Raw genomic sequence first — 57,671 nt, 5'->3', positions numbered from 1 at the left:
TGAGCGACCAATCCCCTTCCAAGCGCGCGACGGCCAGCGGCCCGCAAGACATGACCCCTTCCGAAGCGTTCGTCGAAACGCTCGCGGCCAATGGCGTGACCGACATGTTCGGCATCATGGGCTCGGCGTTCATGGATGCGATGGACATTTTCGCGCCGGCGGGCATCCGCTTGATTCCCGTCGTGCACGAGCAGGGCGCAGGCCATATGGCGGACGGCTATGCGCGCGTATCGGGCCGCCACGGCGTCGTGATCGGCCAGAACGGCCCCGGCATCAGCAACTGCGTGACCGCGATCGCGGCCGCCTATTGGGCGCACAGCCCCGTCGTGATCGTCACGCCCGAAGCGGGCACGATGGGCATTGGCCTCGGCGGCTTTCAAGAAGCGAATCAGTTGCCGATGTTTCAGGAGTTCACGAAATACCAAGGCCATGTCACGCATCCGGCGCGGATGGCCGAATTCACCGCGCGCTGTTTCGATCGCGCGCAGGCCGAGATGGGACCGACACAGCTGAACATCCCGCGCGACTACTTCTACGGCAAGATCAAGGTCGAGATCCCGCAACCGCGCAAGCTCGATCGCGGCCCCGGCGGCGACGAAAGCTTGAACGAGGCCGCCGATCTGATCGCGCACGCCAAGTTCCCGGTCATCATCTCGGGCGGCGGCGTGGTCATGGCCGATGCGGTGGAGGCTTGCAAAGCGCTGGCCGAGCGCTTGGGTGCGCCGGTGGTCAACAGCTATTTGCACAACGACTCGTTCCCGGCGAATCATCCGCTCTGGTGCGGTCCGCTCGGTTATCAAGGCTCGAAAGCGGCCATGAAGCTGCTTTCGCGCGCAGACGTGGTGATTGCGCTCGGCTCGCGCCTCGGGCCGTTCGGCACCCTGCCCCAGCACGGCATGGACTATTGGCCGAAAGAGGCGAAGATCATTCAGATCGACGCAGACCACAAGATGCTGGGCCTCGTGAAGAAGATCTCCGTGGGCATCTGCGGCGACGCCAAGGCTTCGGCGATTGCGCTCACGCAGCGGTTGGCTGATCGCGAACTCGCCTGCGACGCCACGCGCAGCGAACGCGCCGATCAAATCGCCTCCGAGAAAGCGGCGTGGGAAAAAGAACTCGACGGCTGGACGCACGAGCTCGACGCCTACAGCCTCGACATGATCGAGGAGCAAAAGCACGAGCGCACGTTCAATGGCGGGCACTATCTGCATCCGCGGCAGGTGCTGCGCGAACTCGAGAAAGCGATGCCCGAGGACGTCATGGTGTCGACCGACATCGGCAACATCAATTCGGTCGCGAACAGCTACCTGCGCTTCAACAAGCCGCGCAGCTTCTTTGCGGCGATGAGCTGGGGCAATTGCGGCTATGCCTTCCCGACGATCATCGGCGCCAAGGTGGCGGCGCCGCATCGCCCTGCCGTGTCGTACGCCGGAGACGGCGCCTGGGGCATGAGCCTCATGGAGACGATGACCTGCGTGCGCCATGGAATTCCCGTGACGGCCGTGGTTTTCCACAACCGTCAATGGGGCGCGGAAAAGAAGAACCAAGTCGACTTCTACAACCGCCGCTTCGTGGCGGGCGAGCTCGACAATCAAAGCTTCGCGGCGATCGCACGCGCGATGGGGGCCGAGGGTATCGTCGTCGATCAGTTGGAGGACGTGGGCCCTGCGCTCAAACGCGCGATCGACATGCAGATGAACGAAGGCAAGACCACGATCATCGAAATCATGTGCACGCGCGAACTGGGCGATCCCTTCCGTCGTGACGCCTTGTCCAAGCCGGTGCGCCTGCTCGACAAGTACAAGGACTACGTCTAACCGGCCAGTCACTATGAAAGCCCTCAACCGCATCATCGAGGCGGCGCGCGCGTCGCCCATGCGCATCGTGCTGTGCGAGGCCGATGATCCACGCGTGCTGGCCGCCGCGGTGCGCGCCAGCCGCGACGGCATCGCGCGCGTCATGCTGGTCGGCGATCCCGGCCGCATCCGCGCGGTCGCCGAGCGCGAATCGCTCGCGCTCGGCGACATCGCCCTCGTCGATCCGGACGATTCAGAATGGCGCGCGCCGTTCGTCGACACCCTCGTCGCGCTTCGCGGCGGCAAGGGCATGACGCCCGAGCTCGCGCAACGGGAAGCGCTCAAGCCGCTCGTCTTCTCGGCGCTGATGGTGCGGCACGGTTACGCCGACGGCTCGGTGGCGGGCGCGGTCAATACGACGGCCGACGTCGTGCGCACGGCGATTCAATTGATCGGCCTCGAGCCGTCGTTCAAGCTCGTGTCGAGTTTCTTCCTGATGATGCTGTGCGAGCCGTTTCATCGCTACAAGGGCGGGCTCGTGTTCTCCGATTGCGCGCTCGTCGTCGATCCCGATGCCGAGCAACTCGCGCAAATCGCCATGGCCGCGGCCGACAGCGCGCGCAGTTTGCTGATGGAGGAGCCGCGCGTGGCGATGCTCTCGTTCTCCACGAGCGGCAGTGCGCATCACGCGCACGTGGACAAGGTAATCGAGGCGACGCAGCGCGTGAAATCGGTGCGCCCGGGCCTGGCCATCGACGGCGACGTCCAGCTCGACGCGGCGATCGTTGCCGAAATCGCCGAACGCAAGATCGAGCACTCGCAGGTGGGCGGACACGCGAACGTGCTCGTCTTTCCCAATCTCGACGCCGGCAACATCGGCTACAAGCTCGCCGAACGCATCGGCGGCGCCAAGGCGATCGGCCCGCTGCTGCAGGGGTTGAATTACCCGGCCAACGACCTGTCGCGCGGGTGCAGCAGCGAGGACATCTATTACGTCATCGCCGTCACCGCCGTGCAAGCGCAAGCCGCGCACGCGCGCCGCGCCCATCCCTCGCAGGAACCCCACGCCGCGTGAGACGGGGCCGCCGCATGGCCGACGGCTACGTCGGCTACGTGGGCTAGCGCCTCGCTCCAATCCACCGTGCCACCCCGGCGAGCCGCTTCATATCGAGCGGCGCTGCCGGGTCCAACGTCGCGCAATGCCGGTAGTAAGCGCTCAAGTCGCGCCCGATGCCTAGCCCCACCACGTCCACGTCGCGCAGCGTCTCGTGGCGCAAAAGCACCTCCTTCAGATGCGCATCGAGATAGGCCGCGTCGTTGGCCTGGGCGGTGGCTGCATCCATTGGGCTGCCATCCGAGATCACGACGAGGATGCGCCGCGTGACCGGCACCGCGGCCAGCCGCGCGCACGCCCACTCGACGGCCTCGCCGTCCACGCCCTCGCGAAACAGATCGGCCTTGAACAGCGCGGCGATGTCGGTGCGCGCACGCCGCCAACTATCGTTCGCGCTCTTGAGCACCATATGGCAAAGCTCGTTCAGGCGTCCCGGATGCGGCGGCCGTGCGCACGCGAGCCACTGAAGGCGCGCGCGCCCGCCATTCCATGCGCCGGTCGTGAAACCGAGCACTTCGGTTACAAGCCCGGCTTGCTCGCCCGCGCGCACGAGGCTGTCGACCAGCATCGCAATCGTTTCGATCTGCGCCTTCATCGATGCCGAACAGTCGATCAAAAAACCGATCGCGCAATCGCCATGCGGGCGCATCCGCTCTCGCATGAACACGCGCCGCTCGGCGGGCGAACTGACGACCTGCGCCAAGCGGCGTCCGTCGATGCGCCCGTCTTCCTCGCCGAACGACCAGCCATCCCTGCGCGGGACGGCAAGCGCTGCCTGCAACGCGCGTGCAATGCGCGCGCTGTCGATGCCGCTCTGTGCAATGCGCTCGTCGAGCTTCGCGCGGTATTCGCGCAGCAGCGCCCGCCTGGCGAGCGCTGCTGCGCGCACCTCATGGTCGAACTGCGTCGTGTATGCCCGGTAACCCTGCGCGGTCGGGTCCAGGTTTCGGCTTGCCCCCAGCGTCGCGCTTCCCGCACCGGCCTCCTGCGATTCGTCGAAGTCCACCCAGAGCGAGAAGGCGCTCAAAGGGTCGTCGGGTTTTCGGCAATCGCCTCCGGTATCGACGAACCCGGCGCGCGCATGCGCGAGCATCGATGCGATCCGATGCGCCAACTCGCACGCATGCCGGGCGTAGGCGCGTTGATCGAAGCGATGCCGGCGCAACCCCGCCAAGTCCGTGCCGATCTGCGGGACGATGCCGGCACGCGTGGCCTCGATGAGATCTTCCGTTTCGCCAAGGACCGGCCAACCCGTCACGCGCGACCATGTAATTTGCACGACCGTATAGACGAGGATGCCGAGGTGATCGTCAGCGAGGCCCGCTCTGCAACAGCCGCGCGACCAAGACTCGAAACGCTCGCGCAGGTTGCGTGCTAGCCCGTGCATGCCCGGCGCAGGCTGAGCCTCGCACCGAATCTGCTCGAGTATCTCGAACAACAAGCGCTCGACGTAAGGCGCAGGGGATAACGACCGATGCAACGCCGCGTCCGAATGCACGAGCCGCATCGCCGCGCAATCGGCTGCGCCGCGAAGCAGAGCGAAATCGTCGCGCGTCGCGTCGCTGCGCAGATGCGGCGCATGCAACGGCAACGGCCGCACCTGCCGGCACAAGCGTCCGCTTCGGTAATGCAAGGCGGCATCGCCCGTCAGCGCGCGGGCCACGGCCGCGCACAAGCGTTCGCGGCGCGCCGCGGCGCACACTGTTTCAGGCGGCGGCGTCATGTCGGCGTCGAGGCGCCGCCGCCCGCTTCGGCTTCGTGCCCCGCCTCGCACAGTTCGACGCCGAAGCAGCGCTGATAGTACTCGCCGACGATAGGACGCTCGGATTCGTCGCACTTGTTCAGGAACGTCAGGCGAAATGCGAGTTCGGCGTCCTTGAAAATTTGGCAGTTCTCCGCCCAGTTGATCACCGTGCGCGGCGACATCAGCGTCGACAGATCGCCTGCGGCGAAGCCTCGGCGTGTGAGCGCCGCCATCGCGACCATCTGCTCGACGCGCGCGCGACCGGCCGAATCGTCCATTTCCGGCACCCGCGCCAGCACGATATCGGCCTCCTTCTCGGGCGGCAGATAGCTCAGCTTCGCGACGACGTTCCAGCGGTCCATCTGCGCGTGGTTGAGCATCTGCGTGCCGTGGTAAAGCCCGTTCAGGTTGCCCAGGCCAACGGTATTGGACGTGGCGAATAGCCGGAAGGACGGATGCGGTCGAATCACGCGGTTCTGATCGAGCAGCGTGAAACTGCCGTCGCGCTCGAGGATGCGCTGGATCACGAACATGACGTCGGGCCGGCCGGCATCGTATTCGTCGAAGATCAACGCAACGGGCCGCTGCAGGGCCCACGGCACGATCCCCTCTTGGAACTCGGTGATCTGCCGCTCCTCGCGCACGACGATGGCATCCTTGCCGACCAGATCCAGCCGGCTGATATGCCCGTCGAGGTTCACGCGCACGCACGGCCAGTTCAGCCGCGCTGCAACTTGCTCGATATGCGTCGATTTACCCGTGCCGTGCAAACCCTGCACCATCACGCGCCGATTGCGCATGAAGCCCGCGAGGATCGCCAGCGTGACGTCGGGATCGAACCGGTAGGCCGGATCGATATCGGGCACGTGAGCGTCGCGCTCGGCGAACATGGGTGCCATCAAACTCGTGTCGATGCCGAAGCACTCTCGCACCGAAACCATTCGATCGGGCCTGTCCTGCATGAAATCCGTCGTCACCGCTTTCTCCTTTGCCTCGCCGGCGAGCCGTTCGCGCCTCGAATCGCATCGTATCGTCCGCGCCCGCGCCGCTCATAGCGCCAGTGACGGCGTTTCGTTGGGTACAGCGCCGTGCGCCGCGCAGCGCCGGTCTCTTTTGATCCCGAATCTATATTTTCCGTTTCAGTTTGGTCCGCGCAGCGCGGGCGGGTCTTGCGCCGCCTCCCGCCATCCGCGACAGTGAAGCGACCCTGTGCGGCGCGCACTCACGCGGCCTCGCAGGGGCTGTCAGGAGACCCTTTCATGGAACCGGAAGTCGACTATGTCATCGTCGGTGCGGGATCGGCGGGATGCGTATTGGCCAATCGCCTGAGCGCCGACCCGCGCAACACCGTCCTCTTGCTCGAGGCCGGGGGCGCCGACACCAATCCGTGGATTCACGTGCCGGTGGGCTATTTCAAGACCATGCACGACCCCGAGCTCGACTGGTGCTATCGCACCGAGCCCGACGCCAATCTCGCCGGCCGCAGCGTCGATTGGCCGCGTGGCAAGGTGCTCGGCGGGTCCAGCTCGCTCAACGGCCTGCTCTATGTGCGCGGACAGCGCGAGGATTACGATCGCTGGGCCGAATTGGGCAACCGCGGCTGGAGCTATGCCGAGGTGCTGCCCTACTTCAAGAAATCCGAAGATCAGGAACGCGGCGCGAACGCCTATCACGGCGTGGGCGGACCGTTGAAAGTGTCCGATCTGCGCTTGCGCCGCCCCATCGCCGATCACTTCATCGCCGCCGCGCAGGAAATCGGCATCCCCTTCAATCCCGACTACAACGGGGCCAGCCAGGAAGGCGTCGGCTACTTCCAGCAAACGGCCCACAAAGGCTTTCGATGGAGCACCGCGAAAGGCTTCCTGAAACCGGCGCGCGGGCGCCGCAATTTGCACGTTCTCACGCATGCGCAGGCTTGCCGCGTGCGCTTTGCGGGCAAGCGCGCGATCGGCGTCGAATACCTGCAAGACGGCGAGCGCAAGTTCGTGTGCGCGCGCGCCGAGGTGATTCTCGCCTCCGGCGCGATCGGCTCGCCGCAGCTTCTGCAACACTCGGGCATCGGCCCGGCAAGCGTGCTGCAACGCGCCGGCGTGCCGGTGCTGCTCGATCTGCCCGGCGTGGGCCGCAACCTGCAAGATCATCTGCAAGTTCGGCTCGTGTACCGCACGCGCGAGCGCACGCTCAACGACGAAGTCAATCACCCGCTGCGCAAAGCGTGGATCGGCATGCAGTACGCGCTGTGGCGCACCGGCCCGCTGACGCTTGCCGCGAGCCAGGTCGCTATCTTCACGCGCTCGCGCCCCGGCGTCGATCGGCCCGACATCCAATTTCACATGCAGCCGCTCAGCGCGGATAAGCCCGGACACGGCGCGCATCGGTTCTCCGCCTTCACGGCGTCGGTATGCCAACTGCGGCCATTCAGCCGCGGCCAGATCGAGATCGTCTCGCCCGACCCGCTGCGCTACCCGCTGATCCATGCCAACTATTTGTCCGACGAGCGCGATCATCCGGTCGTCGTGGGCGCGATCAAGGTCGCGCGCCGCATCGCTGCCGCGCCCTCGCTCGCGCCGCATATCGTGTCCGAATTCACGCCGGGCGCGCACTATCGCAGCGATGCCGAGCTGCTCGATGCCGCCCGCCAGTTCAGTCAGTCCATCTACCATCCCGCGTGCACCTGCAAGATGGGCAACGACCCGTTCGCCGTCGTCGACGAGCGTCTGCGCGTGCGCGGGGTGGCCCGCTTGCGCGTGGTCGACGCGTCGATCATGCCGGAGCTCGTGTCGGGCAACACCAATGCGCCGGTGATCATGATCGCCGAGAAGGCAGCCGATATGATCCTCGAAGACCGTGCGGCGCAAGCGGTGTCGCAGCGCGAACCGGCTGTCGCCGGCGTTTGACGCGGCCGCGCCCACTCAGCGCCACCAGCGCAGCGGCCGGCGCAGCGAATGGCGCTCGAGCCGCACGGCCGGCGCTGCGTCGAGAAACGCGAATGCGCCGCGCGCCGCGGACCCCTCCCCGTGCTCGCGCTCGCGCTCCTCGTCGGCTTCCACGGTGCGCGCGGTGTCGATGAACAACGCGGCGACCAAGCCCAATGCAAGCAAACCGGCCGAGACCATGAACGGCGCGTTGTAGCTGCCGGTGTGTTCGATCAGATAGCCGAACGCCACGGGAGAAATCATTCCCGCGATGCCGAACCCGGTGTTCATCATCCCGCCAGCGGTCCCGGCGTACTTGCCGGCGATATCGAGCGGCAGGGTCCATAGCACCGGATTCGTGATTTCCAGAAAGAAGAACGACCCGGTGAGCAGCCAAACCGCCGTCATCGGATCGGCGACCGAAATCATCGGCAAGAGAAACGCGAGCGAACCGCCCATGCCGACGACGAGCACGGCGACGCGCGCAAGACGCAGCCTCCCTGTGCTTTTATAAATGCGGTCCGACACCACGCCGCCCAACGTGTCGCCCACCACCCCGGCGAGCAACGGCAACGCCGTGAACAGCGCGAGATGCTTCAGATCGAAGCCGCGCGACTCCTTCAGGTACGACGGCAGCCACGTCAAGTAGACCCACAACAGCCAGCCGTAACAAAAGTCGACGAACGTGACGAGCCACATGCGCCGGATCAGCTTGCGCCATGGCGTAGGCGCGCGCTTGGCGCGTTCGCAATCGCCGCTTCGGTAGCCGATTTCGGCGGTTTCCTCGCGCGTGATGCGACGATTCTGCTCGGGCGTGTTCGTGAATACGAACAAATAGAGCACGGTCCAAGCAAGGCTAGCGACGCCCAGCAAGATGAACGCATCGCGCCAACCGCCTGCGACGACAACGGCGAGCACGAGCGGCGGCGTGACGGCCCCGCCCAGACGCGCGAAGCTGTGCGTGATGCCTTGCGCGAAGCCGCGCTCGCGCACGGGCATCCAGTAAGTGAACGCACGCGTCGCGGACGGAAATGCGCCGCCTTCGCCGATCCCCAGCATGAAGCGCAGCGCGACGAGCGTGGCCACACTGCCGGCGAAGCCCGTCGCCAGCGTGGCCGCGCCCCAAATCAGCGAGAGCACGGTGAGCACGAGCTTCGGCCCGAATTTGTCGGATAAGCATCCGCCGATGATCTGCATGGCTGCATAGGGATAAGCGAACGCCGAAAAAACGAGACCGAGTTGCACGGTGGTCAAGCCCATCTCGTGGCGGATCAGCGGTCCGGCGACCGCGATGTTCACGCGATCGATGTATGAGATGAAATACATGAGGCACATGACCGCCAAAATGATGTGGCGCGTCTTCACGCGCTGCGCACGTTGTTTCATGTCGATGTCTCCTACCGTCTCTTTCTTGGGAAATTCGGTGTCCATACTGGGCCGCGCCTGGGCGCGGGCAACCCGTGCCGTCCGCGTCAGTCGGGCGCGGGGGCGACGAGCTTCAGACGCTGCACCTTGCCCGACGGGCCGCGCGGCAGTTCGCTGACGAAGTGGATTTCCTTTGGCGTTTTGTACCGTCCCAGTTCCCGCAGACAGTGCGCGCGCAGCTCCCCGGCGTCCGGTGCGCCGTCCCAATGCGCCTCGCGCGCGACGACGAATGCGACGATCTCCTGCCCGTAAGCCGGATCGGGCACGCCCACCGCGGCCGCATCGAATACGCCCGGGTGGCGCAATAGCGCTTCGTCGATCTCGCGCGGCGCGATGTTCTCGCCGCCTTTGATGATCAGTTCCTTCGCGCGGCCGTTGATGTAGAAATATCCATCGTCGTCGCGGTACCCGAGATCGCCCGTGCGCAACCAGCCGTCCGCCGTGAACGCCTTCGCGGTTTCGTCGGGCCGCTTGTAGTAGCCCTGCATGATTTGCTCGCCGCGCAGCACGATCTCACCGGCCTCGTACGCCGCGCATTCGCGGCCCTCGCGATCGATCACCTTCGCCTGCGCGCCCGAAGGCAGCCCGATGCTGCCGATGCGCCGCAATGCGGGCTCATAGGGGTTGCTGAAGATCGGCGCGGCCGTTTCGGTCATCCCCATCGTTTCGACGATGCCGATGCCAAAGCGCGCCTCGAACGCGCGATGATGATCGGCGGGGAGCGCCGCCGATGCCGTGCGGCAGAACCTGAGCGCCGAGAGGTCGCACCCTTGCGGTTGCTCCCCGCCCAGCAGATACGCGACTATCGTCGGCACGAGGTTGATCCAGGTGCAGTGCAAGCGCGAAACGTCTTGCCAGAACGTGCGCGCCGAAAAGCGCGGCGTCATCACGACCGAGCCACCGTGGAAAAGCGGCGCGAGCAGCGTCACGACGAGGCCATTGATGTGATAAAGCGGCAACGAAGCGAGCACGCGGTCGGCTCCGCCGAGCCGGTGCTCGGCGCTGATGTTGCGGGCATTGGCCAGTAGATTGTGGTGGCTCAGCAGCACGCCTTTGGGCGCGCCTGTCGTGCCGGACGTGTACATCAACAACGCGATGTCGTTCGGCTCGACGCAAGCGAGCACGGGATCTTCGTCCGCGGGTTCTTCCTCGGCGCCCGCCGACGCGGTTTCGGCCAGCGCGAGACGGGCCGCCGCCAGCGCCGGCAATTCGAGCGCATCGGGCGCCGTACGGACGAGCGCAATGTCTCGCGTAGGCGCTTGCTCGGAAAGCGCCGAGCAAGCGGCCGCGATCGCCTCGGCCGTTTCGTCGCAAACGAAAATCATGTGGGTATCCGAGTGCTCGACGATGTAGCGCAACTGCGACGCCTGACACAGCAGGTTGAGCGGGTGAGCAATGAGCCCGCTATACATCGCCCCGAGTAGCAGCGTGGCGGTTTGCACGCCGTTGCCCATGAACACGGATACGACGTCGCCCCGCCGCAGTCCCGCCGCCCGAAAGCGCGCCTCGAGCTCGCGGCACTGCGCATGAAGCATGGAGAAGGTGATCGCCGCAGCCTCAGCGGTACGCGCGTCATCCTGCGCGAAGGTGGTCAACAGGAACGGCTCGTCTGGAGATTGCATCGCGCGCATGTCGATCAATGCGCGCAGTGTCGTAGGCGTTTTCATCGGCCGACGCTCCTGAAGTACTCGCCGAGCAGCGCGTCGAGTTCGGGCACGCGTTCCTCGATCGGATAGGCCACCCGCGTCACATTCAGGTAATAGCGGTAATCGAGGTTGCCCGAAAAATTGTTGCGGCCCCAAGTGCCGCATCCCATCGACAAGGAAAACGGCAGACCGTTGTTGAAGTTGCCGCCCGTGGCAAGGCAATGCGCTTGATTGACGATCACGCGCGCAACGGGCAAGCGCTCGCCCAATTGAACTGCGTGATCGAGATGCGCGGTATGCAAGCCCACCGAGTGGCCCGCGCCCATATACGCGTAGAGCTGGCGCACGACGCTTGCCGCCGCCTCGAAATCGCTCGCGCGATAGAGCGCGAGCACCGGCGCGAGCTTTTCGCCAGAGAAGGGGTGCTCGGCCCCGAAGCCGCTCTCCTCCACCATCAAAAACGCGGGCTCGCGCGCCGCGATCTCCTCCAGCCCCGCCGTTTGCGCGATGCGCGACGCCGGCTTTGCGGTGCAGTGCTCCGAAAGTTTGCCGTCGCGCCACATCGCCGCTTGCAGCCGGGCTTTTTGCGCCGCATCGAGCAATACGCCCCCGCACCGTTGCAGCTCGCCGAGCATCGCGTCATAGATCGCGTCCTCGATCACGACGCTGTTTTCGGAAGAACAGCTCGTCGCATTGTCGAACGTCTTGGACAGCGCGATCTTGCGCGCCGCATCGGCGAGATCGGCCGAGCGTTCGACGATCGACGCGACATTGCCCGCCCCGACGCCGAAAGCCGGCGTACCGCTCGCGTAGGCCATGCGTACGTTCGCTTGCGAGCCCGTCGCCACCACGAGGTCCGCTTGGGCCATCAACGCGGCGCTGGCCGCTTTGCTGACGGGAGCCGGCAGCAGTTGCACGAGCGCCGGGTCGAGTCCGGCTTTGTCAAACTGCTGATGAATGAACTGAACGAGCAGCGCGCACGACGTATACCCTTTGGGCGACGGCGATACGATCACTGCGTTGCCGCATTTGAGCGCGTTGACGATCTTGTTCGCGGGCGTGGCCGCTGGATTGGTCGATGGCGTCACGGCGGCCACGACCCCAACCGCCCGGGCGATCTCGACGATGCCTCGCTCGGCGTCGCGCGCGATCACGCCGCAAGTGCGCTTGCCGTGCAAATCGCGCAGCAGCCCGAGCGTCTTGCGGAAGTTCTTTTGCACCTTGTCCTCGACGTTGCCAAGGCCCGTGTCGCGCACCGCGAGCTGCGCGAGGCGGCGATTGCGCCCCGGCTCCATGATCGCCCAGGCCGCCGCGGCCGCAGCCGTATCGAGCGCCGTTTGACCCGCTTGCTCGAAGACGCGCTGCGCCTCGCGTGCGCGGGCGACGAGCGCGCCCACCTCGCGCGTCACGTCGTCCGCGGCCGGCACGCTTGCCGTTTCGGCCGTTGTAGCCCTCACATTCATACACGCTCCCATTGCAAGAAAGATTGGCGGTACAGCCAATCTAGGCTGCGCCAATGGCGTGCGAGTCCCGTTTCCCGACCATTTGTCGACTGTGCTCGCTCGCGTATGGAAAAACGCGAATTTCGGGACTTCTCCCAGTCCCGAAAACCGTGCGATCCGATACACAATGAAGGTGGCGCGGCACGTGCGCCGGATGAGGAGACGGCATGTCGGGATCGAATCAATCGAATGCGGCGGCGGTGCGAGCGTTTCGTGTGCTCGAAACGTTGGCGGCGGCTGGCCACCCGTTATCGATGATGGATCTCGCGACCACGCTCGGCCTGCCGAAACAGACGATGCACCGCATCCTCGTGCAGTTGACCGATGCGTGGCTCGTCACGCGCGGCGCGGGCGACAAACGCTACGAATGTTCGCCGCGCGTGCGCATGCTGGCCGTGAACGTGCTCATGCATGCTGGCCCGGCCGCCGCGCGCCATGTACTGCTCGAGCAGCTCGTGGCGAAGATCGGCGAGACATGCAACTTGACGATGCTGTCGGGCAACGACGTCGTCTATATCGACCGCGTGGAAACGGAGTGGCCGTTGCGCCTGCATTTGCAGCCGGGGTCGCACGTGCCGCTGCATTGTTCCGCTAGCGGCAAGCTCTTGATTAGTTTTCTGCCGAAGGACCGGCGCGAGCGCGTGATCGAAACGCTGCCGCTGCGCCCCTATTCCGAGCGCACGATCACGAGCCGCGAAGTGCTGCGCCGTGAGCTCGCTTTGACGCGACGGCGCCGGTTGGCCGTCAACGATCAAGAGCATCTTCAGGGGCTGATCGCCATCGCCGTGCCCGTCATGCTCGACCGTCACCGCGCCTGCGCAGCGATTGCGGTGCAGGCGCCGGTGGGGCGGCTCACGCTACAGGACTTGCTGGCCTTCGAACCGGATTTGCGGCACGCCGCCGAAGAAACCGCCAAGACGTTCCGCGCTTGATGCCACACGGCGATGGAGGCCGCGCTACGGCGGCGTGACGATGCGAGAACGCGAACGCGAGGACATTACGGCGCGCTGACCGCCGGGTTCTCGTGCGTCGACAAGCGCGCGCCGCGGCCGCGTTCGATCGCGCGCGCCGAAGCGGCCGATACCAGCGCGGAAAACAGCACGTAGGCGCAAATGGTCCACCATTTTCCTCCGCTCATCTTCCACAGCGCCGTCGCGATGATCGGCGTGATGCCGCTCGCGAAAATGCCGGAGAACTGATAGACGAACGAGATGCCCGTGTAACGCACGCTCGCATCGAAGAGCTCGGAGAACAGCGCGGCTTCGGGCCCATACACCATGGCGTAGCAAATGCCGAACGGGATGACGATGGCGAGCCAAATCAAGAGGGTATTGCCCGGCTGGCTTTCGATCAACCAAAAAGCCGGATAGACCGACGCGCCGCAAAGCAGCGAGCCCCACATGTACACGCGCGCGCGGCCGATGCGATCGGACAGGGCGCCGAAGATCGGAATGAAGAAGCACATGACGAAGGCGGCCATCATCACGCCGAGCAGCGCATCGGTGCGATCCATCTTGATGTGCTGCGTGAGGTATCCGATCGAAAACACGGCGAAGATATTGAAGAACACGCCGTCGATATAGCGCGCTCCCATGCCGAGCGCCCACTCGCGACGGTAGCTGGCGAGCATCTCGACGAACGGCAGCCGCACTTCGTTGCGGTTGCGCTTGAGCGCGACGAATTCCGGAGTTTCCATCACGTTGAGCCGGATATAAAGGCCAATCATGACGAGCACGAGCGAGGCGCCGAACGCCACGCGCCAGCCCCACGCGAAAAACGCCTGTTCCGACAACAGATGCGACACCGCCGCCACCATGCCCGAGGCAAGGCACAGTCCGATCGACAAGCCGATTTGCGGCAGGCTCGCATACAGTCCTCGCCGGTGCGCAGGCGCATATTCGTATGCCATCAACACCGCGCCGCCCCATTCTCCGCCGAGCCCGATGCCCTGCAGCACGCGCAGCGACAACAACAGAATCGGCGCGGCTACGCCGATCTGCGCGTAGGTTGGGACGAAGGCGACGCCTACGGTCGACACGCCCATGATGAACAGCGAGAGGATCAGCGCGGACTTGCGCCCGATGCGATCGCCGAAGTGACCGAACAACACGCCGCCGATCGGGCGGGTGACGAAGCCCACCGCGAACGTCGAATAAGCAAGCAGTATCGACACGAGCGGGTCGTTCGCCGGAAAGTAAAGCTTGTTGAAGACGATGCCGGCGACTACGCCGTAAAGAAAGAAGTCGTACCATTCGACCGTCGCGCCGATGACACTGGCCATGGCGACGCGGCGAACCATGCGGGAATCGATGTGTGGATGGGATGACATGAAACGGCTCCTCCTCCAGTAAATACCCGTGCGCGCTTGCGGAACAGGATTTCGGGGGCCCCTCGTTCGTCTCCTCCGGGGCGTTTTTGTCGCACCGGCGGTTCGAGCGATCGCGGTGCGTGGTTTCTATTTACTGAGCCGAAATCGGTGCTTCAAGGAAATTTGGGAGAGGGGAACCGTTCTGGGACAAAACAGGGAATTTCGTTTCAGTTTTCGTTTTGAATTGCCCGCGAGACATCCATACCGTCCCCGGCATGGAAGTCGCATCGACCTGCAATAAGAGCGAGTAGGCTTATGGTCGAGCCGCGATCTCGTCTAGGTGGCAAAGCAAATCCGCCGGGTCGTCATAAACCCTTAGCGCACCCGCCCGTTCGAGCTCGTCGGTGCCGTAACCGCCCGAGAGCAACCCCACGCCCAGCGCGCGGCAACGCTTTGCCGCAAGCATGTCCCAGATGCTGTCGCCCACCACGACCGCGTGCTCGATCGGGACGCCGAGCCGCTCTGCCGCGGCGATGAAGAGGTCCGGGTCGGGCTTGGCGTATTTGACGTCGTCGCGCGTCACGACGACGTCCTTGGCCGGATCCACGCCCAGCGCCTCCAGATTGAGCGCGGCCGTGTGCATGCGCCCGCTGGTTGCGATCGCCCATGGGATGCCGGCCTGCGACAAGGCGCTCAATAGCTCCCGAGCGCCGGGTAACGGCCGCACTTGGCCGCGAAACTGGAGATAGGCGTCGGCATGCGCGTCGCGCAGCCGGTTGATGGCTTCCTCGCTCACATGCGCCTGCGTCTCGCGCAATAGCTGCGCCGTGAACAGCCCGCCGCTCATGCCGATCTTGCGATGAATCCGCCACACGGATAATGCAATCCCTTCGGCATCGAGCGCTTGTTTCCACGCAAGCACGTGCTGATAGACGCTATCTACGAGGGTGCCGTCGAGGTCGAACAGAAATGGGGTTTGCAATCGCATGAGAGCTCCGTTGACAATCGATTCGAACGCAACCGGCGCCACGTCGCGCCACGTTTCACCGGCGGTCATTGTAGCGCGCCGCTCCAAAGCGGCCGATGCGCGCCTACTGTTCGATCGTCTACGAAAAGCCGGGAAACGAGCGCTTCCCGGGCTCGAAGCTCCCTCTCGTCAGATCGCCCACCCTCCCGCATAGAAAGCCACCAGCACGACGGCAATCGATACGGTGCCAAGGTTCAGCTTGCGCCATTCGCCGCTCACGATGCGGCCGATGACGAGCGTCGCGAAGCCGAGCATGATGCCGGTCACGATGTTGGCCGTCAGCACGATGAATACGGCGGTGACGAGGCCGGCCATCGCATCGACGCTATCGTCCATGTGCAGTTTGCTCACACTCGAGAGCATCAAGAGGCCCACGTACATCAACGCGGGCGCTGTCGCATACGACGGCACCAACCCAGCAAGGGGCGAAAAGAACATTACGACGAGAAACAGCAGGCCGACCACCGCGGCGGCCAGCCCCGTCTTCGCGCCCGCGGCGACGCCCACGCTCGATTCGATATAGGCCGCTGCCGGCGCGCCGCCGAGAAATCCGGAGAAAATCGAACTGAGCGAATCGGCCGTCAACGCACGGCCGCCGTTGACGATGCGGCCCTTCTCGTCGAGCTGCCCCGACTGCCCCGCCACGGCGCGGATCGTGCCCGTGGCGTCGAAGACCGCGGTCATGACGAGCGCGAAGACACTGGGCAGCACCGCCACCGACAGCGCGCCTTTGATATCCATCGCACCGATCAGCGATGCGTGCCCCGGCGCGCTCAGAGAAGGCAACGCAAATACGCCGTGGAATTTCACGCTCGGATCGAAGGCGAGACCGATCGCCGACACGGCGACGACGACAAGCAAGATCCCGCCCGGCACGCGGCGCCGCTCGAGCCCGAAAATGGCTGCCAAACCGATCACCGACATCACCACGGGGAACCCCGTGACGTGTCCGAGCGCGAGCGGCAGGCCGCCGCCCGGATTCTTGATCACGAGCCCGACATCGTTCGATGCGATCAGCAGCAAGAACAGCCCGATCCCGATACCCGTGCCATGCGCGACGCCCGCTGGCAGATTGCGCAGGATCCACGAGCGCACGCCGGTGACGGAAATCGCGGTAAAGACAAGCCCCATCAAGAAGACAGCTCCGAGCGCGACCGTCGGTGAGATCCCCTTGCCCAAAACCAGACCGAACGCGGTGAACGCGGTGAGCGAAATCGCGCAGCCGATCGCGATCGGCAGCTTCGCCCATAAGCCCATCAACAGCGAGCCGAAAGCCGTCGTGAGGCAGACCGCGACGAATACGGCGCTCGTATCGAATCCGGCTTTGCCGAGCATGCCGGGGACCACGAACACCGAATACACCATCGCCAAGAACGTGGTGACGCCCGCGACGATTTCGCGGCGCTCCGTGCTGCCTCGCGCCGAAATGTCGAAATATCGGTCCACGGCGCCCTTGGTGCCGAAGCCGTCCGTCGCGCCGGAGCCGACGATCGGCCGCGCCTGGGTATCACTCATGAGCTTGCTCCTTTATCAGCATGCTGAAACGGCCGCGCGGGCCGTCATCAGGGTTGTCTCGAATCTGCTCTTCTCTGCTCTGATCCGTCTGAATCCAATCGGCTCGAAGGCCGCGAAGGCCTAGCGGGGGAATGTCTTGCAGACGGGCGAGCCGATGTTGGCGTAGTTTCGCGAGCGCGGGGGCGGCCTCACGCCGCTCGTGCCATGCGACGCATGCGCTTGCGCCCCATCGCGTTCACTTTGCTGTCACGAAGCGTAGGCGAACACAAAATCGCGTCCCATCAATCGGGCGACATGAAGCCCATGTGACAGCGCTTATATCGGCTTGAAACCACGGTTTCTCGCCGTCGCGCCCCGTGTTTACGCCTAGTGCGAATCCGTTAAGGCGACTATTTGAATGCGGGTGCGGCGATGGCGATCGAGACGGCTCGGGGGCGCAATGGGCGTGGCGCCTGCCCGAGCGTTAAAGGAAGGGAAAAGATGCCGGCGGATCGACGCTCGCCCGCTCAATGAGCCGGCATGGAGGCCCGCGCCGACTGCGCCCGCTGCAACCACTCGCGGTTATGCGCGCGCGCGTGGCGCGGCCAATGTTTGCCGTCCTGTAAAATGTCTTCGTACAACGCGGCGGCGCGCTTGCGGTCGGCTTCGCTCGGTTGCGCGGCGAGCCAATCGGCAAACAAGCAGCGCGGCGCCGCATCGCTCGCGCAGGCGAGCGCCACCTCGAACGCGGCCCGCGCGCCCACGGCCCCGAGCGCCGCGAGCGTGCGTGCGTAAAGCAGCGACGGCTGCGCTTGCTGACGCAAGTGCGGATGATGCGTGAAGAGCAGCGTCAATGCCGCCTCGGCATCGGCATACCGCGCGAGTTCGAACTGCGCACGCGCCAAGCCCAGCAACAACGCGGGATCGTTCGCGAATGGCCCATTCGCCGCCATTTGAAACTGCTCGATCGCGTCTTGCGGGTTCCCGGCTTCCAATAGCGCATTGCCTAGCCGCATGCGGTTCGCCACGGTAGGCGCCCGATCGACCTCGGCACGGCTTTCGCGCACGGCGCGGTTCGGATCCACGAACTGCGTGATCGCGCGCGTCGCGACATACGCCCCGCGCGACTGCCGCCAGCTCGGCAAGTAAACGGCGAAGAAATACACTAGGCTGCCGAGCATGGGAAACGCAAAGAGCACGAACAACCAATAAATGTTTTGTCGATGGCGCACGGCATGCACCGCGAAGTAAATCGCGACGATGACGTGAAGGCCGATTCCAAAGTAAGGCATGTGAGTTCCGTTCTCGAGGCGCAGAAGGCGTGAGGGCCCGCTTTCCTGACATTCTGTAATGTGACTCGTGCCCCTTAAGCAGGGCTTAAGGAGTATGCACGTGAACGGCGCCCCGACGAAGGTCTCGAAGCCGCGCTTTTCTGCGACGGGGCGAAGCGTCGCAAGCGCGCCCCCGGCAATTCGAGCCGACTGTTACACCGCGATCGTGCGCTCGCTCACAGCCGCCTGCGGGTTGTCCGGCCGACAATGGTTGCGCTGGGGACCGACATCGACCGAGCGCATTCGATCACCATTGAGCCGGCCACCCGCGAGACAATTATCCGAGGGGGTTTGCCGTGCGTAGCGAGACTTGGCGGGCCGAGGCCCGCGCTGTGCTCCGCGCCGCAGCGACGATCGCGTTGATCGGCGGCGCGGTGTTTCTTTCACCGACGGTGTCGAGCGCCCAGCCGCGCGCGCCATCCGCCAAGAGCCAGCATGCGCCGCCGCCCGCTGCAGCTGCCGCCACCGCCGCTGCCGCTGCGGCAGCCGCTGCCGCACCCGCCGCGGTGCAGATGGATTTTGCCGCGATGGTCGAGCGCTATGGGCCGGCCGTCGTGAACATCGTCGCGACAACGCGGGAAGATACGGCCGATCAGGCAACGGCCCCACCTGCGCTCGACAATCTCGACCCGGACGACCCGGTCTTCGCGCTGGTGCGAGCGACGTCGGCGCAACCGGCAGCGCCCTCGACGGTGCCCGATGCGCCGCGCGTCGTTTGGGGCACGGGCTCGGGCTTCATCATCAGCGCAGACGGCATCGTGGTGACGACGGCGCACATCGTCAACCGCGCCGAGCAAGTCGTCGTCACGTTGACGGACCGCCGTCAATTCAAAGCCGATGTGCTCGGCGTCGACCCCCAAACCGATGTCGCACTGCTGCAGATCGAAGGCGCCGGCAGGCTGCCGACCGTGCGTATGGGCAACGCATCGCACGTGCGCGTCGGCGAGCGCGTCTTGGCGATCGGCTCGCCCGATGGCCCGCAGAATGCGGCCACCTCCGGCCTCATCAGCGTCACGCCGCATGCGCTGGCGGACGGTAACAGCTTCACCTTCCTCGAAACCGACATCGCCCCCGATCCGGACACCTCGGGCGGTCCGCTGCTCGATCGCAACGGCGCCGTGATCGGCGTCAATCTGCAGGTCTATGCGAATACGGGACGCTACCGGAGCCTGACATTGGCGATCCCGATCGACGCGGCGCTCAGGCTGCGTGCGCAGTTGCAAGGGCAAGGCAAGGTGAGCGGCGGCACCTTGGGCATTCAAACGCAGGATGTCGATCCGGGCCTGGCCGCGGCATTCGGGCTGCCGCATGCAACCGGGGCGCTCGTCACCTCCGCGGCGCCCGCGGGGCGCGGCTCGTCCGCGAACCCGCTCAAAGCGGGCGACGTCATCACGCGCATCAACGGCAAGATGATCGAGCATGAAAGCGACCTTACCGACTATGTGTCGGCGTTACCGCCCGGATCGAAGGTCGCGCTCACCGTCGTTCGCAACAAGAAGCCGATGCAATTGACGGCGATCGTCGCGGCGCGCCCCGGGCAGGACGGCGAGAACGCCGCGAGACCGAGAGGCGCGGGCGCCGCCGAACGCAACGTGATCGAACGCATGGGACTGACCGTGCATGCGTTGAGCGAAGACGAACGCCGCGCGTCGGGGGCCACCGGCGGCGTCGTGGTCGACGCCGCGACGGGCGCCGCCGAGGCCGCCGGAATTCAGGCCGGCGACGTCATCTTGTCGGTGAACAGCGAGCGCGTCGACACGCGCAATGCGCTCGAAGCATTGCTCGAACGCAGCGGCAAGGAGGTAGCGTTGTTGATCCAGCGCGATAACACCCGAAGTTTCGTCTCGATGCAAATCCGATAGCGGTTCTTGCGCTCGAAGCTCGGTCGAGAAGGCAGGATCGGAAGCGCCGTCGGCAAGCAGCACTGGCGGGAACGGCACGGGTGTCGCTCGGACGCACGTCTATCCGCGGGCTTCGCGCATCGTCAGGAGCACGGCGCATCCGCTCGCGACGAGCAAGGCGGTCAACAGGTAAAGCGCATCGTCCATGCTGCCCGTGCTCACTTTGATCTGCCCGATGACCCACGGGCTGACGATGCCGCTCGTGATCCCGATGCTGCTGACGAGGGCAATGCCCGGCGCCGCTGCCGCCGTCGACAGGCAATGCGAGGGCATCGTCCAGAAGATCGGCAACGCCGCGAAGATCAAAATCGTCGCGCAGCAGAGAATCGCCAGCATGGCCGCAAAACTCGACAGGTGCGCGGTCAGCGCGACGAGCGCCATGCCGCCGCCGATCGTGCAAAAAGCGAAGTGCCGCCGGCGTTCACCCGTTCGATCGGAATGACGCGCGATCGCGATGAGTCCGACGACGCCCAACGCGTTGGGAACGGCCGTGTAAAGGCTGATCGAAACGACATCGGTGATGCCGAAATCGCGGATCATGAGCGGCATCCAAAAATTCAGCGTCAGCGATGCGCAGGTCAACGAAAAGTAAATGAACGCGAGCAGATATACGCGCGGCGTGCGCAGCGCTTGAGCGAACGCACCGCTTCCGTGCTCACGGGCAGCGTCGCGTGTCTCATGCGCCAGGGCCTGCGCGACGCGGGCTTTCTCCTCCGTGTTCAGCCACACGGCTTGCTTCGGCCCATCGACGAGCCAAGTCAAGGACAACACGCCCAGCACGAGCGCGGGCGCCCCTTCGATCGCGAACATCCAGCGCCAACCGGCCAGCCCCAATACGCCGGTCGTCTCGCGCATGAGCCAGCCCGAAAACAAGCCGCCGAGCACCCCCGCGACGGCCACGCCGGCGAAAAAGATCGACAGCATCGCGGCTCGGCGCGCTGCCGGGAACCAGTAAGTCAGATACAAAACGATCCCCGGGAAGAATCCGGCCTCGAATACGCCGAGCGCGAAACGCAGCGCGTAAAACTGTCCCGGCGTCTGCACGAACATCGTCCCGACCGAAGCCACGCCCCACAACAGCATGATGCGCGCGAAGGTGCGTCTTGCGCCGAAGCGGGCCAGCAGCATGTTGCTCGGCACTTCGCATACAACATAGCCGATATAGAAGATCGCCGCGCCAAGGCCGTACATCGCATCGCTAAAACCAAGATCGTGCTTCATCTGCAGTTGCGCGAAACCGATGTTGATGCGATCGAGAAACGACACGACATAACAAAGGAATAGAAACGGCACGACGCGCAGCGCGATTTTGCGGTAAAGGGCGTCGTCGCCGGGCAGGGTCCGGCCTGCCGCTTGCACGGCGGCATCGATCGATCGGGTCATTTGTCTCGCTCCAGGAGGGGAAAAAGCGCCTCGGCGTCTAACGCGCCGATCGGCGCGGCTACTTGGGTAAGGGTTCGCTCATGCCGCGCAGCGGTGCGGCAGCGATGGGACTCGCTTCGAGCGCGGCTTGCCGGGCGAGACCGATCGCCTCGGCAAGCGTCGCTTGATCGCCGATATGGTTGGCGAGCAGCAAGATCAATTGGGCGTTAGCACTTTGACTTTGCGCGTCGTTCAAATCCCGATGCATATCGATCAACGCCTCGTAAAAATCGTCGGGCTGCGTCAAATTCAGTTGCGTCTCGAGCTTCATCGGTCGCCTCCCGCGTCGATCAAGTAATTAGGAGTGCTAATCAAGCAATGCGTATGAATAGGGCTCATCGTCGTTCAGCTCTCCTATGCCACCCCGAGCGCCCCGGCCACCCCGAGCGCCCGCGCGAGCGCAGCCGAGACGTCGTTCGCGGTGACGTGCCGCCAGCGCGCGCACACGTGCTGATCAGGGCGCATTAGATACACCGTGCCCGCGGCGCCGTCGTAACGCTCGGCCGCCAGCCCGTCCACATCGCGCAACGCCTGCGCACCGATAGCCGTCGCGTCGGCTATCCACTGCTCGGCGTCGGGCGATGTTTCCTTCGGGCCGACGACAGCGATCTGCATGGGCACCCCAAGGGAGCGCACACGTTCTATCGCAGCCTTCTCCTCGGCGCGCAGCCCTTGCGCCGCCGCAAAGACCAACACCGTGAACCGGTTGCCGATGTGCCCGAGCAGCCAATCTTGCATCCCGTCGCGCGTGACCGGGGCATCGACGCACGATGCGCCCGGCATCATGGCGCCGTCGAACCGGTCCCGATCGGGCGTGTTCAGTGTGGATTCGCTCAAGAGCGCAGGCACGGAAAGCCGCCCGCTGTTGACGAGACGCCGCGCGAAGGCGTGGCGGCGTGCGAGCGTGAGCACGGCATCGCGAAATACGCGGCTGATGGGACTTTTCGGCGTGATGAAATCGGTGGAGCGCGTCGAGTTCAAGATATTCTCGTCGGCCGCATACTCGCGCTCGCGTGCATAAGTATCGAGCAGGCTGTCTGGCGCGCGCCCGGCCAGCACCATCTCGAGCTTCCATGCGAGATTTTCGGCGTCTTGAAAGCCGCTGTTCGCGCCGCGGGCGCCGAACGGCGAGACACCGTGCGCCGCGTCGCCGACGAACAAGACGTTGCCATGCCGAAAGCTATCCATGCGCAAGCAAGAAAACGTATAGACGCTCACCCACTCGATTTCGAATTTCACGTCGGGGCCGAGCAGCGCGCGCACGCGCGGAATCACACGCTCGGGCGTTTTCTCGAGCACGGGATCGGCATCCCATCCGAGCTGGAAATCGATGCGCCAGACGTTGTCCGGCTGCCGGTGGAGCAGCACCGATTGATTCGGATGAAACGGCGGGTCGAACCAAAACCAACGCTCCGATGGAAAATCGGCTTCCATCTTGATGTCGGCAATCAAGAAGCGATCCTTGAACGTGCGCCCTTTGCTTTCGAGTCCGAGCATATGGCGCATCGGGCTGCGCGAGCCGTCGGCCGCCACGACGTAGCGCGCGTCGAGCGTATATTCGCCATCGGGAGTATCGATCGTGAGCGTGACCGGTGCTTGCCCCGGCTGCGCTGCGTCACGCCGAATCACGCCCACTACCTTGTTGTTCCACCGGATCTGCAAATTCGGCAGCGCCTTGGCGCGCTCGATCAAAAAGCCTTCCACGTAGTACTGCTGCAGATTGATGAACGCAGGGCGACGGTGGCCGCTCTCGGGCAACAGGTCGAACGAATAGACCAGTTCGTCCTTCAAGAACACTTTGCCCACATGCCAGCGCACGCCCTTTTCGACCATGGCCTCGCCGCAGCCCAGCCGGTCGAAAATGTCGAGCGATCGCTTTGAAAAACAGATCGCGCGCGAACCCGTCGACAGGCAGTTGTCGTCGTCCACCACGACGACGCTCACGCCGCGCTGCGCCAAGTCGATCGCCGTGGCCAAGCCTACGGGGCCCGCGCCGACGACGATCACCGGATGGATTGCAGCCGCCGGCCCGCCCTCTTGCTCCGCATGACGCCGGTATTCGAACCGCAGCGTCTGATAATCGATTGCCATCTATGTCTCCCCGTCGCCCGTTTCAGTCCTGCAGCGCGGCCCACATTTCCTTATCGCGCTCGGCCGTCCAAATACGCGGGTGAACAATGCCGCTCGCTTCGTCGAACGCGCGCGTGACGTCGAACGGCAAGCAGTGCTCGTAGATGAAGACCTGACCGAATTTCGGGTCCATCGCTTCGCGCGCGAGCGCCATGGCGCCTTTGAGATCGAGCCCCTGCGCCACCGCGGCGCGGCCGCGATCGAGCAACGTCGTCACGAAATCGCGCGTGTAGGCAATGCCCGCTTGCACTTGAGCCGCATCGGTCAGCGCCGGGCCACGTCCCGGCACGAGCTTGTCGGCCCCGAGCGCCGCCAACGCATCGAGCGTCGCGGGCCACTGCGCGAGCTGCGCGTCGCCGCAATAGCAGGCCGCGCCGTATTCGACGAGATCGCCCGAAAACAGCACCTTCTGCGAAGGCAGCCATACGACCGTATCGCCCTTGGTATGCCCCGCGCCCAGATGCATGACCTTCACTTCGAGCTTGCCCAAGTAAAGCGTGATTTCGCGCTCGAACACGAGCGTCGGCCACGTGAGGCCCGGCACCGTTTCCACGCCCGCGAACAGCCGCGGGAAGCGCTCGATTTCCGACTTCATGTCCGCTTCGCCGCGCTCGACGATCATCTCGTACGTGCCCCGGCTCGCAATGACGTTCTGCGCGCCTTCCTCGAAATACGCCGATGCGCCTAGCACGCGAACCGCGTGGTAATGCGACAGCACGACGTGCTTGATCGGTTTGTCCGTGATCGAACGAATCTTGGCAATCAAATCGCGCGCCATCGCGGGCGTTGCCGTGGTATCGACGATCAGCACGCTGTCCTCGCCGATCACGACGCCCGAATTCGGATCGCCTTCGGCCGTGTACGCATAGGCGTTCTCCGAAAGCTGGGTCCACGTGATCTCTTTCTGTTCCAGGTCCGCCTGGGATGCAAATGCCTTTGCCATGTTGATCTCGCTGATGAAAAGAAACGTCGAGCGACGAATGCGCGAGCGCGGCACGATGCGCGCCCGGCTTGCATGCCGGGCGGCTAGGACGACGTCTCGCTCCAATGTGTCGTAATGGGCTGCTTATTTATCCGAATCGGTCGAAACCGCTAACGCCACCGCTATCGCCACGGCCGCGGCACAGATCGTTCGCCGAGTCGAAGCCATACTAGGCCGTCCTTGCGCGCTTTGTCAACAGCAAATGCATTTGCTATAACCAAATCATCCGTGCGACAGGTCCGCCTTCGTCGGATAAGATCACGGCTTTGCGTTCCACTGACAAGAGGTTGGCTTGGCCACGCGTTCCCCTCCCGCCGAAGCGAACAAAGTGTCGTCCCGCGGCGTGCAAAGCGTCGAAGTGGCGGGCGCGCTGCTCGCCGCGCTTGCCAGCCGCGGCAGCGTAAGCTTGGCCGAGCTGGCCGCCGCCGCGGGCATCGCGCCCGCGCAAGTGCATACGTATCTCGTGAGCCTCACGCGGCTCGGGCTCGTCAAGCGCGACGCCGTGCTCGGCGATTACGAGCCCGGCCCGCTGTCGCTGCGTTTGGCGCTGCAGCATCTCGAGCATCGGCCGGCCTATCGCGCGGCCGTGAGCGAGGTCGCCGCACTCGCGAAACGCTCGGGATGCTGCATCGCGGTCTGCACAGCGGGGCCGCACGGTCCCACCATCGTGCACTACGAGCACGCCGGTGCGCCGCTTCACGTCAATCTTCACGTCGGCTCGGTGATGTCGCTGACAGGCACCTCCACCGGACGCGTGTTCTCCGCGTTTCTGAGCCCGGCGCAGCGGCAGGCGATGCAACCCGAGGCTAAGCCGAAACGCACACGGGACGACGCCTTCGAATCCGAGCTCGAACGCATTCGCGCCCAGCGCATCGAACGCGGTATCGATGCGCCCACGCCTTGGGTCAGCAGCATGTGCGTGCCCGTCGTCGATCCGTGCGGGGCGGTGCAGTTGACCCTCACCGCCATCGGCCCGTCGAGCGCGATCGACGTGGCCTGGGACGGCCGGCTCGCCCAAGCGCTGCGCGCGTCGGCGCAGCGCATCGAAGCGCGCTTGCACTCGCCCTCCGCGGACGGCGCGAACGAGAGGCCTCGCGCGTGGGATGCCGAGCCCGGCACCGAAGACTCCGGCCAACGCGGCATCCGCACGCTCGATACGACCGGGCAGTTGCTCAACGCGCTCGTGCGAGCCGCACGGCCGCTGATCCTGCGCGATCTCGCCACGGCCGCCAATATGCCCGCCGCCAAAGCGTTCGCGCATGTGGTCAGTCTCGTGGGAATCGGCTTGCTCTCGCGCGACGAGGCGGGCGCCTTCGATACGGGGCCGCTCGGTTTGCAATTGGGATTAATGGCGCTGCAGCGTCAAGCGCCGGAGCGCGACGCACAGCGCGAAATCGCGCGTCTTGCGGCCGACACAGGCCTGACGGTGGCCGCGGCGGTGCTCGGCCCGCTCGGGCCGACCGTCGTGCGCTTGGAGGAATCGACGCGGCCCCTGCACGTCAGCCTGCGCGTGGGCACGGTCGTCTCGCTCGTGCAGACGGCGATCGGCCGCGTCTTCGCCGCTTATTTAGGCGCGGAGCCGCTCGCCGATATGCTTGCGCTTGAATCGTTGCGGCTGGCGGGACAAGAAAATGGAAAGGAGAACAGTCGCGCGGAAACGATCGGTCCGGCTTACGAGTCGCATCTCGCCCGCATTCGCAAGGAAGGCATCGATGCGGCGCTCGGCTCGCCGCTGCCGGGCATCGATGCGCTCGCGGCACCCGTATTCGATCACACGGGCGCCGTGCGCCTCGTGATCGCGCTCATCGGATCGACTGGTAGCTTTGAGAGCGCGAATGCGGGGCTGCCTGCACAGCGGCTGGTGCAGGCGACGCGTCAATTGTCGTGGCGGCTCGGGTGGGCGCCTGTTGCTGCGGCTTGTTGACCCCGTCGCCGGGCGCGGTGCGCCCGAAGATCGCGCTCAGCAACCCGGTGCGCCACGCGAGCACCAGCAGGGTGCCAGAGAGCGTCGCCTCGCCGATCACACGAGCGGACGCCATGCCGACGGCGCCGAAATGCGGGGCGAGCAATAGCGCCGAGCCTAGATTGGCCGCCGCCGACATCAGCCCCGCCACCGCCATCAGCCGGTCTTTTTTCCGCGGCAGGAAGACATAGAAACCCACGAACTGATTGAACGCGGAAAAAGGGAACATCCACGCGAACCGCTGCAGCACGTGTGCGCTAGGCGTGAACGCTTTGCCCAAGATGAGCGGCAGCACGAACGGCGAGAGCACGTAGGCGCCGGCCAGCGCGAGAAATCCATAGCCGAGCAGCAAGGCAGCGCCACGCCGTGTCGTCGAGCGTGCGCCGTGATGATCGTTCTGCGCGATTTGCCGCGAGATGGTTGGGATGAACACTTGCGCGGCCGGCCCCATGAGGCTCAAGCCGATCGACGCGAAACGCTCGGCGGCGCCATAATAGCCCACCTGCGTCGGCGTCGACAGCAGCGTCAACAGGTAGGTCGAAGCCGAAGTCAGCACCACCGAGCCCGTCGAGTAAAGGAACAGCATGGTCGAATCGCGCATGAGACTCGGCACGCCGCGCCAATTCATCCGCGGCAGGCCGATGTCCTTGAGCGTGATCAAGTACGCGATCGAGGTCGAGCACAGGCAAGCGGTCAATAGGCTCGCCAGCACCCAGGTCGAATCGGCCGGCCCTCTCACGAACGAGAGCACGAGCACCAAGCTGAGCGCGAAGCCGAGCACTTCCAGCATGATCGGCGTGCGGAATCGATGCCGCCCTTGGAATAGCCAGCCCAGATTCCAGCCGTTCAAGATGCCGAGCAAGGTCGCGAGCACGCCGATGAGCGGGCGCTGCGACAACACGGGCGAGCAGAAGGTGGCCGTCAGCCCGACGACTCCGCCGAGCGTACCCAGCAAGATCCGCGCACTCAGATGCAGGGAGAAGATGTCGTTGAACTCGCGCTTTTCATGCGCCCTCGACACGTCGCGCATGCCGACGAAGGTAAAGCCGTAGCTTACGAGCATCCATATGACGTTCATCAAGGACATGGCCGCGAGCACGCGACCGTACTCGGTCACGCCTAGCACACGCCCATAGAATGGGATGACCACCAGGAGGTACAAGTACCTCATGATGTAGCCGCCGTACACGAAAGCGAGTACGCGGGTGTTCTCTTTCTTGTCCATAGCAATATTTCATAGGCCGCCGCCCTTCAAGCGACGAGCACGTGGGCATACCGAAGCGACGCGTCAATGCGCGGCACTGCTCCCGCGCGCTAGCGGATTGGAGATGAAGCGCACCACATAGTTCGACAACGGTGCGTATGGAACAAGGCACAGGCACGACAAGCCGATGGTGCCGAGCTTTTTCACCGGACCCCAGAATGGGTTGGCGACGATCGAGTGCAAATAATTGCGCGAATGGAAGGCGAACCAGCGCCAACGGTCGAGCACGGGGGCGCCGTAGATCTCGCTGCAAAAAATTGCCTTTTCATGCGAGAAATCGTAAAACGACTCCGGCAAGTCGACATTCAGCCGATGGCGGGCAACATAACGTAAAGCGTTCCACCTTGCGGCATACGCTTTGGGCGCTTTGTTATTTTTTTCCGAATTGGCGAACGACACATCTCGTGCAGCGGAATTATGTACGCGATACGCGCCGAGCGCGTGTGAAACCGAGGCAACTTGACCGACCAACGCCACGCCATAAATCGCAAAAAAATCGGCGCCGTAGCGGCTTTCCGTCGTTTCGGGAATCGGGAATATTTTTTTCAGCGAGTTGGTTTTATAAGCATTGCCCGACGCGGGCGGCGATGGATACAACCACCCCCGCCGCAGCAAGGTGCCGCAGTCCGCCGGCGCGTCCGAATGCGGGACCGTGACGCCCGTGTGCGCGCCGTCCTGACCGATCACGTCCAGGCGAAACTGCACCTTGGCGTAGTCGCCCGTCGCAAAGCGCTGCATCACGTCCGTGGCCGCATTCGGGTAGAGCAAATCGTCCGCATCGAGCAAGATCACGTACTCGGTGTCCACCTCTTCCAACGCGCGGTTGTACGCCGACACCTGCCCGCCGTTCGGCTTGATCACCGCCCGAACGCGTGAGCCGTAGCTCGTGATGATTTCGCGCGATCCATCTGTCGAGCCATCGTCGACCACGAGCACTTTCGTCGCGGGGTAGTCCTGCGCCAGCGCAGAATCGATGGCATCGGCAAGAAACCGCTCGTAGTTATAGTTACAGATTGCGATCGTGACTGACTTCATCTGAACGCTACTCCCTCTTGGCAACAATCGTCTAAAGGATCATTATTCGTCGGCAGTCTCCGCGTCGCCGCGCTCCCTATCCTCGCCAAGCGGATAAATCGCAGCCCTTCTTGTGTTGCACTGCAGAATAAGCGACAAAAAAAGGTGCAGTACGAACCGGGCTGAAAATTCCGTGGTCTTGACCGATTAGGTTGACAGTTGTTGCTCGATCGCACCAAAGCGGAACAGCACAATAGCGCGGCCAACCACTCACGGGGTTTTCCTCACATGAACGACACGATCTCCATCGTGCGCCCGGGCAATCGCTATGCCCCGCGCCGTCCGCGCCTGCTGCTCGCACCCATCGCCCTCGGCATCCTTTCCCTGTGCATCGCTCCCGCTCATGCGGGTGCATTGCCGGGCGGCGGCAGTTTCGTTGCGGGTGCCGGTTCCATCGCTTCCGCCAACGGCTCGCTCACGATCAACCAGACCACGAACCGCGGCGTCATCGATTGGAACAGCTTTTCGATCGGCAGCGGCAATCACGTCGTATTCAACAACGGCTCGGGCGCGACGCTGAACCGCGTCACCGGCACGAGCGCGTCCAATCTGTACGGCACGCTATCCGCAACGGGCAGCGTCTACCTCATCAATCCGCAAGGCGTCGTCGTGGGCTCGACGGGTGTCGTGTCCACGGGCGGCCGCTTCCTCGCTTCAACCCTCGACACCTCGAACGACGCCTTCATGCAAGGCGGCCCCCAGACATTCGCAGGCAATTCGAATGCCCGCATCGTCAACTTCGGCAAGATCGGATCGAGCGGAGGCGACGTCGTTCTCATTTCGCGCAATGAAGTGGCCAATACGGGCTCGATCAGCGCGCCCAAAGGCGCAGTCGAACTCGCCGCCGGTCAACACATTCTGCTGCAGGACTCGGCCACCGGCCAGCAGGTTTTCGTGCAAGCAGGCAGCGGCGGCACGGTGTTCGATACGGGCGCCATTGCCGCGGCCCAAGTCAATTTGCAAGCGGCCGATGGCAATGTGTTCGCGCTCGCCGGCGCCCATAGCCCCATTCGCGCGACGGGCACGTCCACGCGCAATGGACATGTATGGCTCGTCGCCGATCGGGGCAACGTCGTCATCGGCGGCCCGGTCGCCGCACAGAATGCCGACGGCGCGGGGGGCGTCGTCGATACGACAGCGCGCACGCTATCCCTTTGCGATAGTTGCGGCACGCCTACCGTGACCGCCGGCGCGTGGAATTTGACGACCCCTTCGTTCACGGTCGATACGCAAGCGGCGAGCGTGCTCGCGCGCAGCTTGAACACCGGCACCGCCGTCAATCTGACTACCACCGGCGCGTCGGGCAATGCCGGCGATCTAGAAGTCGGCGCCGATCTGCGCTGGCAAGGTTCCGCCGGCTTGACGCTGAACGCGCAACACAACGTCGTGATCGATGCGGACGCAACGATCAAGAACCAAGGCAATGGCGCTTTGACCCTGCGCGCGGACGCATCGGGGGTCGATAACGGAGGCAGCGTGCTCAATCATGGCACGGTGGACTGGTCGGGCAGCATGGGCGTAGTGAGCGCGCTGTACGACATGAATGGCGCCTACGCGCCCGGCGCGCTGCTCGCGAATCCGGGCTGGGTGGCCACGCCTTATAGCGGTCTGCTGTCGCAAATCACCGCATACAAGCTCGTCGATTCGCTCGGCGATTTGCAAAACGTCTCGCTCGATTTGTCCGGCGCCTACGCGCTTGGCAAAGACATCGACGCGGCCGGCGCGACGTTTGCGCCGCTCGGCAATACGAGCGCCGCGTTCACGGGCCAGTTCGACGGCATGGGGCATACGATCGACCGCTTGGCGCTCGAGCAGCAAGCCTTCTGGCAGCCGACCGGCTTGTTCGGGGTCGTGGGCAAGACCGGCGTCGTGCGCAACGTCGGCGTGACCAACAGCAACGCGAGCTATGACGACGCCGCAACGGGCATCCTCGTCGGCGACAATCAAGGCGTCGTCACGCACAGCTACACGACGGGCTTCCTGTACGCCACCAACGAAGACCAAACCACCACGGGCGGGCTCGTCGGCCAGAACGACGGCACCATCACCCGCTCGTGGAGCGGCGTCAGCTCCGACACGCAGGGGTTGGCCGGTGGCCTCGTGGGCCGCAATAACGGCTCGATCGTTCAATCGTATGCGACGGGGGACGTCACTGGCCCCGTCCACGTGGCGCCAGGCGGGCTCGTCGGCGATAACACCGGATTTATTTCGCAGTCCTATGCAACCGGGAAAGCGCAAGGCAGCAGAGGCGGCGCAGGCCTCGTCTATTCCAACGAAGGGACGATCGACGAGTCGTTCGATACGGGCGAGGTGAATACGTTCTCTGCAGCCGGCGTGGCCTATGTCAATACCGGCACCATCACGTCGGTCTACTGGAACAAGGACACGACCGGTCAAACGAACGGAGGCGATGGCGTGCCCGACGCGAATGGCCTCACGACGGCGCAAATGAGCAATCCCGCGAGCTTCGCGGCCTGGAACTTCGGCCCCGCAGGCGCATGGGCGATGCCGGCCGGTGCGACACATCCAGTGCTGAGCTGGCAACTCGCGCAGTAACGCAAAAGAAAAACGCGCTACGTCCACGCGAGCGCCCCCCCTGGGAGGGCGCCACGCGCGACGTAGCGCGCGATGCTATCGTCTCCTCAATGCGCGATACAAACGAAGTGCGCCGGGCTGACGGCTTCGTTCGACAGCGAAGCGGTCAGCGCGCCGACGCCGAACACGGCCGCGATGAAATAGACGAAGAGTGGCATCACTTGCCTCCATTACGTTGATTAATTAATCGTTGACTACGCAACGCAACTTCAATGAGACGCCCCGCTCGAATTTGAGCCCCGCCGAGCGAGCCGTTTCTTTGACGGCATCATCTCGCGACATGCCTGATTGAGATTAGCCCGGCAAATTCCATCCAAATTTCAGGGGGGACCTGAAACCACGAATAGTTGGCGCTTTTGCGCGATACGACGGGCGGCCATGCCGCCATCGGCTCATGCGCACCCGGCGCGCCGCATCCGCTCGAACCCTTCGGTCGATTCCTTTAGCATGCGTCCCCACTCGTAGTCGTGGCTATCCGGCGTGAAGCGCAATACGCCCGCTCCCGGCGTGAACGTCAATTCGCCGAAATACACCTTGTCGCCCACCGAATAGAGATCGACGCGCACGTAAGCGAAATCCTCGGCGAGGCGTTTCGCCACGCGCTCGATCTCCGGCCAATTGGGCGGCCGCGGCATGGCAGCCGCGCTCGGCGTGTACGGACCGAAGGCCACGTCCATCCGATTCCAATGATCGTCGTACAAGTCGCCGTGCACGTCGCCAAACCGATCGGCGACTACCATCGTGTAGATGCGCGGCCCCTCGACACGGCCGCCGAACATATGGAGTTTCAAGTCCGACGGGATTTTGCCGGTTTCGTCGAGCAACAACTGCTCGAAGTAAAGCCGCGGTTCGATGAAGTGGTAATGCCACTCGCGAGAGCAACGCGAAAAGTCGATCGACAACCACGCTTGCGCGAGCGCGTTCAATTCTTCGAACGAAGTCTGCGACTTCTCCCGCACCACCTTGACGAATGCGCAGCCATGCGTCGCTTTCATGACGAAGGCGTTCGGCAACGCATCGAATACTTCGCGCGTGAATCGCTCGGGCGCCGCGACGAGCGGGATCAAATGCGCCTCGCCCACTTTACGGCGTACGTATTCGCGCACGGCAAGCTTGTCGGTCAGCCCGACCCATCGCATGTCGGGGTGCAAGCATCGCTGCAAGATCGATTCGTTGTAAGCGACCGGATGTTTCATTTTCGGCCAGCGCCCAATCAACCGCCGATGCTGGATCCGCATGAACATGCGATCCGTCAGCAACCTCTTCGCGCCGTGCCAAAGGGCCTTGAGCGCCTCGTGCCACGTCTTTCCCAACTGCGTCGATGCGCCGTGAGGCTCGTGCGAACCATGAGGCTCATGCGAATTCGAACCTCTATGCGCAGGCGAGCCTGCGCCATCCGTTACACCCCACCCGCTGCGGGCCCTCGCACTCAGCCCCGCGGCAACGCCGCTCGGGTGTCGAGCCGCTTCCGCCTTGTTCACGTCGATCCTCCCTGTATCCCCGGCGCTTCTCTTATCGATCCGCGCTACGCTCGCCCTCGTCACGCGCGTTGCGTCACGACGAGATAAGCGAGGTGCTCGGGTGCGCCATGTCTCGCTCCGTTGACCGCCTCCGGAATGCGAAACCCGATCGACAATCCTTGTGCGCTCGAGCGCGCCGAGATCGCGCTCGCATCGGCCGCCTCGCCCGTCAGCGCGTCGATCATCGCGACGCCGAGACGCTCCGGTTGCGCGCCCGCCCAGCCGCTCACATCGACATTTCGGGGGCCGGGGCCCGCGCGCACTTGAATCACGAGATCGCCGCCCGAGCGCAACGCGAGCCCCGACGCATCCGGGCCGAAAGCAAGCTGGCCGCCAAAGCGCTCGAGCGCGCCGCCGACGGTTTTGTTCAGGACGATCAGCGATCTTCCGGAAACGTTGTACGTGCGCGGATTGCCGCGATGCGTGAGGCGGTACGGTTCGAACCCGTCCCAGTGGTACACCATCGAAACGTACTGATTCGGATCGTTCCATCCGTGCGCGAGCGCCCACACCGCGAACTTGAAAAAATACGTCGGCAGATAGTGCGGATCGCTCATGTAGCGATCGCCGATTTCCGTCTGCCAAATGCCCCGCGCGGCGCCACGGGCGACATAGCGCTCGTAAAGCGGCGTCAGCGCATCGACGCCCAGGTAGTGCGTGTCGAGATAGTCGACCCAATCGATCATGCGTGCATCGGCCTCGGGGCTTCGATACTCGAGCCACTTGACGTAGTTCTCCAAGCCGCCTTGATCGGGCCAGCCTCCATAGACGACATAGCCCCCGTACTTGCGCACGATGCGCGCGGCCGGGATGTGCACGAGATCGACGTAATCCTGCATCGCGCGATCGTACGGCCGCGCCTGCTCGCGATGCGCGCTGAAGTTCTTGCCGTGCCAAAACGTCGCTTGCGGCGAGCCGCCCGTCAGTTTGCCCGCCGCCTCGTTCCAGATCTGAAAGTGACGCACGTTGTACGGCGGCGCGACATAGGTGCGCACGACCGTTTCGACGTAGCGCTGCCAGACGCTGTCGTCTTTCGGCGCGGACCGGCTGTCGCCCTCCACGGACGCGTTCCACTTCGGCGTGTAACCGAGCAGCAGCAAGGAGTGAATTCCGTTGCGGTTGTTCTGCAAGATTGCCGGCGGCAGATCGTGATCGAACGCCGCTCCCGTCTTGTCGACTCTGACGGGATCGTCGGGCGAGTTGCGCTGCCCCGGCCCGACCGAATCGCGGCCCCAACTGATGCCCATCTCCTTCCACATGGCGATGTTCGAGGCGCTTTCCGCCCAGCCGTTCGCGCCGATCAGTTGCGTGATGCGGCGCTCGCCGCCGCTCGATGCACCCGCACGTCGCACGAACCGAGACTGAGCGGCCAACGCGTCCATGCTCGGCATGACGCCGCTCGCCGCCAGCGCCGCCAGCAGCGCGCGCCGCCGCCGCGAAAATTCGAAACGATCGCTCATGCGCCTGTTCCTTTTGCCACGCGCGAGCTATGCGGCCGAGCGAACGGCGATCGCAGACTCCGTTTCATAGGTCTCTCCCCTCAAGATCTTGATCAACTCCCGCGCCGCTCGCTCCCAGCCGCGGGCGTGCGCGTGCGCCAGGCCCTTTTCCCGGTACACGGCGCGCAACGCGTCGTCCGTCAACAGGCTCTCGATCTTGCGCGCGATGTCGTCGACCGAATGCGGATCGCAGTACATCGCCGCATCACCGCACGCTTCGGCCAGCGCCGGATGCGGCGAAATGATGGCCGGACAACCGCAATACATCGCCTCGAGCGGAGGCAAGCCGAATCCCTCGTACAACGAAGGAAATGCAAGGCAGGCGGCATGCTCGTAAAGCGCCTTCAATTCGCCGTCCGAGACGTAGCCGGCACGCACGATCTGCGCGCCCGATTCGCAAGCCGCTCCGTCCGCAGGCGTGGCCAACTCGGCCTGAGCGAACACCCGCGAGTTGGCGCCGCCAACCACCACGAATTTCACGTCGCGCAAATGCCCGAGCCGATCGACGGCAGCAAGGACGCGCTGCAGGTTCTTGCGCGGATCCAAACTGCCCACGATGACGCAATACTTCACGTCGCGCAGGGCGAGCCGATCGACGATCGAGGGATCGGAGACGATGCGGCCGAAATGATCCACGGCGGGACGCACCACCCGCACGCGCGACGCCTCGGCGCCGAGCAACTCGCAAATGCGCGCTTTCGAGAACGCCGACACGGTCAAGAGGATCGGCGCATGCCGTATCAGCAGCGCGAACTTGACGCGGTACCAAGTGCGAAACAGCCAGGAAAAAGTGTGCGGGGTATCGTAGACGGCCATATCGTGAACCATCACGACGTGGCGGCGCTTGAACACGGGCCCGCTGTTGCACAGGCTCAGCAGCAATTCGCCGCGCGTGGCGAACGGCAAAGCGATCTGCTCCCAAAGATCGCCCTTGAGCCACGGCACTTGGCGCTGCCGCGCGATCGGCGATGCCGATTCGATCGCATTCTTGGGTACCGCTATTTCGATTTCATCCGCCGCTGCATAGGTCGCGCGGACCGCGCGCAACAGTTCGTAAGCCACCCGCTGCACGCCCGTCAAACGCTGCGCGGTGAACTTACCATTGACTACGAGGCGCATAGTTCTCCCGAAAAAACGAGTCGAGGCGGCCGCGCGCAACGCGCGGCCTTCGACGTCACGCCGTCGCGTCGAACATCGGCTCCATGTCGTCGCCCGAGCCGTAATAGCCGTAGTAGCGATGGCTGCGAGACAGCGGGATCGCATTGAACACCGCACCCGTGACGCGCGCCTCGGAGCGTTCGAGCTTGCGAATCGTTTCCGCGATCTCCTCCTCGCTTTGCATGCCCGAGCGCAGCACGAGCACGGTGGCGCCCGCGTCGCCCGCGATGATGGCCGCGTCGGTCACGACCAGGAACGGCGGCGTATCGACGATGACGAGATCGAACTCTTGTGAGAATCGCTGCAGCAGTTCGCGGAAGTTGTGGCGCATCAAAAGCGCTGCGGGGTTCGCGATGCGGCTGCCGCAAGAGAGCAGCGTCAACCCTTCCACGCTCGTGCGGCGCAACGCTTCGTGCGGCTGCATCGCCCCCTTGAGTACTTCGGACAAGCCGCCGCGATTGGGTTGGCCGAAGTAGTAAGCCAAATGACCGGCGCGCATATCGGCGTCGATCAGCAGGACGCGCGATCCGACTTCGGCGTGCAGCACGGCCATGTTGGCCGCGACGAAGCTCTTGCCGGCCGCCGGGGTCGGCCCCGCCATCATGACGATGTTGTTGGGCGCGTGGGCCAGGTCGAGCGAGAGCGACGTGCGCACGCTGCGCAATGCTTCGATCGACGGATCGTCGGGGTAGCGATCGGCGAGCACCTTCGACACCCCGCCGCCCGTGGCGACTACGCGTCCGTCCGCCGGCGCGGCATTTTGCACGCGCGACGGCAGGCCGGGCACCGCACTGCGCGAGGACAGCGAGCGCCGCTGCAGCGCACCGATCTCTTGATCCAGGCGCGCTTGCTGTTGGCTGTACAGCACCTCGCCCATCAACGGCACGCCCAGGCGCGCTTCGACGAACAGCGGATCGGTCACGCCCATCAACACGTGGCGCCGCACGAAAACCGTCGACACGCCGAGCAACAAACCGAGCACTACGCCGCCGGGCAGCACGATAAGCGGATCGGGCTTGACAGGACGGAACGGCACCACCGCTGCGTCGACGATATGCGCGCCGCCCGTGGTGCTGGCGCGGCGCACGGACAGCTCTTCGGCCTTTTGCATCATGCCGAGGTACACCTGCTCGGCCACCTTGGCATCGCGCGTGAGGTCGACGTTCTTACGCTCGGAAGAGGGCATCGCCGCAAAGCGCGAGTCGAACGCGGCCTTTTGCGCGCGCAGTTGGCCGAGCTGCTCGTCGATGTTGCGCACCCAACGGCTATCGGGCGTGTAGCGATCGAGCAACTGCGTGCGTTGGATCTGCAGATCGGCGATGCGGCGATCGAAGTCGATACCGCCTTGCAAGTACGCTTGCGCTTCGCTCGTCGGCTGCATCGATTGGGACTTCGTCTGAAAGCTCGACAACGCCTGCTCGGCTTTGTCCAACTCGGCATGCAGACGCGGCAGCTCCTTGTTGATGAACGCCAACGTCGAACTGTCGTTGCGCTGCTTCGCGGCAACGGCCGTCAGCATGTACTGCTGCGAGATGGCGTTGGCCACTTCCGCCGCCTTCTCGGGATGACGATCCGAATACGTGATTTCGACGAGGCCCGTGTCCTTGACCTTGTCGCTCACCTTCAAATCCTTGGTGAAGCGCTTGATCGCATCGAGCATGGCCCAGTGCTTCACTTCGAACTGCGTGCCGGGACGCGCCGCCAGCTCGGTCACGAGCATCGACACGCCATCGCTCGAACGCGCGAGCGTGCCGATTTGGCCGGTCAAGATCGCTTCGCCGCCCGGGCCGCGCAGCTCGTAGCGGCCGCCGTCGAGCGCGGTCAGCGTCAGCTTGCGCTCCTCGAGCGAGGGCGGCACGTCGAGCTGGCCGATATGCACCTTCTCGCCACCCCACGCATACGAACTCATGCCGAACCACGCGCGGGCCGGCTGGCCCGGCTTGGCGAGCTTTTGCGCCAGGTTGCCGATAACCGGCAGCGTCTTCGGCGTGATCGTCACGTCGAAGCGATAACGGTTGATGATCGGCTCGAGCACGGAGCGGCTCTGCATGATCGCGATTTCAGCCGAGGGCGACGGCGCAGGCGGCGCAACCTGCGGCGCCTGCGAGGAAATGCCGAGTGCGTTCGGTTCGGGCGGATCGACCCGCACGAGCACATCGGCCTCGTACTCGGGCGTCGCAACGAACAGGTACGCGACGGCGAGCGCCGTCACGGCCAGCGCCACCCCGAGCACCTCGAACATGTGGTCGCGCAGCAGCTTCAATAGGTCGCGCGCAGACAGTTGGCTGCGTTCGCCTCCTGTTTGCACGTAGAGAGAGTTGAGAGCCAAATCGTTCACTGGCGTCGTCCTCGAAAATGTAGCGTTGTGTGGATCGCGTCCGCTTTCATTGCGCCTTCTGTTGTTGCGAGCCCGGCTGCTGGTTGCGCACCGCCTCTTCCAGCACTTCGAGCAAGAGCTTTAGATCGGAGACGAGAATCGCGCAGGACTTCAGTCCCAGCACCTCCGCGGTCCCGATCGAATTGCGGACATGCTCCAGCGCAGCGTCATAAACGTTCATGGATCGAGTTCAAAAACGGTTGCCACGTATGCTCCGCCGGCAAACATGCCGCGGCCGCTCGCAATCGCTGCGCGCGGCCGCCGCCATCAACTAGCGCGTCCGTAGACATCCTCGAAGCGGACGATGTCGTCCTCGCCGAGATAGGCGCCCGATTGAACTTCGATCAATTCGAGCGCCACCTTCCCGGGGTTTTCGAGCCGATGCTTGACGCCGAGCGGAATATACGTCGATTGATTTTCTCCGAGCAGGAACTGCTCTTCGCCACGCGTGACGAGAGCCGTGCCGCGTACGACGATCCAATGCTCGGCGCGATGATGGTGAAGCTGCAGCGACAATTGCGCCCCGGCCTCGACCACGATGTGCTTCACCTGAAAACGCTCGCCCTTGTCGATCGAGTCGTAACAGCCCCACGGCCGCTGCACCTTGCGATGGGCGTCGACCTCCGGCCCCTGCTGATCGGCGATGCGCCCGACGATGCGCTTGACGTCCTGCACGCGCGAGCGATCGACGACGAGCACGGCATCCGCCGTTTCGACGACGACGAGATCGGACACGCCCACGCAGGTCACGAGCCGGCTCTCGGCGCGCACGTAACACGATTGCGCGTCTTCCATCAGCACACGGCCCGAGGCGACGTTGCCGCTCGCGTCCTTGCCGAGCGCATCCCACACCGAATCCCACGAGCCCAAATCGGACCATGCCGCATCGAGCGGAACGACCACGCCTTCGACGCCGCCGCCGCGCGTGAGGTTTTCCATCACGGCGTAGTCGATCGAATCGGAGGGCACGTCGGCGAACAATGGTTCGTTCGGCTTGTAGCCGGTTGCGCTATCCTCTCCTGCTTCGTAGGCGGCAGCGCAGGCCGCGAACGTTTCAGGTTGCATCTGCTGCAACGTCGAGAGCCAAACGCTCGCACGCAATACGAAGATGCCGCTATTCCAGAAGTATTTGCCCGAGGCCAGGTAGGAACGCGCCACTTCGAGCGGCGGCTTTTCGACGAAACGGGCAATTTTGCGAGCATCGCCGATCTCATCGCCCGGCTCGATATAACCGTAGCCGGTTTCAGCGCGCGTCGGCCGAATGCCGAGCGTGACGATCGCACCCCGCTCGGCATGACGCGCGGCCACGGCAACGGCGCGCTGGAACGCGGCCACGTCACCGATCATATGATCGGCAGGCATCACGACGAGCACGGCGTCGCCGCCATCCGCGAGCGCATGCATGGCCGCGAGCGAGAGCGCTGGCGCCGTGTTGCGCCCGGTCGGCTCGATGATGAACTGCGCGCCCACCCCGAGTTGCTCCATTTGCTGCGCGCTGATGGCGCGGTGCTCGGAGCCGCAGACGATGATCGGGGAGTCGTCGATGCGCAGTTCAACATCGGCGAGCCGCTGCAGCCTCTGCACCGTCATTTGCAGCAGCGAGCCGGCGCCGAGCACGTCGACCAGTTGTTTGGGAAAATGCTTGCGCGAGAGCGGCCAGAGCCGGGTGCCCGAGCCACCCGCGAGCACGACGGCCCGCGTGCGCAGCGCCGACTGTGGCGCCACGGTGTGCGGTGCGCGCAATTGCGTCACCGCCCCGACCTTACGCGGTCGCTCCCTCGTTTCAACAGGAGTACTCATCTGCTTGTTCTCCTAATGGGTCCGAATGCATGAAGAGGCGGCGAGCGTTGCGCAAAAGAGCGTATCGCCGACCGCTTCGGCTCATGTTGCTGTGAAGCATAGCGAGTCAACTTCATGCGTAATCCCGAAGGTCGCAAAAGGCCGATGTGTTGGCGGATTTGGGCGAAGCCCGACAAACATTACGAATGCATGAAGGCTTAAGATCGGTAAATGGCAGCCCGGTGCAATTATTCGGAATGGCAATATTTCTGATTAAAGGGCGATATTTTTTACCGAACCCGCCAGCGGAAGGCCGCCAGCCCTGACCCCAACGGTTCCGAAGGGGTGCACAAAAAAAATGGGAGTTTGTAAATTTTTATAACAAAAATATAAAAAATACTTCAGCGATTAACTTTCTTCGATCCGACCACTCGCGCCAAATACACGGCTATTTTCGCCAGGTTTTTCTCCAAAAATCGACATGGCATCATGATGATTACGATGATGCACCGCAACACTCATCGTGTTCACCATGCGGGAGGAATGCTTCGTGGATCGCGCCACTGTCTTTACTACACCGCACGTCATGCGGCGAGAAATGACCTCGCTAGCCGACGCGCGCCATATCGGGATCCTCATCTTCGACGGTCACTGCCTGTTCACGACAGGTGTGATCAGCGAAGTCTTTCAATTGGCCAACGCCCTGATGCGCTTCTCGAGCAATCAACCTCCTTACCGGGTGTCCTTGCTCTCCAAGCTCGGCGGCCCGGTAACGAGCTCGTCCTCGATCGCCGTCATGACGCAGCGCCTGGATTCCTACTCGGTCGGCGACTTTCACGCGTTATACGTCGCAAGTAACGACGTGCGTGTGACATCGGGCTTCGACGTGCAGCTCGCGCGCTGGCTCTCCGGGTCCGGCTCGCCCGCTCACGCGGCCGCTGCGCGGCATGCGTCCGCGTTCGGCGTGGACATGGCGCACTCGCGGCCGAACGTGCCGGTGTTTTGGATCGGCTCGGGCTCGATGCCGGCTTGGGCGCTGAATCAAAAAGCCGCGCAAATGGCGCTGACGCAGATCGCCTCGGATCACGGCGAAGACATGTCGCTGCGCATCGCGAGCAGCCTGCCGCCATCGGTGGGCGAGGTTGTGAAAGCGCGCAGCGAAACGCCGAACCTGAACACCACCGTCGACAAGATTCACGAGTCCACGCGCTGGATGCGCGAGAACTTCGGCAGCGACATTTCCGTATCGGACGCCGCCGCCGTCGCCGCCATGAGCGTGCGCAACTATTTGCGGCGCTTCAAGAGCGAGTTCGGGGTCACGCCGCTCGAGTACTTGATGCAGCTCCGATTCGAAGCGATCTGCGCCATGCTCGTCGGCACCAAGCTGCCGGTCGACAAAATCGCCCGCCGCTGCGGCATGGGCAACGGCGATCGCTTGGGACGCCTATTCAGAAAGCGGTACGGCGTGTCGCCCACCGTCTATCGCAAACACGCTTTGAGCCAGTGACGCGGGCGGCGCCGGGCGCATCGGGCCGCCCAGGGCACGCGTCATTGCTCGGGAGGACATGTTTGACGCTTTTCTTACCTATCGCATCGTCGATCGACTCTTGGCGAGCGTGAATGGCTTCGCGAACGCAACGCCTAGAGCGCGGCATGCGATCGCGGACGAACGAACGAACAACGACTGGGAGTGAGGAAATGCGAGGACTGCAAGATCTTTGGGCGCGCGTATTCGACGTCGGCATCATCGCGCTGGGCGCCCTGATCGCATCGCAATTGCGATTCGAAGGCGTGGCCGACGCGCGGCTCTACTGGGCTTTCGTCGCCTTCTCGGCCGCGTTGTCGCTGGTCGTGTTCCCTTCGTTCGGCGTCTACGAGTCGTGGCGCGGCCGCTCCAAGCGAGCGCTCGTGCGGCAAGTCGCATTGGCCTGGGCGCTGGTTCAGGTGGGCGCGATGGCGCTCATGTTCTCGTTGCACATGGTCAATCTCGTGTCGCGCCTGTGGTTCGGCTATTGGACGGTGATCTCCGGGCTCGTCATGATCGCGGGCCGGCTCTGGATGCATGCGGTGCTCGCCCGCATGCGCACGGCCGGCATGAACTTGCACCAGGTGGCCATCGTTGGATGCGGCGCGCACTGCGACGATCTGATCCGCAAGATCGAAACCTCGCCCACCACGGGTTTTCGCGCGGCGGCGATCTACAACATCAACTCGGGCGGCACGCCGATCGCGCACCCCGAGATTCCCGTGTACGACGACCGCGCCGCGTTCGCCGCATTCGTGCGCGAGCACGAGCTGGACGAACTGTGGCTCGCGCTGCCATTGGCGGAGGATGCGGCGATCATGGACGTCGTCAACGAATTTCGCAACGACCTCATCAATATCCGCTTCATGCCCGACGTGCGCATGTTGTCCCTGTTCGAAGGAAGCGTGACGAATTTGTTGGGGCTGCCGACGATCAACCTGATTGCGTCGCCCGTGCCGCCGGCAGCGCTCATCAAGAAGGAACTGTTCGATCGTTTGTTCGCCACCGCGGCGTTGATCGCGTTGGCGCCCGTCATGATCGCTATCGCCATTGCGGTCAAGCTCAGCTCGGAGGGGCCGGTCTTCTTCAAGCAACGTCGCAAAGGCGTGGACGGGCGCGTCTTCGAGATCTACAAATTCCGCTCCATGCGCGTGCATCAACCGAAGGACGGCGTGCTCGAGCAGGCCAAGCGCGGCGACCCGCGCGTGACGCGAGTGGGTGCTTTCCTGCGCCGCACCAGCATGGACGAGCTTCCGCAGTTCATCAACGTGCTGAAAGGCGAAATGTCGGTCGTGGGACCGCGCCCGCACGCCATCGAGCACGACAATCTTTATCAACCGATCGTTCAGGGCTATATCCATCGCTACCGCATCAAACCGGGCATCACGGGCTGGGCGCAAGTCAACGGTTTCCGCGGCGAGACGGAGCGAGTGGAAAAAATGGAGCAGCGCGTCGCCCACGATCTTTATTACCTACGCAACTGGTCCTTCCGGCTCGATATGCGGATCATCCTCGCGACGATCTTCAAGGGCCTACGTCATACCAATGCGTACTGAAGCAACGCCTACTGAAGCATGGAGTGCGGACAATGAAAAACTCATTACGATTGCTCGACCCGAACGCAAGTAACGGCAATGCGACGCGCACGCGCGCCGCCAGACGCTGCACGACGGCTCTCACCGCGCTGTCGACGCTGCTCGCCGCGTGCTCGATCGTTCCCGGTCAGCATATGGAGACGCCCCCTACTCTGCCCGTCTCGTCGACACCCGACGGCGCGGTGCAAACCGCGGAGCAGATTCCGATTCAGCCGATCGACTTGAACCTGATCAAACGGCTTCAAGGCGGCACGAGCCAAATGCAAATCGCCAATCAGCTCGACTTGTTCGCCAAGCCCGGCCCGTACAAGCTAGGCCCGGGCGACGTGTTGCAGATCACCGTTTGGGATCACCCCGAGCTGGCGGCCGCACTCGGTCAGCAATCGCAAACGTCTAAAACGAGCGATCCCGCCCAGGGCTTCGTCGTCGACGGCCAAGGCAACCTCGACTTCCCCTACCTGTCGCACCCGATTCACGCGGCCGGCAAAACGGTCGAGCAGGTACGGCGCGAGGTGAGGTCGGATCTGGCCAAGCAGTTCCGCGAGCCGCAAGTGACCGTTCGCGTGGCGTCGTACCGGTCGGCGCAGGTGTACGTCGACGGCGAAGTGCGCGCCCCCGGCGGCCAATCGATCAACGACATTCCGATGACGTTGACCGAAGCCGTGAACCGTGCGGGCGGCTTTACCGCGAACGCCGATCGGGCGCATCTGACGCTCACCCGCAACGGCACGTCCTACCCGATCAATCTCACGCAGATGATGGCGCTCGGCAAGAACCCGCAGGACATCATGCTGCAGCCCGGTGACATGCTGCGCGTGAGCACGCGCGACGACAATACGGCTTACGTCATGGGCGAAGTGGCCAAGCCGATCGCCGCGACGCCAACCTCCGACGGCAAGCTCACGCTGGCCGAGGCGCTGAGCCAAGCCGGCTTCATCAACCAAGGCACGTCCAATGCGAGGCAGCTGTACGTGATTCGCCAAGAGAACGGCAAGCCGCTCGTCTATCACCTCGACTCGAGTTCGCCCGTCTCGATGCTGCTCGCCAATCAGTTCAACCTGCAGCCCAAGGACGTGGTGTACGTCGACAATGGCCCGCTCGTCCGCTTCAACCGCGTGTTGAGCCTGCTGTTGCCCGCGCTCAACGCCGGCTTGACGGCTGCGATCGTGACCAAATAAGCCGAGGGAAAGCGAGCGTGGCCTACGTCTCCATGATCGCGCTGATCTTCAGCGTGACGAACTTCGTTCCAATCAGCGCCATCGGTTTCGCGCCGATGGTGCTGTGCGGGTGGCGTTTCTTCGGACGCCGCTACCCGTCGTTCATCGCGCCGCTCGTGACCTTCGCGGCGTTCGCTTTGCTTTCTACGCTCTACTACAACCCTGAATCGTTCACCGAATTCGACTTTTATCGTCACGACGGCAACTTTTTCGTTTCCTACGCGCCGATTCTGGCCGGTTGCGTCTACATGCACCGATGGGATCTGAACAAAGTTTTGCGCCGGTTCTATGTCTTTGCGGTGCTCGTCAACGTTCCGTATTACCTCTGGTATGTCGCGCAGAACGGGCTGTTGACGATTTTCCGCCATCCCTCCGACACGTTCGGCAGCTACTTCATCGCGCGTAATGCGGCGGGCGGGTTCTTAGCCGTGCTGCTGTGCCTCGGCATCGCCTGCTATTCCATGAGGCGAAGCCGCGGCATGCTCGCGTTGATGGGCGCCAATGCCTTGATGTTGTTCTCGACCTATAGCCGCGGATCGGCGTTCGGCATCCTAGTGCTAATGCCCTATCTATACTTCGGACGCAAACGCTGGATGCTCGCCTCGCTCATGGGCGGTCTCATCGCTGCATCGCTGTTCATTGCGTACTTCCATACGCAAGGCTCGGTCGATTACATGGGCTATCAGTTCAACATCTCCAATCCGGACGAAAAGGTCGCCAACCTGAGCATCCGCTACGAGTGGCTCTGGCCGCGCGCACTGTCTTACTTCCGCCAAAGCCCGATCTTCGGCATGGGGTTCGGTTCGTTCGACGATCAGATCGCATACGTGGTGCACTACTTCGGGCTCTTCGGTCAAGCGGTGGGCGTGACGGTGAACCATAGCGATTCGCACGCGCACAACTCGTTCTTGAACATCCTCGCGGAACTCGGCGTGGTCGGCCTCTTGCTGATGATTACGTTTTACTGGCGCCTGATCGGGTGGTGCCAACAAGGCGCTTGGGCCTCGGTGCGCGAAAATGGCCGCAATTTCGTCGCGTATCGTTTCACGGAGCTGGGCTCCGTGTGCCTGCTGGCGATGTCGGCCACGGAGCACCGCTTGACCACGCCCTCGAACATGCTGCCGATCGCGCTCGTCATCTCCTTGCTGCTCGCCTCGCGTGTGCGGCAAACGTATCCGGCCTTCATGGGTCGTGCGACGCCGGTAGCGCCCGCCGTGCCCGCGCGCCGGCCCGCCCGCACGCGCGGTCCTCGGTTCTCCGGCGCCGTGCCCTCGCCGAATACGGGGCGCTGACGGCAGCGTTCGTCTACCCGCGAAATCGATGGCGCCCGTTCGTGACCCGTGGCTCAGGCAGCGCGTACAAGTGAAGGCAGCGGAACGAACGAGCCCATCGATCGACGCTCGAAAAGAAAAAAGCTCGAAGCGACGGCGTAATGCGCCGCGGCTTCGAGCTTTCGTCTCATTCGCCCGCTAGCGAATGCAACGGGTCCTTAATTGTCCGGGTTATTCTGCACGAACGTTTGGAACGTACCGTACGTGGGCTGAATCGGCGTTAGATCGTCGAGCACGATGCCGTAGGTGTAATCGCCACTCGTCAGTTCGTAGTACATCACGGACTGCATGCCTTGCGTCTTGCGGGCCGCATAAAACTCGCCCAGTTGCTTCGTGACATAGCTCGAACGCTGCGTCTCGTTCTGCTCGGGCGCCGCATTCCACTCGGTGATCATGAACGGAACGCCGTATCGCGCCTTGCAATACGACGGCAAGTTGAAACCGGGGCCCGCGCCATCGGTGCCGATGTTGAAGATGTCGCCATAGGGCGAGTAGTTGTGCCACGTCGTGATGTCCCAGCGCACCGTCGGATGACCGCCCGTGCCGTCGGGCTGCAGGCCGTCCCACAACATGTCCGACGCCGCGATATCCGCCACGCAGAAGTTCACCCCTACCTTCGCGCCCGGCTGCACCGACTTGATGCCGGCGATCATCCCGCGGATGGCCCCGCGCATGATCGGCCAATTCGCGTTGTTGAAGTCGGCCTTGTTCGTGCCCGCCGTCGCCGAATTGAGGATGATCGCGGGGTCGCGCGTCAGTTCGTTGCCGCATTCGTACATCGTGACCCCGTACGGCGCGAGTGCCGTGGCGACTGCCGCAGCGCCCGCGTACGTAGCGCTGTAAGCGGCCGACTCGCTCGCGTAGAGCGTGCCGGTGGCATCGCGCAAGCCGTAGTTGACGAGCGTAAAGAGCGTCATGTTAGCCGCCTGGAACTGCCTGGCGAGCGAGATGACCGGGTTCAACTGCGTCGACTTGTTGACGCAGCCCACGCGGTAGGTGGTGCAGCCGAGGGCTTGCAGCGCACTGACGACCTGCGTCGCCGTGAACGGATAGTCGTAGTGACCGTTGATGCCGTAGAAGGAACCGGCCGTCGCTGCCAAGTCCACGCGAGGATCGCGGCTAGGCAGCCAGGTGTTCATCCACGTCTTCACGTAGAACTGACCACCCGTGCCCTTCTGATAAATCATGCCGCCGTACCAGAGCAGCAAGCTCACGTTGTACGAGTACGGATCCTTCACTCCGTTTTTATAGATATAGCCGCCCGAGAGCGTCCACTGGTTGTTCTGCTTGTCGATGATGTACGAGGCAGGAGGAATCGTCGTGCCGTCCGCCGACGTGCCGCCCAAGCGCGGGTCGAGGGATTGCGTCCAAGTCGAGCCGGTCCACTTGTAGAAGGCCTTGCTGGTGTTTTCCTGGTACACGTAGCCGCCGTACCAGAGCAGCATGATCACGTTGTACGAGTACGGATCCTTGGTGCCGTTTTTGTAAATATAACCATTCGACAGTGTCCAAACGTTTGCGCCGTTGTCCACGATAGAGCTTGCCGACGGCACGGTAGTGCCGTCCGGCGAGGCCGACGAGGTCGACGTCGAGCTTGCGTTCACCACCGCGCCCGTTCCCGCGCTCGAGCTGCCGCCCGAGGCGGCGTCGGATCCGCCGCCGCCACAGGCAACGAGAGCGTAGCTGCTTGCCGCTGCGGTGAGGCAGCCGAGAAATTGACGTCGTTTCATCTTTCAAACCCTCAAGTGCATCGAGACAGGCCCGAGCGGAACGTGTGGAAATCGGGGCAGCGGCATCTCGAAGCGATACGGGGCTTTCCCAAACAAATGCTCTACAATCAGTTAGTTAGGATTCCTAACTAATAAATCAGCTTTGCGCCGCAATCTTGGGCATCGCTTCACGGGAAGATCCGCCGTTCAGGCCCGCCCGCGACGCGCAATCTCGTCTAGGCGGAAGGCGGTTGCAACTCGTTGATGCGAAGTATCGGGGAACGCGCGAGTTGGCGAAATCAGCGTAGGAGGAAGATCGCGTAGGGCGTCAGCAAAATGTGTAGGATTCATCCGACATAACGGCCACGAAAAACGCTCTACGGGTGAAATTTCCGAAGTGTGTATTTTCGTATCAAAGTGTGACGGCTTGTCGGCCGTTTGTTACCGATACCACATCGGGGAAATCCCTAGTTTTCTCGTAAAGTTTGTAGGAATTTCGGAAGTTATTACGGCCGATTGGAGATGTTTTTCTGGTTGTTATTCGGATAACGACCCCAATTTAATGGCGATACTATTTGATCTCAAGTGACGATTTCGGTCGAAATTCCTCGCTTCGATGGCGGGACTTTCGCCGGGCAGGCGGCCCCTGGTGTGATCTTGCTCGGGTGCAATGCGCGAGAGGCGGCAAGGCTACCTGCTAAGATTGCCGCCCTAGCCCACGAGATCGAGCCAGCGGGCACTGCCTTGCTCGGCTTCGATGTCACCAAGCCTCGCACCGACAAATGGAATGCGCCCCTGCCTGGCAACGGACCATTTACCGAATGACGACGAAACAGAGAATCGCCACTGCGCTTCTTGGCGCGCTCGCCTGGATCATCCTTGACCAGTTGACGAAGGCCTTATTCAAGCAAATCTTGAGGCCCGGCGAAGTCGTGTCGCTTCTCGGGGGAAGCCTGCTCGTTCTCCCCACTTACAACCACGGGGCGTTCCTCAGTGCAGGCGCAGAGATGGCTGCCGCGACGCGCAATACGGTGTTCACATACGGTGTTCTGGCGATCCTTGCAGGGCTGCTCGGATGGCTGCTGCGTTCGTCCAAGCTTGGCCGTGTCGAAGTCTTTGCGATCACTTGCATTTTGGGCGGGGGGTTCAGCAATCTACTCGACCGTTGTGTCGATCAGGGTCGAGTTTTCGATTTTCTGAACGTGGGAATCGGGCATGTGCGAACGGGCGTGTTCAACGTTGCGGACGTCGGAATTATGCTCGGCGTGGCGCTGCTCATATTCAGCGGTGCCAGAGGCAAACCTTCCTCGCCCGGTGCCGCCGCAATGTAACCATTCAAAGCCGGATTTCCGAAGCGCCCCCAATTTGAGAGGGGCGCTATGAGGGCATCACGACCCGGCCCGGAGAGCGGGAGGAAACACGCGTTGCCTGGATTTACGACAAAAGCCCCGCTCTATACGCCACATTAGGGACGGAACGTTCGGCGCGCGGTATGGTCGAGCATTGTGGCGCAATGCGCCTTCGAGCGTGCGAACCAATGAAGCTCCTGAGCGCTTTCAAACGACACCTTTTCATCAGCCTCGGCAATGCGATGCCGACCTATGGCCCCTTCAACCGCATCCGCCCTGCCTTCTTCCGCAGCGCGGGCATGGCGATCGGCAAGGACGTGACGATCATCGGGCCTTTGAATGTCGAACTGAGCTTGAACGAGGAAACGATTCGCGGCATTTCGATCGGCGATCGCGCCTACCTGAACTTCGACACGCGGCTTGCCTGCCGCAATAGTCGCATCTCGATCGGGGCCGACGTGCAAATCGGCCCGCGCGTGTCGTTCGAGACGGCTACGCACGGTATCGTCTTCGCGCCCGAGCTCGGCCGCGGTCTCGATCACCATGAGATTCGCGTGGAAGACAAGGTTTGGATCGGTGCGGGCGCAACGATTTTGCCCGGGGTCACGATCCACGAAGCGGCCGTGGTGGCCGCCGGTGCGGTCGTCACGAAGGATGTGCCCGCCTACACGCTGGTGGGTGGCGTACCTGCACGCAAAATCAAGGATATCGCGCGTGCGTAGCGCTTCGCACGTGCAGACGCGCCGTGAAACGGGGGATCCGGTATGACGCAGCAAGCTCGCGTATGAGTTGCCGATTCGGCGGCAAACTCTGTTGGACCGGCGTGGCGCTCGCGCTCGTTTGCACCACGGCCGGCGCGCAATCCTATCGCGACGTGGCGCCCAGCCCGCCCCCTGCGCCTGCTCGGCCGGCCTCCCCGCCCCCGCCGCCGGGGGCAGCGACGGGCTCGCAGCAAGTGGCCATCGCGAGCCTGCGCGGCATCGTCTTCGTCAGGGATGACGGCCATGTGCTCGTGCGCACGCAGGCCTTGCCGGAAGGCAAGCGGGTAGCGGCCGTGGGCTTGCCCGTGCTGGACGGTGCGTTCCTTGCGCAGTTCGCGGGCGATATCGGTCGGCCTTTGACATTCGCGCGGCTCGCGCAGATACGCCGTGCGGTGATCGAACGGTTCCGCTCGGCGGGCCAGCCGCTCGTCGATGTTTACGTGCCCGAGCAGGACGTCAGCGACGGCGTCGTGCGCATCGCCGTGGCCGAGTTTCATGTCGGGCGCGTCATGGCGCGGGACAACCGTTATTTTTCGGAGGCGCAACTGCTGCGGGAGATGCCCTTGCGAAGTGGCGGCCCCGTCACCGAGTCGGATGTTTCCACCGGCTTGACGCTGTTGAACGCCAATCCGTATCGACGCGTCGATGTCGTGTATGCACCTGGCGAGGGCACGAACGCGACCGACGTGATCCTGCAGACGCAGGATCGCTTCCCGTTTCGCGTCAACGCCGGTTATGACAATGCCGGGGTTCAGCAGTTGGGCAGGGACCGTTTTTTTGCGGGTTTCGATTACGGCAATCTATTTGGGCTCGATCAGCAGATCGCTTACCAATACACGGCGAGCAACGACTTGCTTGGGGGCAATCCGGCGATCGAAGGCCGGCCGAACCGGCCGCGTTTTCAGGCGCACTCGTTCAGTTACTCCGCGCCGTTGCCTTGGTTCGATCGCGTCGAATTCTTTGGTGTGTATGCGCAGAGCACGCCGCGCCTGGACAACAGCTTCAATCAGACGGGCGTCTCGGCGCAGTTCAGCGCGCGTTACGATCGGCATTTGCCGCTGGTGGACGGGTGGCAGCAACAGTTGCAGGTCGGCTACGACTTCAAGCGCTCGAACAACGATCTGGAATTCGGGGGCGTGCAGGTCTTCAATGCCAATACGCACGCGCATCAGTTTTTGATCGCCTACGATGCGACGAAAAGCGATTCGTTGGGACAGACGCACGCGAACGTTGCGCTCGTGGGCAGCCCCGGGCATTTGGATGGGAGTAACACCGACGATGCGTTTCGGACTACGCGCAACGGTGCGACGGCGCGTTATGAGTATATGCAATTGCTCGCTCAGCGCGATTTGACGCTTGGCGCGGGATTTAGCTTATCTGCGCGCGGGCGATTCCAATGGACGCCGAATACGCTATTGCCGAGCGAGGAAATGGGGCTTGGCGGCGACGATACGTTGCGCGGGTATGCGCCGTATAGCGTGCAAGGCGATCGCGGGTGGGATGTTCAAACGGAATTGCGCACGCCTGCGTTTGCGTTTTTCGGCGATAGCGGGCCGGCGTTTCAGCCGTTCTTGTTCGTCGATGCGGGGCATGTTTGGAACAAGATCGATCAGCCTGCGGAAATACAGGCGGGCATGCTATCTAGCGTGGGGGTGGGCGTGCGGTTTCAGTGGTCGCGCTTTGTGAATGCGCGCGTGACATATGGGCAGCCCTTACGGGCGGCTGGGCCGGGTGGGTCGACGGCGCCGTTGGCGCAGGTGTTGGTGGTGATTGGGAGTTGAATTTTTGCGGGTGCATCGTTGACAGTTACGCGGAACTGGCTACAATAGCGCCTTCGCTCAAAGCGAGCCCAGGTGGCGGAATTGGTAGACGCACTAGGTTCAGGTCCTAGCGGTGGCAACATCGTGGAGGTTCGAGTCCTCTCCTGGGCACCAGTATTTTTAAAAAGGTCAGCTTTGCTGGCCTTTTTTCATTATTCCGCCCAGGAAGCAAGGTGCCTGCGCACCTTGCGGGAGGACTCGAAAGGCTGCGCTTGCAAGCGCAGCCGGGGTCGCGCGAGTGTGACCGAGTCCTCTCCTGGGCACCAGTTTTTTAAAAAGGTCAGCTTTGCTGGCCTTTTTTCATTATTCCGCCCAGGAAGCAAGGTGCCTGCGCACCTTGCGGGAGGACTCGAAAGGCTGCGCTTGCAAGCGCAGCCGGGGTCGCGCTTGCGTGACCGAGTCCTCTCCTGGGCACCAGAAAAACAGATCCAAATCAATCTGCTGGATGATATATTCGCGATGAAGCCCGCAATTGCGGGCTTTTTCTTTTCGGGTGACTAAAATATGTTCGCGGTCCGCGACGGGCCAACGTCGAATGAGTACGTTTTGAGTACATGAAAGTTCGAATTGGCGGAAACGGACTCACCGCAAGGCTCGCATTTCTCCGAACAACACAAAAAGATGAACTGGCGCTGGTCTCGATTTGCCCGCGACGCTCATAGCAAGCGACGATGTCGGCCGGCTAACAGTACTCGTCAATGTTTGATACTGATCAGGTCCGCCGCTCATCCAAGTGCTAGCCTGAGCTTATGCAACTACGATCCGAGGAGCTTGGCGATGAACACCTATCACAGTGTGGTGGCGTACGCCGGTACCAGTCACGGGCTGACCAGCCTGCTGTCGTGGACGGGTATGGTCGGCGCTTCCCAGGGCACGGTCCCCGGTGTGCTGGCAAGCGAGGCGTTACGTGGCCAGGCGTTCGATGAAGCGCTGGCGGGTGCCAGGCTGTCACCCACGACGGCATGGCTCGACTCGCGGGTCGACACACTGGCCGCACTCGTTTCGGCGTCGCGCTTCAACGATTTGCTCGTACTGTCGCAGCCCGATAAAGACGATCCGGCATCCTTGTCCCAGAAGCAGGCCGCCATGCTGGTCGCCGCTGCCTCCTGCCCGCTGCTGTTCGTGCCGCCCGCAGCCCGGGCTCGCGAGCCCGCGCGCGTGCTCGTCGGTTGGTCGGACACGCGTGAAAGCGCCCGTGCGCTGCACGATGCACTCCCCTTGCTTCAGCGTGCGCAGTCGGTCCAGGTTTGCGAATTCGCACCCCACGACGCGCCGGTGAGCTCGCTGGACGAACTCGAAGCTTACTTGAATGCACACAGCGTAAAGGCTCGCTGCGCAATGGAGCGGCTGCGCGAGATCTCTTTCGACCAGCGCATGCTTACTCCAACGGTGGTGGATGCATCGCTCGCGGAGCTACTGCTCTCGCATGCGGCGGATATGGATGCCGACCTCATCGTAATGGGCGGCTACGGACACGCGCGGCTGCATGAGTGGGTGCTCGGCGGGGTCACCCGCACCATGCTCGCCTCGATGACCGTGCCAGTGCTGATGTCGCACTGAGCCCGGACGGCGCGTCTCGAGCCAGCCTGCCGCCACGTTGGGCATCCGCAAGCGCGGCACTCGTCATTGCCAGCCGCTTGCCGTTCAATGGTGGCGTCAGCCTTTGGCGACGTGCCGGTACCCGTCATCGTCTGCCGCGGCCGCGCCGCATTACCCGTGGTTTCGCTCTAGTTCAAGCAGCTCGCGTTAAATGCGGGCGGTCGGGGACTTTTAAGTTTCCCTTAAGCCGGCGTCGATAGAGTCGCCGAATGGTCACAAGGTGATGTATGTTGTGACACGCGTCCTCCGTCCGCTGGATTGAACAGTTAGTTGGCTCCCGGCGACACTTCCCAGACCCGGCGGCTCCGCTGGGTTTCTTTTTGGTCCACACGTGAGCCCGCTCCCGATGTCCGATCTCCCTACCGGCCCTTCACGCATGAGCGCCCGTGAGCTTCGCGCCACGGCGTCGCTCGCCAGCATCTTTGCGCTGCGCATGCTCGGCCTCTTCATGATCATGCCGGTGTTCTCCGTCTACGCGAAGACGATCCCCGGCGGCGACAACGTGTTGCTCGTCGGCATCGCGTTGGGAGCGTACGGTGCGACGCAATCGCTGCTTTACATTTTTTACGGTTGGGCTTCCGACAAACTCGGCCGTAAGCCGGTGATTATCGCGGGCCTGCTCATTTTTGCATTAGGCAGCTTCATCGCGGCCGTCGGACACTCGATGGCCTGGATTATCGCAGGCCGTGTGATCCAGGGAATGGGCGCCGTGTCGTCGGCGGTGATCGCGTTCGTCGCCGATCTCACAGCCGAGGAGCATCGCACGAAAGCGATGGCGATGATCGGCGGCAGTATCGGCATTTCGTTTGCCGCGGCCATCGTCGGCGCGCCGATCATCTTTCACTGGCTCGGGATGAGCGGCCTTTTTTCGCTCGTCGGTGCGCTGTCGATCGTCGCCATAGGCGTCGTGATTTGGATCGTGCCGAGCGCGCCGCGGCCCACGCATGTGCCTGCGCCCTTTGCCGAAGTACTACGCAACGCGGAACTTCTGCGCTTGAACTTTGGCGTGCTGGTGCTGCACGCAACGCAAACGGCGCTCTTCCTCGTCGTGCCGCGGATGCTCGAGGCCGGCGGCTTGCCAGTCGCGTCGCACTGGAAAGTGTACCTACCGGTCATGGGGCTTTCGTTCGTAATGATGGTGCCTGCCATCATCGCCGCAGAGAAGCGCGGCAAGATGAAATCGGTGCTGCTCAGCGCCATCGCGCTTATTCTGATTGGTCAGTTGTCGCTCGGCGAAGCGCCACATACCATTTTGGCAATGGCGATGATTCTGTTCGTCTACTTCCTCGGATTCAATATCCTCGAAGCATCACAGCCGTCGCTCGTGTCCAAGCTCGCGCCCGGCGCTCGCAAAGGGGCAGCCACTGGCGTGTACAACACCACGCAGTCGATCGGTCTGGCGCTCGGCGGGATCTTAGGCGGTTGGCTACTGCAGCACGAGGGAGCCAGCGCCGTATTTTTTGCATGCTCGGGGCTCGTCGCATGCTGGCTGCTCGTCGCGGTTTCCATGAAGGCTCCCGTACGCCGCGCCCTCAGGGCGACCTGAGCTGGACGGCCCATCATCAGATCTAGTCGAGCGCGTCTGCGATGACCTGCGTTGCCCCGCCGCACTCGCCACGAGCAGTCACATGCCGGTCGACTTCCAATCGAGCACGGCTCACTCAGTCCGGCCACCGTCATGCGCGGACGGCTGCCCGACTCCGACGCGCGGGCGCGTATTACGCTCGATAGCCATGACGGTCAATAGCAGCGTAAGCGTTGCGGCGATTCCGAGCAACGTTCCCAGCGCATTGCGATAGCGGGCGAGTTTCTCCGCGCTTTGCTTTCGCGCGTCCGCAATCTCGGTGATGCGATCGATACTGATCCGCGCATACTCGCTCATGGCCGCCGCAATATAGCGCTGCCGGTTGTCCCACTCCCATGAAGCCGCGTGCTGATTGGCTGCCGTGACGACCTTCGCGAGGCCGGCGATGAACTCGCCGCGATCCCGCACGGGGACGACATCGAGCCAAGAATTCAGAATGTGTTGGCTGGTCGTGTCGCTGGTTAGGACCGCCTTCAGCGGCCCCGGAATCTTCATGCCCACCGCATTTGAAACATCGATACCGGGGCTTGGCTCACCGCCCGACCCATCGTTCTCGGATTGCGTGCCGGGAATGTCCGCGAGCACCGCGTCGACCGACACCGGAACGATGTCGTTTGCGTGACCGGCCACTGCACCGCTCGTCACAATGCCAACCCCGACGAACAGCATCGAAACGATTGCGCCAAAGAGCAACGCCTTGCACACAATCCCCGCGATGCTGAAAAACACCCGCCTCTCGGCTTTTGCGGTCATTTCCATGATCCCCGTCTATTCGTTCTGCCCCGTCCGCCCAATGCTTCCGCCGCGCCCGTGCTTCGAAAGACGGCCCTTCGCAGGCGGCAGCGCTGCCCGACGTTCAGAGTCGAACGGCAGCAAACCAGTTCCCAACGAGCGAGACGAAGCAGCTAGGGACAAACCCGCTGCGGGCACGGTATTGCAACACCAGACGCGCGGAACCGAGAGTTGGACCGGTATACTTACGCTTTCGCGCCAATCCCTCAAGTCATGCAATTCCGAGTCCCGACGAACAAATGGTCCTTTCAGCACGCCTACAAACTTTGGCTTCACTACGGGGTGTTTTGGATCGGCGCCGTTGTTGCGGGATTGATCGCGGTGCTCTATGCGCGCTTGATCGATTTCGGATACGACCTCTTCCTCAATCACGTGGCGCACAACCGATGGTTGCCGTTGCTTGTGACGCCCGCCATCAGTGCCGCATGCGTCTGGATCACGAGGCGTTTCTTCGAAGGCGCGGAAGGCAGCGGCATTCCGCAGGTGATCGCCTCGCTGCACGGCCCGAGAGAATTGGGCGAGCGCCTGCTAACGATCCCGATTTTGATCGGCAAGATTTTGGTTTCCTTTCTTGCGATCCTCGGCGGCCTGACCATCGGGCGCGAAGGACCTACCATCCACGTCGGCGCATCGCTCATGTTCAGCCTTCGACAGTTCTACCCGAAGCGCTTCCGCGCGATCCGCGGCGGCTCGCTCGAACGCCGGCTAGCATTGGCCGGCGCAGCTGCGGGACTGTCGGCTGCGTTCAACGCACCGCTCGCGGGCGTCGTGTTCGCCATCGAGGAACTCACGCGTAGTTTCGAGGCCCGCACGAGCGGGGTGCTCATCACCGCGATCATCTTCGCAGGCGTCGTTTCCCTTGGGCTCCAAGGCAACTATGTGTATTTCGGAACCATCGACATCGGGCCGCATCTTCCGGATCTGCTCGTTGCCGCAGTGCCGTTGGTAGGGCTGCTTGCGGGTATCGCCGGGGGCATCTTCTGCTGGCTGCTTCTCAATACGCACCGCTGGATGCCGCAGTCGGTTCTACACATGCGCGCGCATCGTCCGGTCGTATTCGGCGCCGCCTGCGGCCTATTAATCGCGGTGGTCGGCATTGCCAGTTCGGGGCATACGTTCGGCAGCGGCTATGCGGAAGCGCGTTCGATGCTCGAGGGGCGCGGACATGTCGGCGCGCTCTATCCGGCCTTCAAGATGATTACGATGGTGGGCTCCTATCTGCCCGGAGCGCCTGGCGGGTTGTTCGCACCGTCCCTCGCGATCGGCGCCGGAATCGGCAATGCACTGCACATGGTGTTCTCGCAGATGCAATTGCCGATGCTGATCGCGCTCGGGATGGTCGGCTATCTTGCCGCGGTGACGCAAAGCCCAATCACCGCCTTCGTCATCGTGATCGAGATGATCAACGGGCACGCTCTCGTGATTTCGTTGATGGCGACTGCATTGATTGCTAGCCGCGTCTCGCGGTTGTTTGCTCCGCCGCTCTATGAAGCGCTATCGGAGCGGTATATGCCGCGGCATCATGACAACGCGTGAGAAGATACGTTTTACATCAACGTAATGCCACCTCAAAGGCCGATGAAGTAGATCTGGACGTCAACCTCATCGGCCCATGCACGGGCCTCCTCGATTTCCTTGAAATCGTGCTCTTCGCCCTTATACAAGCAACAAAAACCGTTCGCGGTTTCGTATGCGATCACCCACTCGGGCTCCGGCTCCCGCTCGGCCGCATTGTGCACGGCATCCCTGACGGCATCCCAGTGCAACGTCTTGCCGACCCAGTGACGAGCCGTGTCCAGCCATTGGATTTGCTTCATCCGACACCCCTCTTTCAGCAACGCCGAGCACCGCTCAGTGCTTGCCCGGGAAGATCCTGATACTACGCGCGACAGAGTCGGCAACATGTTCTTTCGCAATCACGCCTAGCACGCGCACAGGCGCTTGCGCGCTGTCCAGCTGCACGACTACGGCCATCGTTGCATGTTGCTTCCAAAGGCGCGATATCACTCTGAAGGCGATTTCGTGCTCGGTGACAACAATAAAATTGTGTTGGGCCAACTCGCCAAGCGTAATGTCGGATTCCGCTTGGTTCACCGCCCGCCGCAAGCCGACGTTGATACGCAGCACGCCCAAGATTCGTTCGTCCTTGGTGACGACCACGTGGCGAAAGACGAAACCTTCGGAACGCGGCAGTATTTCCCGGAATGGCGTTGCGTGATCCAGCACGAGCACGTCGGTCTCCATCACTTGACTCGCTTCCTGCACCAAAAACATGTTGGCGTGAAGCGCGTTCGGAATCGCGTGACCGCGGCGGCGAAGTTTGAGCGTATAGATGCTCTCTACCGACAGCAACCGCCGCACACCCAAGCTGACGGCCACCGCGATAATCATGGGTAGCACGATGTCGTAATCTCGCGTCATT

Annotated in this window: 42 protein-coding genes, 1 tRNA gene and 1 pseudogene (2 of these 44 only partly in view); 19 read left to right on the top strand and 25 right to left on the bottom strand. The window is 63.3% G+C overall.

Going from position 1 to position 57,671, the window contains the following annotated elements; genetic code table 11:
• Both xsc and pta read left to right on the top strand, forming a co-directional pair.
• On the top strand, window positions 1-1,817 hold the 3' portion of the coding sequence (xsc, locus tag MMB74_RS01695; RefSeq protein WP_277426854.1) for a sulfoacetaldehyde acetyltransferase. The gene continues 1 nt to the left of window position 1, outside the view; only the last 1,817 of its 1,818 coding nucleotides appear in the window; only part of the start codon is in view: it crosses the left edge, with 2 bases visible at window positions 1-2; the stop codon is at window positions 1,815-1,817.
• A gap of 13 nt (window positions 1,818-1,830) precedes the next feature.
• Window positions 1,831-2,871 carry a phosphate acetyltransferase gene (pta, locus tag MMB74_RS01690; RefSeq protein ID WP_277426853.1) on the top strand — a complete coding sequence of 347 codons (1,041 nt, stop codon included), beginning with the start codon at window positions 1,831-1,833 and terminating at the stop codon, window positions 2,869-2,871.
• A 43-nt stretch (window positions 2,872-2,914) separates the two neighbouring features.
• Here the strand turns inward: pta and MMB74_RS01685 are convergent, their stop codons facing one another.
• Together MMB74_RS01685 and MMB74_RS01680 are read right to left on the bottom strand one after the other, a co-directional pair.
• Entirely contained in the window at window positions 2,915-4,633 is a 1,719-nt protein-coding gene (locus tag MMB74_RS01685) for a cobalt chelatase (protein ID WP_277426852.1), read from the bottom strand.
• Window positions 4,630-5,616, bottom strand: coding sequence for an AAA family ATPase (locus MMB74_RS01680; RefSeq protein WP_277427118.1), 987 nt, complete (start codon window positions 5,614-5,616; stop codon window positions 4,630-4,632). Before MMB74_RS01680 ends, MMB74_RS01685 begins: the two co-directional genes overlap by 4 nt.
• A gap of 297 nt (window positions 5,617-5,913) precedes the next feature.
• On the opposite strand from MMB74_RS01680, the gene MMB74_RS01675 reads away from it, so the two are divergent.
• Window positions 5,914-7,551: a choline dehydrogenase gene (locus MMB74_RS01675; RefSeq protein WP_277426851.1), complete on the top strand. Its 1,638-nt coding sequence runs from the start codon at window positions 5,914-5,916 to the stop codon at window positions 7,549-7,551.
• 15 nt (window positions 7,552-7,566) lie between these two features.
• Here the strand turns inward: MMB74_RS01675 and MMB74_RS01670 are convergent, their stop codons facing one another.
• The 3 genes from MMB74_RS01670 to MMB74_RS01660 all read right to left on the bottom strand — a co-directional run bounded on the left by MMB74_RS01670 (window position 7,567) and on the right by MMB74_RS01660 (window position 12,103).
• Window positions 7,567-8,955, bottom strand: coding sequence for an MFS transporter (locus tag MMB74_RS01670; protein WP_277426850.1), 1,389 nt, complete (start codon window positions 8,953-8,955; stop codon window positions 7,567-7,569).
• An 86-nt stretch (window positions 8,956-9,041) separates the two neighbouring features.
• Window positions 9,042-10,661, bottom strand: coding sequence for an AMP-binding protein (locus MMB74_RS01665; RefSeq protein WP_277426849.1), 1,620 nt, complete (start codon window positions 10,659-10,661; stop codon window positions 9,042-9,044).
• The gene (locus MMB74_RS01660; RefSeq protein ID WP_277426848.1) at window positions 10,658-12,103 is read right to left on the bottom strand and encodes an aldehyde dehydrogenase family protein; all 1,446 of its coding nucleotides are present in this window, start codon (window positions 12,101-12,103) and stop codon (window positions 10,658-10,660) included. Before MMB74_RS01660 ends, MMB74_RS01665 begins: the two co-directional genes overlap by 4 nt.
• Window positions 12,104-12,309: 206 nt before the next feature.
• Here MMB74_RS01660 and MMB74_RS01655 point away from each other — a divergent pair, with 206 nt between their 5' ends.
• The gene (locus tag MMB74_RS01655) at window positions 12,310-13,074 is read left to right on the top strand and encodes an IclR family transcriptional regulator (RefSeq protein WP_277426847.1); all 765 of its coding nucleotides are present in this window, start codon (window positions 12,310-12,312) and stop codon (window positions 13,072-13,074) included.
• 65 nt (window positions 13,075-13,139) lie between these two features.
• Here the strand turns inward: MMB74_RS01655 and MMB74_RS01650 are convergent, their stop codons facing one another.
• From MMB74_RS01650 to MMB74_RS01635, 4 genes are all read right to left on the bottom strand, one after another.
• Window positions 13,140-14,471: an MFS transporter gene (locus MMB74_RS01650; protein WP_277426846.1), complete on the bottom strand. Its 1,332-nt coding sequence runs from the start codon at window positions 14,469-14,471 to the stop codon at window positions 13,140-13,142.
• 292 nt (window positions 14,472-14,763) lie between these two features.
• Window positions 14,764-15,438, bottom strand: a complete 675-nt coding sequence (locus tag MMB74_RS01645) for an HAD family hydrolase (RefSeq protein WP_277426845.1) — start codon at window positions 15,436-15,438, stop codon at window positions 14,764-14,766.
• Window positions 15,439-15,606: 168 nt separating this feature from the next.
• Window positions 15,607-16,992, bottom strand: a complete 1,386-nt coding sequence (locus tag MMB74_RS01640) for an NCS2 family permease (protein WP_277426844.1) — start codon at window positions 16,990-16,992, stop codon at window positions 15,607-15,609.
• 506 nt (window positions 16,993-17,498) lie between these two features.
• Entirely contained in the window at window positions 17,499-18,263 is a 765-nt protein-coding gene (locus tag MMB74_RS01635) for a tetratricopeptide repeat protein (protein ID WP_277426843.1), read from the bottom strand.
• Window positions 18,264-18,634: 371 nt separating this feature from the next.
• Between MMB74_RS01635 and MMB74_RS01630 the strand changes: the two genes are divergently transcribed.
• Complete coding sequence (locus MMB74_RS01630; RefSeq protein WP_277426842.1) at window positions 18,635-20,164, top strand: trypsin-like peptidase domain-containing protein; 1,530 nt, start codon at window positions 18,635-18,637, stop codon at window positions 20,162-20,164.
• Between the two features lie 99 nt (window positions 20,165-20,263).
• Here the strand turns inward: MMB74_RS01630 and MMB74_RS01625 are convergent, their stop codons facing one another.
• The 4 genes from MMB74_RS01625 to MMB74_RS01610 form a co-directional block, all read right to left on the bottom strand.
• Entirely contained in the window at window positions 20,264-21,586 is a 1,323-nt protein-coding gene (locus MMB74_RS01625) for an MFS transporter (RefSeq protein ID WP_277426841.1), read from the bottom strand.
• Window positions 21,587-21,644: 58 nt separating this feature from the next.
• Window positions 21,645-21,896, bottom strand: coding sequence for a DUF2783 domain-containing protein (locus MMB74_RS01620; protein WP_277426840.1), 252 nt, complete (start codon window positions 21,894-21,896; stop codon window positions 21,645-21,647).
• 83 nt (window positions 21,897-21,979) lie between these two features.
• Entirely contained in the window at window positions 21,980-23,716 is a 1,737-nt protein-coding gene (locus MMB74_RS01615; RefSeq protein ID WP_277426839.1) for an FAD-dependent oxidoreductase, read from the bottom strand.
• A gap of 22 nt (window positions 23,717-23,738) precedes the next feature.
• A complete protein-coding gene (locus MMB74_RS01610) occupies window positions 23,739-24,698 on the bottom strand; it encodes an MBL fold metallo-hydrolase (protein WP_277426838.1) in 960 nt (319 codons plus the stop codon).
• Between the two features lie 331 nt (window positions 24,699-25,029).
• Here MMB74_RS01610 and MMB74_RS01605 point away from each other — a divergent pair.
• Window positions 25,030-26,637 (top strand): annotated as a pseudogene (locus MMB74_RS01605) (IclR family transcriptional regulator C-terminal domain-containing protein); the annotation flags it as partial.
• Here MMB74_RS01605 and MMB74_RS01600 read toward each other — a convergent pair.
• Together MMB74_RS01600 and MMB74_RS01595 are read right to left on the bottom strand one after the other, a co-directional pair.
• A complete protein-coding gene (locus MMB74_RS01600; protein WP_277426837.1) occupies window positions 26,540-27,925 on the bottom strand; it encodes an oligosaccharide flippase family protein in 1,386 nt (461 codons plus the stop codon). The pseudogene MMB74_RS01605 and the gene MMB74_RS01600 sit on opposite strands and share 98 nt — an antisense overlap.
• Window positions 27,926-27,988: 63 nt before the next feature.
• Window positions 27,989-28,999: a glycosyltransferase family A protein gene (locus MMB74_RS01595; protein WP_277426836.1), complete on the bottom strand. Its 1,011-nt coding sequence runs from the start codon at window positions 28,997-28,999 to the stop codon at window positions 27,989-27,991.
• Between the two features lie 267 nt (window positions 29,000-29,266).
• On the opposite strand from MMB74_RS01595, the gene MMB74_RS01590 reads away from it, so the two are divergent.
• Entirely contained in the window at window positions 29,267-31,594 is a 2,328-nt protein-coding gene (locus MMB74_RS01590) for a filamentous hemagglutinin N-terminal domain-containing protein (RefSeq protein WP_277426835.1), read from the top strand.
• Between the two features lie 431 nt (window positions 31,595-32,025).
• On the opposite strand, the gene MMB74_RS01585 is transcribed toward MMB74_RS01590, so the two are convergent.
• From MMB74_RS01585 to MMB74_RS01560, 6 genes are all read right to left on the bottom strand, one after another.
• Complete coding sequence (locus MMB74_RS01585; RefSeq protein WP_277426834.1) at window positions 32,026-32,829, bottom strand: ATP-grasp fold amidoligase family protein; 804 nt, start codon at window positions 32,827-32,829, stop codon at window positions 32,026-32,028.
• Window positions 32,830-33,173: 344 nt separating this feature from the next.
• The gene (locus tag MMB74_RS01580) at window positions 33,174-34,613 is read right to left on the bottom strand and encodes a hypothetical protein (protein WP_277426833.1); all 1,440 of its coding nucleotides are present in this window, start codon (window positions 34,611-34,613) and stop codon (window positions 33,174-33,176) included.
• A 27-nt stretch (window positions 34,614-34,640) separates the two neighbouring features.
• Window positions 34,641-35,771, bottom strand: a complete 1,131-nt coding sequence (locus MMB74_RS01575; protein ID WP_277426832.1) for a glycosyltransferase family 1 protein — start codon at window positions 35,769-35,771, stop codon at window positions 34,641-34,643.
• Between the two features lie 55 nt (window positions 35,772-35,826).
• A complete protein-coding gene (locus MMB74_RS01570; protein ID WP_277426831.1) occupies window positions 35,827-38,148 on the bottom strand; it encodes a polysaccharide biosynthesis tyrosine autokinase in 2,322 nt (773 codons plus the stop codon).
• Window positions 38,149-38,194: 46 nt separating this feature from the next.
• Window positions 38,195-38,368 (bottom strand): hypothetical protein, encoded by a 174-nt coding sequence (locus MMB74_RS01565; protein ID WP_277426830.1) that lies wholly within the window; start codon window positions 38,366-38,368, stop codon window positions 38,195-38,197.
• An 86-nt stretch (window positions 38,369-38,454) separates the two neighbouring features.
• A complete protein-coding gene (locus MMB74_RS01560) occupies window positions 38,455-39,987 on the bottom strand; it encodes a mannose-1-phosphate guanylyltransferase/mannose-6-phosphate isomerase (protein ID WP_277426829.1) in 1,533 nt (510 codons plus the stop codon).
• 529 nt (window positions 39,988-40,516) lie between these two features.
• Between MMB74_RS01560 and MMB74_RS01555 the strand changes: the two genes are divergently transcribed.
• The 4 genes from MMB74_RS01555 (at window position 40,517) to MMB74_RS01540 (ending at window position 45,595) form a co-directional block, all read left to right on the top strand.
• Entirely contained in the window at window positions 40,517-41,473 is a 957-nt protein-coding gene (locus MMB74_RS01555) for a helix-turn-helix domain-containing protein (protein WP_277426828.1), read from the top strand.
• Between the two features lie 191 nt (window positions 41,474-41,664).
• Window positions 41,665-43,047, top strand: a complete 1,383-nt coding sequence (locus MMB74_RS01550) for an undecaprenyl-phosphate glucose phosphotransferase (RefSeq protein ID WP_277426827.1) — start codon at window positions 41,665-41,667, stop codon at window positions 43,045-43,047.
• A gap of 32 nt (window positions 43,048-43,079) precedes the next feature.
• Entirely contained in the window at window positions 43,080-44,264 is a 1,185-nt protein-coding gene (locus MMB74_RS01545) for a polysaccharide biosynthesis/export family protein (RefSeq protein ID WP_277426826.1), read from the top strand.
• 17 nt (window positions 44,265-44,281) lie between these two features.
• Window positions 44,282-45,595, top strand: coding sequence for an O-antigen ligase family protein (locus MMB74_RS01540; protein WP_277426825.1), 1,314 nt, complete (start codon window positions 44,282-44,284; stop codon window positions 45,593-45,595).
• A gap of 197 nt (window positions 45,596-45,792) precedes the next feature.
• Here the strand turns inward: MMB74_RS01540 and MMB74_RS01535 are convergent, their stop codons facing one another.
• Window positions 45,793-47,364, bottom strand: a complete 1,572-nt coding sequence (locus MMB74_RS01535; RefSeq protein ID WP_277426824.1) for a hypothetical protein — start codon at window positions 47,362-47,364, stop codon at window positions 45,793-45,795.
• An 800-nt stretch (window positions 47,365-48,164) separates the two neighbouring features.
• Here MMB74_RS01535 and lspA point away from each other — a divergent pair.
• The 7 genes from lspA to MMB74_RS01500 all read left to right on the top strand — a co-directional run bounded on the left by lspA (window position 48,165) and on the right by MMB74_RS01500 (window position 54,418).
• On the top strand, window positions 48,165-48,674 hold the full coding sequence (gene lspA, locus MMB74_RS01530; protein WP_277426823.1) for a signal peptidase II: 510 nt from the start codon (window positions 48,165-48,167) through the stop codon (window positions 48,672-48,674).
• A 206-nt stretch (window positions 48,675-48,880) separates the two neighbouring features.
• Window positions 48,881-49,414, top strand: coding sequence for a DapH/DapD/GlmU-related protein (locus MMB74_RS01525; protein WP_277426822.1), 534 nt, complete (start codon window positions 48,881-48,883; stop codon window positions 49,412-49,414).
• Window positions 49,415-49,476: 62 nt separating this feature from the next.
• Window positions 49,477-51,234 (top strand): ShlB/FhaC/HecB family hemolysin secretion/activation protein, encoded by a 1,758-nt coding sequence (locus MMB74_RS01520; protein ID WP_277426821.1) that lies wholly within the window; start codon window positions 49,477-49,479, stop codon window positions 51,232-51,234.
• A 66-nt stretch (window positions 51,235-51,300) separates the two neighbouring features.
• A tRNA-Leu gene (locus tag MMB74_RS01515) sits at window positions 51,301-51,387 on the top strand.
• Window positions 51,388-51,513: 126 nt separating this feature from the next.
• On the top strand, window positions 51,514-51,774 hold the full coding sequence (locus tag MMB74_RS01510) for a hypothetical protein (RefSeq protein WP_277426820.1): 261 nt from the start codon (window positions 51,514-51,516) through the stop codon (window positions 51,772-51,774).
• A 276-nt stretch (window positions 51,775-52,050) separates the two neighbouring features.
• The gene (locus MMB74_RS01505) at window positions 52,051-52,833 is read left to right on the top strand and encodes a universal stress protein (protein WP_277426819.1); all 783 of its coding nucleotides are present in this window, start codon (window positions 52,051-52,053) and stop codon (window positions 52,831-52,833) included.
• A 385-nt stretch (window positions 52,834-53,218) separates the two neighbouring features.
• Window positions 53,219-54,418, top strand: a complete 1,200-nt coding sequence (locus MMB74_RS01500; protein ID WP_346780660.1) for an MFS transporter — start codon at window positions 53,219-53,221, stop codon at window positions 54,416-54,418.
• Window positions 54,419-54,529: 111 nt separating this feature from the next.
• Here the strand turns inward: MMB74_RS01500 and MMB74_RS01495 are convergent, their stop codons facing one another.
• Window positions 54,530-55,216, bottom strand: a complete 687-nt coding sequence (locus MMB74_RS01495) for a hypothetical protein (RefSeq protein WP_277426818.1) — start codon at window positions 55,214-55,216, stop codon at window positions 54,530-54,532.
• A 246-nt stretch (window positions 55,217-55,462) separates the two neighbouring features.
• Here MMB74_RS01495 and MMB74_RS01490 point away from each other — a divergent pair, with 246 nt between their 5' ends.
• On the top strand, window positions 55,463-56,785 hold the full coding sequence (locus tag MMB74_RS01490; RefSeq protein ID WP_277426817.1) for a chloride channel protein: 1,323 nt from the start codon (window positions 55,463-55,465) through the stop codon (window positions 56,783-56,785).
• Window positions 56,786-56,817: 32 nt separating this feature from the next.
• Here MMB74_RS01490 and MMB74_RS01485 read toward each other — a convergent pair whose 3' ends face one another.
• Complete coding sequence (locus MMB74_RS01485; protein ID WP_277426816.1) at window positions 56,818-57,066, bottom strand: hypothetical protein; 249 nt, start codon at window positions 57,064-57,066, stop codon at window positions 56,818-56,820.
• 34 nt (window positions 57,067-57,100) lie between these two features.
• Window positions 57,101-57,671 carry the end of a chloride channel protein gene (locus MMB74_RS01480; protein ID WP_277426815.1) on the bottom strand. The gene runs 1,304 nt beyond the window's last position, so only the last 571 of its 1,875 coding nucleotides appear in the window; its start codon lies off the right edge, out of view — the gene reads right to left on this strand; the stop codon is at window positions 57,101-57,103.

The organism is Trinickia sp. Y13 (assembly GCF_029522115.1).
Classification (GTDB): domain Bacteria; phylum Pseudomonadota; class Gammaproteobacteria; order Burkholderiales; family Burkholderiaceae; genus Trinickia.
The sequence above is the reverse complement of the archived record's forward strand: the minus strand, read 5'-3'. Positions and strand labels throughout refer to the sequence as shown.

Coding starts and splice junctions, on each gene's coding strand:
- pta (WP_277426853.1), top strand. CDS start 1,831: ATGAAAGCCCTCAACCGCATCATCGAGGCGGCGCGCGCGTCGCCCATG.
- MMB74_RS01685 (WP_277426852.1), bottom strand. CDS start 4,633: ATGACGCCGCCGCCTGAAACAGTGTGCGCCGCGGCGCGCCGCGAACGC.
- MMB74_RS01680 (WP_277427118.1), bottom strand. CDS start 5,616: ATGCAGGACAGGCCCGATCGAATGGTTTCGGTGCGAGAGTGCTTCGGC.
- MMB74_RS01675 (WP_277426851.1), top strand. CDS start 5,914: ATGGAACCGGAAGTCGACTATGTCATCGTCGGTGCGGGATCGGCGGGA.
- MMB74_RS01670 (WP_277426850.1), bottom strand. CDS start 8,955: ATGAAACAACGTGCGCAGCGCGTGAAGACGCGCCACATCATTTTGGCG.
- MMB74_RS01665 (WP_277426849.1), bottom strand. CDS start 10,661: ATGAAAACGCCTACGACACTGCGCGCATTGATCGACATGCGCGCGATG.
- MMB74_RS01660 (WP_277426848.1), bottom strand. CDS start 12,103: ATGAATGTGAGGGCTACAACGGCCGAAACGGCAAGCGTGCCGGCCGCG.
- MMB74_RS01655 (WP_277426847.1), top strand. CDS start 12,310: ATGTCGGGATCGAATCAATCGAATGCGGCGGCGGTGCGAGCGTTTCGT.
- MMB74_RS01650 (WP_277426846.1), bottom strand. CDS start 14,471: ATGTCATCCCATCCACACATCGATTCCCGCATGGTTCGCCGCGTCGCC.
- MMB74_RS01645 (WP_277426845.1), bottom strand. CDS start 15,438: ATGCGATTGCAAACCCCATTTCTGTTCGACCTCGACGGCACCCTCGTA.
- MMB74_RS01640 (WP_277426844.1), bottom strand. CDS start 16,992: ATGAGTGATACCCAGGCGCGGCCGATCGTCGGCTCCGGCGCGACGGAC.
- MMB74_RS01635 (WP_277426843.1), bottom strand. CDS start 18,263: ATGCCTTACTTTGGAATCGGCCTTCACGTCATCGTCGCGATTTACTTC.
- MMB74_RS01625 (WP_277426841.1), bottom strand. CDS start 21,586: ATGACCCGATCGATCGATGCCGCCGTGCAAGCGGCAGGCCGGACCCTG.
- MMB74_RS01620 (WP_277426840.1), bottom strand. CDS start 21,896: ATGAAGCTCGAGACGCAACTGAATTTGACGCAGCCCGACGATTTTTAC.
- MMB74_RS01615 (WP_277426839.1), bottom strand. CDS start 23,716: ATGGCAATCGATTATCAGACGCTGCGGTTCGAATACCGGCGTCATGCG.
- MMB74_RS01610 (WP_277426838.1), bottom strand. CDS start 24,698: ATGGCAAAGGCATTTGCATCCCAGGCGGACCTGGAACAGAAAGAGATC.
- MMB74_RS01600 (WP_277426837.1), bottom strand. CDS start 27,925: ATGGACAAGAAAGAGAACACCCGCGTACTCGCTTTCGTGTACGGCGGC.
- MMB74_RS01595 (WP_277426836.1), bottom strand. CDS start 28,999: ATGAAGTCAGTCACGATCGCAATCTGTAACTATAACTACGAGCGGTTT.
- MMB74_RS01590 (WP_277426835.1), top strand. CDS start 29,267: ATGAACGACACGATCTCCATCGTGCGCCCGGGCAATCGCTATGCCCCG.
- MMB74_RS01585 (WP_277426834.1), bottom strand. CDS start 32,829: ATGAAACATCCGGTCGCTTACAACGAATCGATCTTGCAGCGATGCTTG.
- MMB74_RS01580 (WP_277426833.1), bottom strand. CDS start 34,613: ATGAGCGATCGTTTCGAATTTTCGCGGCGGCGGCGCGCGCTGCTGGCG.
- MMB74_RS01575 (WP_277426832.1), bottom strand. CDS start 35,771: ATGCGCCTCGTAGTCAATGGTAAGTTCACCGCGCAGCGTTTGACGGGC.
- MMB74_RS01565 (WP_277426830.1), bottom strand. CDS start 38,368: ATGAACGTTTATGACGCTGCGCTGGAGCATGTCCGCAATTCGATCGGG.
- MMB74_RS01560 (WP_277426829.1), bottom strand. CDS start 39,987: ATGAGTACTCCTGTTGAAACGAGGGAGCGACCGCGTAAGGTCGGGGCG.
- MMB74_RS01550 (WP_277426827.1), top strand. CDS start 41,665: ATGCGAGGACTGCAAGATCTTTGGGCGCGCGTATTCGACGTCGGCATC.
- MMB74_RS01545 (WP_277426826.1), top strand. CDS start 43,080: ATGAAAAACTCATTACGATTGCTCGACCCGAACGCAAGTAACGGCAAT.
- MMB74_RS01535 (WP_277426824.1), bottom strand. CDS start 47,364: ATGAAACGACGTCAATTTCTCGGCTGCCTCACCGCAGCGGCAAGCAGC.
- lspA (WP_277426823.1), top strand. CDS start 48,165: ATGACGACGAAACAGAGAATCGCCACTGCGCTTCTTGGCGCGCTCGCC.
- MMB74_RS01525 (WP_277426822.1), top strand. CDS start 48,881: ATGAAGCTCCTGAGCGCTTTCAAACGACACCTTTTCATCAGCCTCGGC.
- MMB74_RS01520 (WP_277426821.1), top strand. CDS start 49,477: ATGAGTTGCCGATTCGGCGGCAAACTCTGTTGGACCGGCGTGGCGCTC.
- MMB74_RS01505 (WP_277426819.1), top strand. CDS start 52,051: ATGAACACCTATCACAGTGTGGTGGCGTACGCCGGTACCAGTCACGGG.
- MMB74_RS01500 (WP_346780660.1), top strand. CDS start 53,219: ATGTCCGATCTCCCTACCGGCCCTTCACGCATGAGCGCCCGTGAGCTT.
- MMB74_RS01495 (WP_277426818.1), bottom strand. CDS start 55,216: ATGGAAATGACCGCAAAAGCCGAGAGGCGGGTGTTTTTCAGCATCGCG.
- MMB74_RS01490 (WP_277426817.1), top strand. CDS start 55,463: ATGCAATTCCGAGTCCCGACGAACAAATGGTCCTTTCAGCACGCCTAC.
- MMB74_RS01485 (WP_277426816.1), bottom strand. CDS start 57,066: ATGAAGCAAATCCAATGGCTGGACACGGCTCGTCACTGGGTCGGCAAG.